Origin of the sequence: Algoriphagus sp., assembly GCF_046296635.1 — a bacterium.
In the GTDB taxonomy this organism is placed as follows: domain Bacteria; phylum Bacteroidota; class Bacteroidia; order Cytophagales; family Cyclobacteriaceae; genus Algoriphagus.
Genome location: NZ_JBKBKZ010000032.1, coordinates 1 through 56467, shown reverse-complemented (window position 1 = coordinate 56467; position 56467 = coordinate 1). Strand labels below are relative to the sequence as shown.

Annotated in this window: 56 protein-coding genes (1 of these 56 cut by a window edge); 35 read left to right on the top strand and 21 right to left on the bottom strand. The window is 41.3% G+C overall.

Going from position 1 to position 56467, the window contains the following annotated elements; translation table 11 throughout:
• Window positions 1-555: the 3' portion of a hypothetical protein gene (locus ACK4HU_RS19065; RefSeq protein WP_409809317.1), read on the top strand. 189 nt of this gene lie to the left of the window's left edge; 555 of the gene's 744 nt are visible here — the last part of the coding sequence; the start codon falls outside the window, past its left edge; the stop codon is at window positions 553-555.
• Between the two features lie 88 nt (window positions 556-643).
• On the opposite strand, the gene ACK4HU_RS19060 is transcribed toward ACK4HU_RS19065, so the two are convergent.
• Together ACK4HU_RS19060 and ACK4HU_RS19055 are read right to left on the bottom strand one after the other, a co-directional pair.
• Window positions 644-1534: a Fic family protein gene (locus ACK4HU_RS19060; protein WP_409809316.1), complete on the bottom strand. Its 891-nt coding sequence runs from the start codon at window positions 1532-1534 to the stop codon at window positions 644-646.
• A 137-nt stretch (window positions 1535-1671) separates the two neighbouring features.
• Window positions 1672-2796: a sugar phosphate isomerase/epimerase family protein gene (locus ACK4HU_RS19055; RefSeq protein ID WP_409809315.1), complete on the bottom strand. Its 1125-nt coding sequence runs from the start codon at window positions 2794-2796 to the stop codon at window positions 1672-1674.
• Window positions 2797-2917: 121 nt separating this feature from the next.
• Between ACK4HU_RS19055 and ACK4HU_RS19050 the strand changes: the two genes are divergently transcribed.
• Complete coding sequence (locus tag ACK4HU_RS19050; protein ID WP_409809314.1) at window positions 2918-3181, top strand: hypothetical protein; 264 nt, start codon at window positions 2918-2920, stop codon at window positions 3179-3181.
• A 416-nt stretch (window positions 3182-3597) separates the two neighbouring features.
• Here the strand turns inward: ACK4HU_RS19050 and ACK4HU_RS19045 are convergent, their stop codons facing one another.
• The 3 genes from ACK4HU_RS19045 to yihA are packed head-to-tail and all read right to left on the bottom strand — an operon-like array spanning window position 3598 to window position 5043.
• Window positions 3598-3903: a hypothetical protein gene (locus tag ACK4HU_RS19045; protein ID WP_409809313.1), complete on the bottom strand. Its 306-nt coding sequence runs from the start codon at window positions 3901-3903 to the stop codon at window positions 3598-3600.
• 39 nt (window positions 3904-3942) lie between these two features.
• Complete coding sequence (locus ACK4HU_RS19040; protein WP_409809312.1) at window positions 3943-4395, bottom strand: DUF5606 domain-containing protein; 453 nt, start codon at window positions 4393-4395, stop codon at window positions 3943-3945.
• 36 nt (window positions 4396-4431) lie between these two features.
• On the bottom strand, window positions 4432-5043 hold the full coding sequence (gene yihA, locus ACK4HU_RS19035) for a ribosome biogenesis GTP-binding protein YihA/YsxC (protein WP_409809311.1): 612 nt from the start codon (window positions 5041-5043) through the stop codon (window positions 4432-4434).
• A 121-nt stretch (window positions 5044-5164) separates the two neighbouring features.
• Here yihA and ubiE point away from each other — a divergent pair, with 121 nt between their 5' ends.
• The 11 genes from ubiE to ACK4HU_RS18980 all read left to right on the top strand — a co-directional run bounded on the left by ubiE (window position 5165) and on the right by ACK4HU_RS18980 (window position 14819).
• On the top strand, window positions 5165-5887 hold the full coding sequence (gene ubiE / locus ACK4HU_RS19030; RefSeq protein WP_409809331.1) for a bifunctional demethylmenaquinone methyltransferase/2-methoxy-6-polyprenyl-1,4-benzoquinol methylase UbiE: 723 nt from the start codon (window positions 5165-5167) through the stop codon (window positions 5885-5887).
• Complete coding sequence (locus ACK4HU_RS19025; protein ID WP_409809310.1) at window positions 5836-6636, top strand: porin family protein; 801 nt, start codon at window positions 5836-5838, stop codon at window positions 6634-6636. The genes ubiE and ACK4HU_RS19025 overlap by 52 nt, the downstream gene beginning before the upstream one ends.
• A gap of 169 nt (window positions 6637-6805) precedes the next feature.
• Window positions 6806-7018 (top strand): hypothetical protein, encoded by a 213-nt coding sequence (locus ACK4HU_RS19020; RefSeq protein WP_409809309.1) that lies wholly within the window; start codon window positions 6806-6808, stop codon window positions 7016-7018.
• Entirely contained in the window at window positions 7015-8415 is a 1401-nt protein-coding gene (locus tag ACK4HU_RS19015) for a sodium:solute symporter family protein (protein ID WP_409809308.1), read from the top strand. The genes ACK4HU_RS19020 and ACK4HU_RS19015 overlap by 4 nt, the downstream gene beginning before the upstream one ends.
• Window positions 8412-9791: a glycosyl hydrolase gene (locus ACK4HU_RS19010; RefSeq protein ID WP_409809307.1), complete on the top strand. Its 1380-nt coding sequence runs from the start codon at window positions 8412-8414 to the stop codon at window positions 9789-9791. Before ACK4HU_RS19015 ends, ACK4HU_RS19010 begins: the two co-directional genes overlap by 4 nt.
• Window positions 9788-11230: an NADH:flavin oxidoreductase gene (locus ACK4HU_RS19005; protein ID WP_409809306.1), complete on the top strand. Its 1443-nt coding sequence runs from the start codon at window positions 9788-9790 to the stop codon at window positions 11228-11230. Before ACK4HU_RS19010 ends, ACK4HU_RS19005 begins: the two co-directional genes overlap by 4 nt.
• Window positions 11227-11997, top strand: a complete 771-nt coding sequence (locus ACK4HU_RS19000) for a 3-ketoacyl-ACP reductase (protein ID WP_409809305.1) — start codon at window positions 11227-11229, stop codon at window positions 11995-11997. The genes ACK4HU_RS19005 and ACK4HU_RS19000 overlap by 4 nt, the downstream gene beginning before the upstream one ends.
• 62 nt (window positions 11998-12059) lie before the next feature.
• The gene (locus tag ACK4HU_RS18995) at window positions 12060-12263 is read left to right on the top strand and encodes a hypothetical protein (protein ID WP_409809304.1); all 204 of its coding nucleotides are present in this window, start codon (window positions 12060-12062) and stop codon (window positions 12261-12263) included.
• On the top strand, window positions 12260-12694 hold the full coding sequence (locus ACK4HU_RS18990) for a PIN domain-containing protein (RefSeq protein ID WP_409809303.1): 435 nt from the start codon (window positions 12260-12262) through the stop codon (window positions 12692-12694). Before ACK4HU_RS18995 ends, ACK4HU_RS18990 begins: the two co-directional genes overlap by 4 nt.
• Before the next feature lie 38 nt (window positions 12695-12732).
• Window positions 12733-14034 (top strand): NCS2 family permease, encoded by a 1302-nt coding sequence (locus ACK4HU_RS18985; RefSeq protein ID WP_409809302.1) that lies wholly within the window; start codon window positions 12733-12735, stop codon window positions 14032-14034.
• Window positions 14025-14819: a 5'-methylthioadenosine/adenosylhomocysteine nucleosidase gene (locus tag ACK4HU_RS18980; protein WP_409809301.1), complete on the top strand. Its 795-nt coding sequence runs from the start codon at window positions 14025-14027 to the stop codon at window positions 14817-14819. Before ACK4HU_RS18985 ends, ACK4HU_RS18980 begins: the two co-directional genes overlap by 10 nt.
• 69 nt (window positions 14820-14888) lie before the next feature.
• On the opposite strand, the gene ACK4HU_RS18975 is transcribed toward ACK4HU_RS18980, so the two are convergent.
• Complete coding sequence (locus tag ACK4HU_RS18975; RefSeq protein ID WP_409809300.1) at window positions 14889-16031, bottom strand: acyl-CoA dehydrogenase family protein; 1143 nt, start codon at window positions 16029-16031, stop codon at window positions 14889-14891.
• A 239-nt stretch (window positions 16032-16270) separates the two neighbouring features.
• Here ACK4HU_RS18975 and ACK4HU_RS18970 point away from each other — a divergent pair, with 239 nt between their 5' ends.
• Window positions 16271-18214: a tetratricopeptide repeat protein gene (locus ACK4HU_RS18970; RefSeq protein ID WP_409809299.1), complete on the top strand. Its 1944-nt coding sequence runs from the start codon at window positions 16271-16273 to the stop codon at window positions 18212-18214.
• 227 nt (window positions 18215-18441) lie between these two features.
• Window positions 18442-18741, top strand: a complete 300-nt coding sequence (locus tag ACK4HU_RS18965; RefSeq protein ID WP_409809298.1) for a hypothetical protein — start codon at window positions 18442-18444, stop codon at window positions 18739-18741.
• Here the strand turns inward: ACK4HU_RS18965 and ACK4HU_RS18960 are convergent.
• Complete coding sequence (locus tag ACK4HU_RS18960; RefSeq protein ID WP_409809297.1) at window positions 18738-19793, bottom strand: dipeptidase; 1056 nt, start codon at window positions 19791-19793, stop codon at window positions 18738-18740. The two genes, ACK4HU_RS18965 and ACK4HU_RS18960, sit on opposite strands and share 4 nt — an antisense overlap.
• Before the next feature lie 480 nt (window positions 19794-20273).
• Here ACK4HU_RS18960 and ACK4HU_RS18955 point away from each other — a divergent pair, with 480 nt between their 5' ends.
• Entirely contained in the window at window positions 20274-20900 is a 627-nt protein-coding gene (locus ACK4HU_RS18955; RefSeq protein ID WP_409809296.1) for a hypothetical protein, read from the top strand.
• A 27-nt stretch (window positions 20901-20927) separates the two neighbouring features.
• Here the strand turns inward: ACK4HU_RS18955 and ACK4HU_RS18950 are convergent, their stop codons facing one another.
• Window positions 20928-22238 (bottom strand): DEAD/DEAH box helicase, encoded by a 1311-nt coding sequence (locus ACK4HU_RS18950; RefSeq protein WP_409809295.1) that lies wholly within the window; start codon window positions 22236-22238, stop codon window positions 20928-20930.
• A 251-nt stretch (window positions 22239-22489) separates the two neighbouring features.
• Between ACK4HU_RS18950 and ACK4HU_RS18945 the strand changes: the two genes are divergently transcribed.
• Window positions 22490-23530, top strand: a complete 1041-nt coding sequence (locus ACK4HU_RS18945) for a Fic family protein (protein WP_409809294.1) — start codon at window positions 22490-22492, stop codon at window positions 23528-23530.
• 2 nt (window positions 23531-23532) lie between these two features.
• On the opposite strand, the gene ACK4HU_RS18940 is transcribed toward ACK4HU_RS18945, so the two are convergent.
• From ACK4HU_RS18940 to ACK4HU_RS18920, 5 genes are all read right to left on the bottom strand, one after another.
• Complete coding sequence (locus tag ACK4HU_RS18940) at window positions 23533-24414, bottom strand: glycoside hydrolase family 16 protein (protein WP_409809293.1); 882 nt, start codon at window positions 24412-24414, stop codon at window positions 23533-23535.
• Window positions 24415-24708: 294 nt separating this feature from the next.
• The gene (locus tag ACK4HU_RS18935; protein ID WP_409809292.1) at window positions 24709-26823 is read right to left on the bottom strand and encodes a PQQ-binding-like beta-propeller repeat protein; all 2115 of its coding nucleotides are present in this window, start codon (window positions 26821-26823) and stop codon (window positions 24709-24711) included.
• Window positions 26824-27207: 384 nt separating this feature from the next.
• Window positions 27208-27582, bottom strand: a complete 375-nt coding sequence (locus ACK4HU_RS18930) for a PIN domain-containing protein (protein ID WP_409809291.1) — start codon at window positions 27580-27582, stop codon at window positions 27208-27210.
• Window positions 27579-27785 carry a DUF2191 domain-containing protein gene (locus tag ACK4HU_RS18925; protein ID WP_409809290.1) on the bottom strand — a complete coding sequence of 69 codons (207 nt, stop codon included), beginning with the start codon at window positions 27783-27785 and terminating at the stop codon, window positions 27579-27581. Before ACK4HU_RS18925 ends, ACK4HU_RS18930 begins: the two co-directional genes overlap by 4 nt.
• A 222-nt stretch (window positions 27786-28007) precedes the next feature.
• Window positions 28008-28808: a sterol desaturase family protein gene (locus ACK4HU_RS18920; protein ID WP_409809289.1), complete on the bottom strand. Its 801-nt coding sequence runs from the start codon at window positions 28806-28808 to the stop codon at window positions 28008-28010.
• Between the two features lie 345 nt (window positions 28809-29153).
• Here ACK4HU_RS18920 and ACK4HU_RS18915 point away from each other — a divergent pair, with 345 nt between their 5' ends.
• The gene (locus ACK4HU_RS18915; protein ID WP_409809288.1) at window positions 29154-29819 is read left to right on the top strand and encodes a heme exporter protein CcmB; all 666 of its coding nucleotides are present in this window, start codon (window positions 29154-29156) and stop codon (window positions 29817-29819) included.
• Window positions 29820-30086: 267 nt separating this feature from the next.
• Here ACK4HU_RS18915 and ACK4HU_RS18910 read toward each other — a convergent pair whose 3' ends face one another.
• Both ACK4HU_RS18910 and ACK4HU_RS18905 read right to left on the bottom strand, forming a co-directional pair.
• Window positions 30087-31235, bottom strand: a complete 1149-nt coding sequence (locus ACK4HU_RS18910) for a DUF4221 family protein (RefSeq protein ID WP_409809287.1) — start codon at window positions 31233-31235, stop codon at window positions 30087-30089.
• A gap of 65 nt (window positions 31236-31300) precedes the next feature.
• On the bottom strand, window positions 31301-31501 hold the full coding sequence (locus ACK4HU_RS18905) for a hypothetical protein (RefSeq protein ID WP_409809286.1): 201 nt from the start codon (window positions 31499-31501) through the stop codon (window positions 31301-31303).
• Window positions 31502-32199: 698 nt separating this feature from the next.
• Here ACK4HU_RS18905 and ACK4HU_RS18900 point away from each other — a divergent pair.
• The 6 genes from ACK4HU_RS18900 to ACK4HU_RS18875 all read left to right on the top strand — a co-directional run bounded on the left by ACK4HU_RS18900 (window position 32200) and on the right by ACK4HU_RS18875 (window position 37400).
• Window positions 32200-32961 (top strand): SDR family NAD(P)-dependent oxidoreductase, encoded by a 762-nt coding sequence (locus ACK4HU_RS18900; RefSeq protein WP_409809285.1) that lies wholly within the window; start codon window positions 32200-32202, stop codon window positions 32959-32961.
• The gene (locus tag ACK4HU_RS18895; RefSeq protein WP_409809284.1) at window positions 32961-33710 is read left to right on the top strand and encodes a M15 family metallopeptidase; all 750 of its coding nucleotides are present in this window, start codon (window positions 32961-32963) and stop codon (window positions 33708-33710) included. The genes ACK4HU_RS18900 and ACK4HU_RS18895 overlap by 1 nt, the downstream gene beginning before the upstream one ends.
• Window positions 33711-33950: 240 nt before the next feature.
• Window positions 33951-34694, top strand: a complete 744-nt coding sequence (locus ACK4HU_RS18890; protein WP_409809283.1) for a ThuA domain-containing protein — start codon at window positions 33951-33953, stop codon at window positions 34692-34694.
• Between the two features lie 75 nt (window positions 34695-34769).
• Window positions 34770-35351: a NifU family protein gene (locus ACK4HU_RS18885; RefSeq protein WP_409809282.1), complete on the top strand. Its 582-nt coding sequence runs from the start codon at window positions 34770-34772 to the stop codon at window positions 35349-35351.
• A gap of 12 nt (window positions 35352-35363) precedes the next feature.
• Window positions 35364-36440, top strand: coding sequence for a DUF3810 domain-containing protein (locus ACK4HU_RS18880; protein WP_409809330.1), 1077 nt, complete (start codon window positions 35364-35366; stop codon window positions 36438-36440).
• 60 nt (window positions 36441-36500) lie between these two features.
• Entirely contained in the window at window positions 36501-37400 is a 900-nt protein-coding gene (locus tag ACK4HU_RS18875; RefSeq protein WP_409809281.1) for a M23 family metallopeptidase, read from the top strand.
• A 7-nt stretch (window positions 37401-37407) separates the two neighbouring features.
• Here the strand turns inward: ACK4HU_RS18875 and ACK4HU_RS18870 are convergent, their stop codons facing one another.
• The gene (locus ACK4HU_RS18870) at window positions 37408-38307 is read right to left on the bottom strand and encodes a DMT family transporter (protein WP_409809280.1); all 900 of its coding nucleotides are present in this window, start codon (window positions 38305-38307) and stop codon (window positions 37408-37410) included.
• A gap of 587 nt (window positions 38308-38894) precedes the next feature.
• Window positions 38895-39890 carry a tRNA dihydrouridine synthase DusB gene (gene dusB, locus ACK4HU_RS18865; protein WP_409809279.1) on the bottom strand — a complete coding sequence of 332 codons (996 nt, stop codon included), beginning with the start codon at window positions 39888-39890 and terminating at the stop codon, window positions 38895-38897.
• 38 nt (window positions 39891-39928) lie between these two features.
• Here dusB and ACK4HU_RS18860 point away from each other — a divergent pair, with 38 nt between their 5' ends.
• The 5 genes from ACK4HU_RS18860 (at window position 39929) to ACK4HU_RS18840 (ending at window position 43967) form a co-directional block, all read left to right on the top strand.
• A complete protein-coding gene (locus ACK4HU_RS18860; RefSeq protein ID WP_409809278.1) occupies window positions 39929-40882 on the top strand; it encodes a CPBP family intramembrane glutamic endopeptidase in 954 nt (317 codons plus the stop codon).
• Window positions 40857-41063, top strand: a complete 207-nt coding sequence (locus tag ACK4HU_RS18855; protein WP_409809277.1) for a putative signal transducing protein — start codon at window positions 40857-40859, stop codon at window positions 41061-41063. The genes ACK4HU_RS18860 and ACK4HU_RS18855 overlap by 26 nt, the downstream gene beginning before the upstream one ends.
• Window positions 41047-41886 carry a phosphatidate cytidylyltransferase gene (locus ACK4HU_RS18850; protein ID WP_409809276.1) on the top strand — a complete coding sequence of 280 codons (840 nt, stop codon included), beginning with the start codon at window positions 41047-41049 and terminating at the stop codon, window positions 41884-41886. Before ACK4HU_RS18855 ends, ACK4HU_RS18850 begins: the two co-directional genes overlap by 17 nt.
• Before the next feature lie 72 nt (window positions 41887-41958).
• Window positions 41959-43236, top strand: a complete 1278-nt coding sequence (locus tag ACK4HU_RS18845; protein ID WP_409809275.1) for a Glu/Leu/Phe/Val family dehydrogenase — start codon at window positions 41959-41961, stop codon at window positions 43234-43236.
• Window positions 43237-43307: 71 nt separating this feature from the next.
• A complete protein-coding gene (locus ACK4HU_RS18840) occupies window positions 43308-43967 on the top strand; it encodes a phosphatidylserine decarboxylase family protein (protein ID WP_409809274.1) in 660 nt (219 codons plus the stop codon).
• Between the two features lie 45 nt (window positions 43968-44012).
• Here the strand turns inward: ACK4HU_RS18840 and ACK4HU_RS18835 are convergent, their stop codons facing one another.
• The 4 genes from ACK4HU_RS18835 to ACK4HU_RS18820 form a co-directional block, all read right to left on the bottom strand.
• The gene (locus ACK4HU_RS18835) at window positions 44013-44480 is read right to left on the bottom strand and encodes a Clp protease ClpB (protein WP_409809273.1); all 468 of its coding nucleotides are present in this window, start codon (window positions 44478-44480) and stop codon (window positions 44013-44015) included.
• Window positions 44481-44783: 303 nt separating this feature from the next.
• Complete coding sequence (mnmD, locus tag ACK4HU_RS18830; RefSeq protein WP_409809272.1) at window positions 44784-45476, bottom strand: tRNA (5-methylaminomethyl-2-thiouridine)(34)-methyltransferase MnmD; 693 nt, start codon at window positions 45474-45476, stop codon at window positions 44784-44786.
• A complete protein-coding gene (ispF, locus tag ACK4HU_RS18825; protein WP_409809271.1) occupies window positions 45473-45955 on the bottom strand; it encodes a 2-C-methyl-D-erythritol 2,4-cyclodiphosphate synthase in 483 nt (160 codons plus the stop codon). Before ispF ends, mnmD begins: the two co-directional genes overlap by 4 nt.
• Window positions 45955-47193 (bottom strand): M16 family metallopeptidase, encoded by a 1239-nt coding sequence (locus ACK4HU_RS18820; RefSeq protein ID WP_409809270.1) that lies wholly within the window; start codon window positions 47191-47193, stop codon window positions 45955-45957. Before ACK4HU_RS18820 ends, ispF begins: the two co-directional genes overlap by 1 nt.
• A gap of 192 nt (window positions 47194-47385) precedes the next feature.
• Between ACK4HU_RS18820 and bshC the strand changes: the two genes are divergently transcribed.
• From bshC to ACK4HU_RS18790, 6 genes are all read left to right on the top strand, one after another.
• Window positions 47386-48945 (top strand): bacillithiol biosynthesis cysteine-adding enzyme BshC, encoded by a 1560-nt coding sequence (gene bshC, locus ACK4HU_RS18815; protein ID WP_409809269.1) that lies wholly within the window; start codon window positions 47386-47388, stop codon window positions 48943-48945.
• Complete coding sequence (locus tag ACK4HU_RS18810; protein WP_409809268.1) at window positions 48945-49514, top strand: 5-formyltetrahydrofolate cyclo-ligase; 570 nt, start codon at window positions 48945-48947, stop codon at window positions 49512-49514. Before bshC ends, ACK4HU_RS18810 begins: the two co-directional genes overlap by 1 nt.
• Window positions 49515-49535: 21 nt before the next feature.
• Window positions 49536-50036 carry a hypothetical protein gene (locus tag ACK4HU_RS18805; RefSeq protein ID WP_409809267.1) on the top strand — a complete coding sequence of 167 codons (501 nt, stop codon included), beginning with the start codon at window positions 49536-49538 and terminating at the stop codon, window positions 50034-50036.
• Between the two features lie 446 nt (window positions 50037-50482).
• On the top strand, window positions 50483-53713 hold the full coding sequence (locus tag ACK4HU_RS18800) for a SusC/RagA family TonB-linked outer membrane protein (RefSeq protein ID WP_409809266.1): 3231 nt from the start codon (window positions 50483-50485) through the stop codon (window positions 53711-53713).
• 18 nt (window positions 53714-53731) lie between these two features.
• Window positions 53732-55387 (top strand): SusD/RagB family nutrient-binding outer membrane lipoprotein, encoded by a 1656-nt coding sequence (locus ACK4HU_RS18795; protein WP_409809265.1) that lies wholly within the window; start codon window positions 53732-53734, stop codon window positions 55385-55387.
• A 17-nt stretch (window positions 55388-55404) separates the two neighbouring features.
• Window positions 55405-56337: a hypothetical protein gene (locus ACK4HU_RS18790; protein WP_409809264.1), complete on the top strand. Its 933-nt coding sequence runs from the start codon at window positions 55405-55407 to the stop codon at window positions 56335-56337.
• The last annotated feature ends 130 nt before the right edge of the window (window positions 56338-56467 follow it).

Below are 56467 nucleotides of genomic sequence, written 5' to 3'. Positions count from 1 at the left end.
AAAATTTCAAAGGAAAAATTAACATTTCCTCTCCCTCAAAACGAGGGAGAGGATCTTATTGTCTTTGCAGAATTGGCTAAAGATTTAAAACATTTGAATATAGGTTTTGAATTAGATGGAAACATCTATAATACAACTTTCGAAAAAATAGAATCGCCAAAACTCAATTTGGAGAAGACTTGGTTTGACAAATCTAACAACACCTCACATGATCCAAGAGTTGTAGGACAATGGATTCAGTACCTAACAACAGACAGTAAAGGAGAAGCTTTAAAGGACAATATCCTAACTAAAAAGCCCTACGTAACTTCATTTTTAGAAAAAGGTGTGGTTTTATTTGATTTGCAAATGATAAGAGATGTATTTAAAGAGCATGGATATAACAAGCCCTTAGACTACACACAAATTCCTAAAGCAAATTGGTCCACTTCAAGCAATAATCGCTTAACGATTACTGTTGATGGGACTGCCATTGAGTACCACTACGAGGTTTCTTCAGATTCCCTCAAACTCATTACTGATATTGGGTCGACTCAATACTATGTAAGAAAATGATTCCCTTTCTGATTGTGGAAGAAAGGGATTAAGGCTAGGGTAGATACTGATCATCCGATTTATTCATCCTTGCATTCTATCCTAATTTTCAACTTTCACTTGGATTATATTCTTGAGCAATCATCCATTTTTCACGGAGGCGAAAGGCAGGAATGGTTTGCCTTTTGGCTTTGTTGGCAGCGACGTTTGGTTTTATGCCTTTTTGCGAAGCCCATATTGAAAGCGGAATTATTTTTTTTGCCGTCAGAATGGTTATTCGTTTGTGCAAAGTTTCTTGCAACAGCAAGGCCAACAAACCGGTAAAACCTCCAAATTTCCTGGTGGTCTGATACTGGGTAAATAGCGGGTAGTATTCGGTGAGCTTGCTTTTATTTTGAATGATAATAGGCGGTAAGCCTATATTCATTAACTGCAAGTTGATAAGCACTCTGCCCATTCTTCCATTGCCATCAACAAAAGGATGAATGGTTTCAAACTCTGCGTGAAAGTGTGCAATAGCATCTAAAAAATAGCTGCTTTTATTTTGATTGTATTGTTCCACCAATTCATGCACAAGTGTAACCACAAACTGCGGATTTGCTCCCAAGTGATTACCCACGCGAACCCATTCTTTATCACGTCGAAAACGACCTGCAATGTTATCGTCAATGTCGGTGAGCAAGGTTTTGTGCAAACTTAAAATGAGTTTGATGCTGAGTTTTGATTCGTTTTTTTCTAATAAGGTTTCGGTAATTTTTGCCAAATTTTTGGCTTCGAAAACTTCACGGATAGTTACTTTGCGTTCTAAACTACCTCCCGATAGAATTTTTTCGGTGTCTTCTAAGGAAAGTGTGGAGTTTTCGATGGCATTTGAGTTGTAAACCATTTCGGGAATTTCGGCAAGGGCTATTTCCTTCAGCAAAGGCTCATTACCCTTTGCTAAGTTGATATATTGGTTGTGCAATGCCTCAATTTTATCTTTTGTAGTTTGGTTAATCATTTTCCTACTTCATATTTACCGTGAAAAGATGTTTAAATATATGATTTTTCACGATAAGTGGGCACTGTCCCGACTTGGGTAGCAATGAATTGGTAGGAATAACTACCTTTATAAATCGGCTTCGGGGAGTTTCTTTTTTATAGAAGTGTATCTATAGAAACCTCTGAAGGAGCTTTCCTATCAAACTCCTGAAGCGCATGATGTTCTCGAGTCGGATAAGTCCATCCCTCATCAGTCAATTCCCAAAGCAAGGGTGCTAAGTTTTGGACAGCCGCCTTACAGCCTTGTACGATCGCTCCCATTTTCCCGGTTTGCTTGGAGAGTTTTGCTTCATTCTCGATTTCAAACGGACCGCTAAATCCTTTTTCTTTCAGAATCGAGGTAAACGCCCTCCAGTCCATTGAATCTCCCAAACCAAAACCTGGTAAAGTTGCTTCATACTGATGCCGATCCCAAGAATTGGTGCTGGAATGAATCCCTAGCTTTTCCGCCCATTCAGGTCGAATTTGCTGCATGGGATACATATTTCCCCAGAAAGGATCAGGATTATTTCGTGTCGATTTGACGTGAATGCGTCTCAGACGGCTTATGTCCGTGTTTTTAATGACTTCCACTGGATCGGTATGCTGCCAGACATCGTGCGAAGGATCGTAGATTTCACCATGATTTTTTTCAGGGACGAGTTCATACATGAGTTTTCTGGCGGCAAGCACTCCGGTCAGGTTGTTATAAGTGCCAGTGAATCCCGAACTTCTCCAACCTTCCATTGGGCAGTTTTCATACAAAACGGTGACTCCCAAGTCACTTGCATACCTGATAATCGGTCCGAAAATCCGTTGGTACTCCAGCAGGTTTTTCTCAAACCCACCTTCTTCATTCCCCATTTCATGATTGTAGCCCACAAAAGTTCCGACTTTGACATCGTTCTTGTCGCCTCCGAGTAGATGGGCTATTCGGATAAGTTTGAGCAAATGGTTTTGGTTTTTGACCCGATGAATTGGATCTCCGCCGATTAGATTTTCGAAGGCACCAATGGAAAGGCGAAGTTTTGCGGCATTGAATTTTTCAATCAGTGCCTTAGCCTGATCAGGCCCGAAGTTTTCATAATCCAGATGGGTAGCGACAAAATCATCCCGAGTTCCATCTTTTCTGAAGACACAGAGATCCAGTCCTTGCACACCGATTTCCACTGCTTTTTCGACTGTCTGATCTAAATTCAGCTGATCAAAAGCCGAAGTCATAATCCAGATTGGGTTTGCCATTTTTTTTGGGTTTGATATAAAAATAGGGAAAGGTGGGGATTGGAAAAATGGGATTGGGATTAGTGGTTAACTTTTCAAATGGTTTAATTCCATTATATTTAAGAAGCTAATATTTTGAAAAATGGATAGTCAAAACAGGAAACTTGATCTTATCAAAAGCCTTATCTCGATCGAAGACGAGGAATCCATTGATTTTTTAGAAGCTTATTTAAAAGCAAAACCATATCGGCTAACGAAAAGTGAGCTTTTAAAAAGAGCTGATTTAGCTTCCGAAAATATTGTTTCCGGAAAATATCAAAACCAAGATGATTTAGAAAAGGAATCAGAAAGTTGGTATAATCTAAAGATTACTCTCTGCTTTTTTATCTCTCTCTATTTTCAATAAAAAAATGATCTCGACTTTGCTTGGCCATCGAATTAAGGAAAATCAAGAGGAGTAGATTATTTTGCGCCCTAAATATTAGTGTCACAATTTTTTACAATTTGGCTAAAGCCTCAACGAGATTTTAATACTTGGAGAAATGGGCTAAAGCCGCATTCCTATTCATAAAAAATGCAATTTTAGCTATTCGGACTTCCCTAAAACGAATTCCATCAGGGGTTAATGAAAAGACTAAATGTTTTCCCGACATCAATTCCCTCCAACTTCAGTTGGAGGATTATAAAAATCACCTTTTCTACTCCCGGCTTTAGCCAAATCATTTATTAAATAGAAGAATGGAGCTCGAACTTGCTTTGGTTTAATTTCGATTAAAAAAAAATAGCATCGATTAGTGTAATAAAAGTGTATAGATTGATAACCTATCCTTCCGAATAACGCCTCCTGATCTCTACTTTTTGCTTTTGTCGATCCCAGAGTGCTTTTGCCAAATCAGCGGCAACACAATCCGGTTCAGATTCATGCAAGATTTGCTTTAATTTATTTTCAGCAAGATCCACTCGATAGCAGACTTGAAGCAGTTTTTCCATGTTTCTGTCCATCATTTGACTGATAGCTTTGGTCAGGACTGCCAACGCTTTTTCCTCAGAAAATTCTTCCTTGATTTCAGGAAGCTGAAAGTCTTTGGTAATGAGACTGAATGTTTCTTCCGGCAGCGTTTGGCTCATTGGATAAAGATGAAAAAAGCCCCGTTTGGGGCTAATAAATTAAGCTTCTTTCTCTCCGGATTCTTCAGATGTGCTTTCCTTTTCTTCCTCTTTGCTTTCCTGCAAAACTTCAGGAGCGATAGAACGAATCAATTTGTACCAGGAAACCAACTTCTTGATGTCAGAAGTGTAGACTCTTGCAGTGTCAAATTCCGGTAAAACTGACTTCAAAAATGCTCGCAGTTCGCTGTCGTCTGCATTGGAATCGAGTCCTAGGTCACCCTGATATTCTGCTTCGATTTTTTTCATGACAGATTCCAGTGGCTCAGCACCTTCTTCGGTCAAGGTGTAAATCGAAATTTCACTAAGGACAGAAACTCGCTGTGCCATTCCTGCCACAAGCTTTGCTTTCTTCTCGTCCATTGATTCCAGCACTACTCCCGAACGAGTCGGCTTCAAAATTTTATATAAGCCCGGCTTGCCGGCTACTGTTGCGATGTCTTTGAAATTCATAGTTTTTTTTTCAGGCTGCAAATATAGAACTATCGATCAATTTGTCCGCTCAGATTCGTATTCGGAGATCAATTCGTCGATGAACTTCAGAACTTCCTCTTTCCCTCCGTGCTTCTCTGCGGAAGTGACGAAGTAATCAGGATATTCTCCGAAGATTTCTTCCATTTTATTCAGAAAAGCTTTCACATTTTTATCTGTTTGGGATTTGGATTGCTTGTCGGCTTTGGTGAAAGCCAAGACAAAAGGCACATTTTGTTCTCCGCACCAATTCACAAATTCCAAGTCGATCGTCTGCGGTTCTAATCTGCTGTCTATCAGCACAAAAACGCCACAAAGATTGGATCGAGTCGTCAAATAAGTACTGATCATTTTCTCCCACTTTTCCTTTCTGTCTTTGCTGACTTTGGCAAATCCATATCCTGGTAAATCGACTAAATACCAGCGATCATTGATCATAAAATGATTGACTAATTGCGTTTTACCTGGTTTTTGGGAGGTTTTAGCAAGCTCCTTTACTCCAGTCAGCATGTTGATCAGGGAGCTTTTGCCCACATTGGAGCGACCGATGAATGCAATCTCTGCCCGATCTGGTTTAGGGCACTTTTCGGGATTGGTATTGCTGACGACAAATTCTGCTTTTTTGATCATGACGTTGTTATTCCCTGCAAAAATACGGTTTTATTTTAGACGGACTTTGGAGGCATCCGTTCAACAATTTTCGATTACTCGGGTTTCTGTAGTAATATTGTACCCTCAACGAAGATTTCCGATGTCCGTAGTTCCCTATAAAGACAAGCAAGATTCCAAAAAAGATCAAGTAGCAGAGATGTTTAACAACATCAGTCCGAAGTATGATCTACTTAACCATGTCCTTAGTCTTGGAATTGATATTATTTGGCGGAAAAAAGCAATAAAATACCTAAAAAAGGATCAACCAAAGCTCATTTTAGACATTGCAACAGGAACAGGTGACTTTGCAATCGAAGCCCTAGTTTTGAATCCGGATAAAATTATCGGTGTGGACATTTCGGAAGGAATGCTTTCCGAAGGAAAAAAGAAAATGATCAAGCGTGGACTGCAGGACAAAATTGAGATGCAGTTGGGAGATTCGGAAGGGTTATTGTTTGAAGATAATAAGTTTGATGCAGTCATCGTTTCATTTGGTGTTAGGAACTTTGAGAATTTGGAAAAAGGTCTTGCGGATATGTATAGAGTACTCAAACCGGGCGGAAAAACAGTGATTTTGGAATTTAGTAAGCCAAAAGGTTTTCCGATGAAGCAAGCTTATTCGTTTTATTCGAGTAAGATTCTCCCTCAGGTGGGTAAAATAGTATCCAAAGACAATTCTGCTTATACTTATCTTCCCGAATCAGTTCAAGCCTTTCCAGATGGGGAGGATTTTCTTTCAGTATTGAAAAAAGTAGGATTTCACAGCACAGTATGCAAACCTCTCACATTCGGAATCAGCTCTATCTACGTCGGTCAAAAGTAGGTTTTCTGATTTTTGTATTTTTTGGATTTAGTTCTTTGGGATTTTCACAAGGGCTTTTTGGATTGACCAGTACTGCTGGTTCGGATGATAAGTTTATTTCATATGGTTTTTTTCTTGCTGGTCATACTGCCACTTATCAGATCAAATATTCTGAGGCTTTTTTTGACCCAACGAATACCGCCAATAATCGAATTTATTCCATCTTCCCAAAATACACTCCCGGTTTTTCACTCGGGTTTATCGGGATTTTGAGATTCCACGATCAGGTAAATCTGCTTTTTACCCCGAAAATTTCATTTTACGAGTATCGAACAGATATCAACTATTTTGATCCTCAGACTACCAATGTGCCAGGAAATGATAACACAACGGGCAATAATCTCGGCTATCGAACCGAAGAACTGGTAAATGAAGCTACAATGGTGGAGCTACCACTGTTGTTCAAATATCGATCTCAGCGCTTCAACAACACACGTATGTATTTTATCGGGGGAGGCAGTTATCAGTTTAGAACCAAAAGTCAGGACGAAGCCAATCTTGATCCGATCGTGACTAGAGGTCAGGATTTCACTGTTGAGATGGGGATGGGTTTCGAAATATATTTCAAATTTTTCAAGTTTGCTCCTGAAATACGGTTCTCTCATGGCCTAAATAATATTTATTATGCAGAGAAAACTCCGGCGGAAATCAGAGATGCTATCTCATCCATTAAGCGTAAAGGAATTACCATTTATTTGAATTTCCAGTAAGGAAGGTCAAGTCATCTATACGAAATTGTTTCCGTAGATTCTTTGCCTTAAAAAACCCATAGAAGGCATGGCCGAGTAACAAAGCAGAAGTTTATTCCTATTTTAACCCAACCATGAAGTTTTCTTCATGGTTTTTTCATTTCTGCCTAAATAACCCCAAGCTAATCTCATGCAGTCCAAAATCTGGAATGTTCTTGTCATCATAGTAATCGCCCTATCGATAGGATCATTTTTGATCCTTTTCAAAGAAAATAAGGTAGATCCGACTATTTCTAAAATCCCTTTTGCCTTCTGGACTGGATTTTTGGTCACCGTTGTGATCGTTGTAATGACCTTTTTGGCTTCGCGATTTTTCCCATATCAAGAATCCAATAAGAAATGACAGGCTGGCTGATTTTCTTTTTCGCACTCTTCTTGGCCTCACTCGGTTATGCGTCCTACAAATCCTATAACAAAAACAGAAGCTCGGATGAGTTTATGTTGGCGGGGTCCAACATCGGGACGATCCTGGGTTTTCTGACCTTTTCGGCCGCTCTTTTTAGCGCCTTTACTTTTATGGGAATGCCGGATTTCTTTCGGACTCATGGTGTGGGAGCTTGGATATTTCTGGCTTTTTCGGATGCGTTGATGGTGTTCTTTCTTATTTGGTTTGGATATAAGCTTCGCAAAAGAGCCTCAGAGGTAGGATATAAAGGTGTAGCCGGATTTATTCAAAGTTGCTTTCAGAACAAATGGGCAGGTTATCTGATCTTCGTGAGTTCCTTCCTTTTTCTGATTCCTTATGTGGCTATCCAGATTCGGGGCATTTCTATTTTCCTTAATGCGGCATTTCCAGACCTGATTCCCTATTGGGGTTGGTCGGCTATATTGGTAGTGATCATGTTGATTTATTCGGAGATTGGTGGCTTGAAAGCTATCATGTATAGTGATGCCATTCAGGGTGTGATCTTGCTTGTGGTGATTTGGATCATTGGGGTGACCTGTCTGAATATGGCTGGAGGATTGGATTCAGCTTTGGATAAAGTCGCTGAAAGTAACGCCGGATTGCTAGCTCTTCCCGGCCCAAAAGGTCTCTTCACTAGTCCGTTTTTGATCGCTTCAGCAATAGCCATTGTGATGATTCCTGTCTCTCAACCCCAGTTTACCACTCGATTGGTGGTCATGAAAAATCTTAAGTCAGTCCACAAAATGGCCTACGCAGTTGGAATTTTTGCCATTCTTGTGATTCTCCCGACTGCTTTCATTGGTTTGTATGGAGCGGTGAAATATGCGGATAGTTCTACTGCTGATTTTCTTTCCGCGGCATTGCTTTTCGACCAGGCCAATCCTGTTGCAGCTCTGGCGGTGGTTGGACTTTTTGCGGCATGTCTTTCGACAACTAACGCCCAGATTTTCGCTTTGGGCACGGAGTTGAGGTCATTGTTAAGTGGATCAGACAAGCGAAATATGCGAATTACACAAATTGCAATTTTGGTGTTTTCACTTATCGTCTTGGTATTTTCCACTTACATGACCGATGAATTGGTACTCTTGGCAAGAGTAAGTTTTGCCGGTACATCCATGATTGCACCGGTAGTATTGGGGGCGGTTTTGTTTAAGAATCCTCCAAAATCTCTTCTGATCGTCTCAGCGATTGCTTTAACTTATTTCGTTTTATCGCTTCTTGAGTTGGTTCCGGCTGGGTTTACCGGTTTACCTACTGATGCAGCGATGTATTGTATTCTAATTCCGGTGACAGCGATCTTGATGATTGCTCACCATTTCACCCAAAAAACATGAAACTTGATCCTTCTTTTTCAATTTCTGATTTAAAAAATCCATTAGAGCGATTTTGGAGTCTGTCCGGACAGAAAATCCGGTTGATCGAGGACTCTTTTGACACTAAAAATGGGGCTCCGGTTTTCACTGAAAAAGGAAAATATGTCACCCGAGGCTGGACTGAATGGACTCAGGGATTTCAGTTTGGTTCGGCATTACTTCAATTCGACGCAACAGGAGAAACTGAATTTCTTGAAATTGGCCGCAAAAACACAGTCAACAAAATGGCTCCTCATCTGACTCATATTGGCGTTCATGACCATGGGTTTAACAATGTGAGCACGTATGGAAATCTGCTTCGGCTTATCAATGAAGGCAAAATCGAGGCTTCAGATTGGGAAAAAGAATTCTATAAACTTGCGCTAAAAGTCACCGGTGCAGTTCAAGCCACACGTTGGACTAATATTCCTAGTGGAGGATTTATTTATTCATTCAATGGTCCTCATTCCCTTTTTGTAGATACCATCCGAAGCTGCCGGGCTTTGGTAGTTTCGCATCAGCTCGGCCATGTCCTTCAAGTAGAAAATGATAAGCGCATTTCATTGATTCAGCGGGCAATTCAGCACATTTTAGCGACAGTTCGATTTTCGATTTTTTACGGAAAAGGTCGGGATAGTTACGATGTTTCTGGTCGTACGGCACATGAAATCATTTTCAATACCAATGACGGAAACTACCGCTGTCCAAATTCACAGCAAGGGTACACCGGATTCAGTACTTGGACTCGGGGTCTTGCTTGGGCGATTTGTGGTTTGGGAGAAACACTGGAAATCCTTGATCAAATTCCTGAATCAGATTATTCGGAAGTCATTTCCAAAAAAGATCTAATTGCGGAACTTAGAGAAGCAGCTATTGCTACTTCAGAGTTTTATCTGGCAAATACGCCAACGGACGGGATTCCTTATTGGGATACTGGAGCTCCCAATCTTCACAAAATGGGAGATTATCTCAATCGGCCTTCTGATCCCTACAATTCTTTTGAGCCAATTGACAGTTCTGCTGCTTGCATCACTGCTCAGGGCCTAATTCGGATTGGAAATTGGTTAAAAACGAGTGAACCAGAGCGGGCTGAAAAGTATAGAAACGCAGGAATTCAGATAGCTGGTGCACTTTTCTCTGAACCTTATCTTTCAACAAATGATCTTCATCAGGGATTGATCCTTCATTCCATCTACCATCAACCCAACGGTTGGGATTATGTGCCGGAAGCTGGAACAGTAGCAAATGGTGAATCCAGCATGTGGGGAGATTATCATGCCCGAGAATTGGCTTTGCTTCTTCAACGAATGGAAAAAAATGAACCGTATTACTCCTATCTAAACTGTGTGCCGAAATGAGTGGAAAATACAAACCACAGTTTCCTCGAGTTGCTCAACTAAAGACGGCTGAGCTTTTCAGGAGCCATTTGGAAAAAGAAGGAATCGAACTTGAGTTTGATACCGAGTTGATTTCTGGATCGGATTCTCCTTTTGCAAAAAGCCAAACCCTTCGATCCGGTCAAAAAATCGGAAATGCCATGTGTATTCTACCGATGGAAGGATGGGACGGAACGGTTGATGGTAGGCCAACGGATTTAACGAAAAACCGCTGGAAAAACTTTGCACTGAGCGGCGCAAAACTCCTTTGGGGCTGTGAAGCCGTAGCAGTCCGACCAGAAGGACGAGCGAATCCCAATCAACTCATGCTGAATGAGCAGACTTTTCAGGATTTCGTGGACCTTTTTGATTTGATTCAAACAACCCATCAGGCCCATTTTGGTGATACCACTGATTTGCTGGTTGGACTTCAGATGACGCATTCCGGTCGCTTTTGCAAGCCGAATGATAAAAAGCAGATGGAGCCAAGAATTTTGTATCCGCATCCGGTTTTGAACAAGAAGTTTGGATTGGCGGATGACTACCCCTTGATGACGGATTCTGAGATTGATGGAATTATTGAAGATTATATCAAAGCCGCTGTTTTAGCCCAAAAGGCTGGGTTTCACTTTGTGGATATTAAGCATTGCCATGGCTATCTCGGTCATGAATTTCTGAGTGCTTATGATCGGGAAGGGAAATATGGAGGAAGTTTTGAGAATAGAACCCGCTTTCTCAAAGAGATTGTAGCAGGAATTACAACAGCTGCACCCGGATTGGAAATTGGAGTTCGAATGAGCATTTTTGATTGGGTTCCTTTTCAAAAAGGACCTGAGGAAACAGGGATTCCTGTACAAACTGAACCTTATAAATATGCATTTGGAGGAGCCGAAGGCGGAACCAGTGCTGATATGAACGAATCTTTCCTTTTTCTCCAAGAACTGGAAAAACTCGGTATCGAACTCTTCTGCACCACAGCAGGAAGTCCATATTATAATCCTCATATTCAGCGCCCGGCGCTATTTCCACCATCTGACGGATACCAACCACCCGAAGATCCTCTTTGTGGCGTGGCGAGGCAGATTCAGGCTACAGCTGAGATCAAGAAAGCTTTTCCCAAACTTTATGTCATTGGGTCCGCCTATTCCTATCTTCAGGAGTGGCTGCCAAATGTTGGTCAACATGTGCTGGGAAACGGAAAAGCCGATTCGATTGGATTTGGCAGGATGGTACTTAGCTATCCTGATATGCCGTCAGATATACTTTCGGGCTCAGGTCTGAAGCGTGCAAAAATCTGCCGCACGTTTTCCGATTGCACCACTGCACCTAGAAATGGAATGATTTCAGGCTGTTTTCCATTAGATCCGCTTTACAAAAAGATGCCGGAATATGATCAACTTAAAGTTTTGAAAGGCGAATGAGGAACGTTGCTTTAATCACAGGAGGAACCCGAGGAATCGGTTTGGGCATTGCCAGGAAGCTGGCAGAGGAAGGAATTGACTTGGCCTTGAATGGTGTGCGTTCTGAATCTGATGTCACAGATGTTTTGGAAGAGCTTCGCAAAAGTGGAGTTCGGGTAGAATATTTTCCAGGAAATATTGCTGAAAAAGCTGACAGAGAAAACGTTGTAAATGGAGTAAAAGAAAAATTTGGATCGATCAATTTTCTTGTCAATAATGCAGGAGTAGCACCGCGAGTAAGAGCTGATGTATTGGAAGTAGCCGAAGAGGACTTTGATCATTTGATGGACATTAATCTAAAAGGCACTTTTTTCTTGACTCAGGCTTTTGCAAACTGGATGGCGGAAATCCGGCTGTCAGATGCTGAAATCCAACTTTCCATCGTATCGATTACATCAGTCTCTGCTGTTCTAGCCTCAACGAATCGCGCGGCATATTGTATGGCAAAGGCTGGACTTTCGATGATGTCTAAGATTTTGGCAGTTCGGTTGGCTGAATTCAATATTCCCGTCTATGAAATTCAGCCGGGTGTGATCGAAACTGACATGACCGAAAAAGTGAAAACCATCTATCAGGATCGAATTGAAGCTGGCTTGACCCTTGAACCAAGAATGGGTCAGCCGGAGGATATTGGCAAAGTGGTTGCGGCTTTACTTCGGGGAGATTTACCTTATGCCACTGGCCAAATCCTTAGAATTGAGGGAGGAATGATGGTGGGGAGGCTATGATGAACCAAATTTCAATTCCCTGAATTACAGGGTTATTGGTAAGGTTTTTATATATTTAAACTATGCAAATCGAACGAACAGATAAGGAAATAGTGATTCGAGTTCCAGCGGGAACTGATCTTCCTGGCTTGCAACAGATTTTGGATTATGTCAAATTTCGCAATGTAGCATCCAAAAGTAAAGCTTCTCAAACCCAGCTTGATGAATTAGCCAAAGAATCAAAGTCAACTTGGTGGGATGAAAATAAAGCCAAATTTGTGAAGTGAACGTTGTAGTTGATACTAATGTGGTTTTTAGTGCAATCCTAAATCCGAATGGAAAAATCAGTGATTTACTTTTTAATCCATCTTTAGAGTTCACTTTTTTTGCTCCAAGTTTCATTTTGGATGAGCTTAAAAAGCATAACCAAAAACTGTGTTTAATTTCGGAATTAACGGAAGGTGACTTGGGTTTTTTGAAACGATCAATCTTATCGAAAATAAAAATGATTGATCTAGAGGGAATTGGACCAAATTCTTGGGAAAAAGCAATTTCACTTGTTAAAGGAATTGATGAATTCGATGCTCCTTTTGTGGCATTGGCTATAGAAATGGATTGTATTCTTTGGACAGGAGACAAAAAATTGAAAAAAGGTTTGGAAAAACTCGGGATCACTTGGGTGGTAGATACAAATCAACTTTTAGACATGAAATCCTAAAAAAGTCTTTGGATTTATTGCTTACCTTTTTCGCCCAAATGAAAGCTCAAACCTCCCTCAAAACTGAAATCTTAGCCGGAATATCCACTTTCCTGGCCTGCTTTTACATCATCATCGTCAATCCGGCGATTCTAGCCGAGGCAGGAATGCCTTTTTCCGCAGTACTGACAGCAACAGTTTTGGTGTCGGCATTTGGTAGTTTGATGATGGGGATTTATGCCAAAAATCCCATAGTTGTTGCTCCAGGAATGGGAATCAATGCATTCTTTACTTATACCGCCGTAATGGGGTTTGGGCTGAGTTTCGAGGAGGCCTTGGGTGCAGTATTTTGGTCAGGAGTGATTTTTCTTTTGCTTTCAGTATTTAAAACCAGGGAAAAAATCATTCAGGCAATTCCGTCAGCACTTCGACATGCAGTCTCGGCAGGAATCGGTCTCTTCATCTGTTTTATTGGCTTTCAAAATGCACATTTCATCGTTGACAATCCAGCGACTTTGGTTGGAATGGCGATGTTCAAAGACCCGACGACATTGACCTTTTGGACCGGCTTTCTATTTACCGGAGGACTTTTAATCCGCAAGATTTCGGGAGCTATCATTTACGGGATTCTTTTCACAACGGCTCTGGCTTGGCCGATTGGGCGTTTTTGGGGAGATGCTTCTGCCATCAATTTTGGAGTATCCACCTTGGTCAATTATACTGGACTATTTGCTTGGCCGGATTTCAGCTTGGTGGGAAAGGCAGATATTCTAGGTTCGCTGCGCTATGCCTATATCCCAGTGATTTTTGTATTTACGTTCACGATTTTGTTTGATGGGATCTCCACTTTCGTAGGTTTGGCGGAGGCCTCCGGGTTAAAGGATCCAGACGGAAATCCCCGAAACATGCGAAAATCTTTGCTGACCGATTCCTTTGCTACCCTTTTTGCAGGTCTTGTTGGAAGCAGTTCTGGGACAGCTTACATCGAATCGGCAGTGGGAATCGAAGAAGGAGGAAGAAGAGGAGTTACAGCCATCACGGCAGGATTGCTCTTTTTGCCTTTTATGTTTTTCTCGCCTTTGCTGTCTGTGATTCCCTCCATCGCGAGTTCAATTGCCTTGGTTTTGGTGGGATCCTTTATGATGATTCCATTGATGAAGATCAACTGGACTGATCCTGAGGAGTCGATTCCCTCTTTTCTTACCATAGTGTTGATTCCGTTCACCTATAGCCTATCGGTGGGCATTTCCTTTGGGTTTATCAGTTGGACAATTTTAAAACTGATTACTGGAAAAACTTCAGCCATCAATCCCATCCTAGCCATCATCAGTGTACTTTCGCTTTTCTTCTTATGGATATAAAAAAATTCCTAATCCTCAGCTTATTCTGCTTTTTCTCCTTTGCTATCCAAGCCCAACGCATTGCTATCATGGGAGCTTTGGATCAGGAGATCGCCATATTGCTCGACTCCATGAAGTCTTCCAAGAAAGTAAACAAGGGAGGTATTGATTTTTACACCGGGAAATTGAAGGGCAAAAAGGTTGTTATCCTAAAAGCCGGAGTTGGCAAAGTCAACGCTTCCTATAGCACGGCTATTTTGACAGAAAACTTCAAGCCCTCACTTCTGATTTTCACCGGAGTGGCCGGAGGATTACATTTTGAGGCTTTACCCGGAGACATTGTGATAGGTATTAAATTAGTCCAGTACGATTTTGGTCAAATTGATTCTACAGGATTCAATGTTTCCCCTTTTCGAAAATTGGATGGTGGAAGGCATGAAGAATTATATATAGAAGCAGATGCTGGATTAGTTGCCAAAAGCATTCTTTCTGCGGATAAAATTGATTTTGTTCCAATCTCAGGAAGGAAACCCAAGGTGTTCGCAGGAGTCATTGCCACCGCCGATGTTTTTGTCAGTAATAATGAAAAAGCTGCTTGGCTGTATGAAGAATTTGATGCCTTAGCCACCGAAATGGAAGGGGCTGCGATTGCTCATATTTGCAGGACATTGGGAATTCCGTTTGTCATTATTCGCAGTTGTAGCGACAATGCGAATAATAACGCTCGGGTGAATTTCAATCAGTTTGTAGGGCCTGCCTCGGTCAATTCCGCACGATTGGTTATGGGAATTTTGGAGGAATTATAAAAAGGGCTTCGACTCCGCTCAGCCTGACATTGGTGTCACCCTGAGCGAAGTCGAAGGGTATTGGAAAGATTACTTAAGAAGTTCCCTCGAAATCACCAATTTCTGGATTTCTGAAGTTCCTTCACCGATGGTACAAAGTTTGGAATCACGATAGAATTTTTCCACCGGATAATCTTTAGTAAAACCGTATCCTCCGAAAATTTGCACAGCCTCATTAGAGATCGAAACGCAAACTTCAGATGCATATAATTTGGCTTGAGCACCAGCTAAAGTTACTTTTTGGCCTTTGTTTTTCAGATCTGCAGCTTTGAATGTTAAAAGCTTTGCCGCTTCCAATTGGGTTGACATTTCTGCCAATTTGAAGGAAATACCCTGGAAACTAGAGATCGGCTTGTTGAATTGGTGGCGCTCTTTGGAATATTGAATGGATGCATCCAAGGCTCCTTCTGCTATTCCCAGCGAAAGTGCCGCAATGGAAATCCTTCCACCATCGAGAATTTTCATCGATTGAATAAATCCATCCCCGACTTCCCCGAGTACTTGGCTTTCATGAACTTTACAGTCTTCAAAAATCATCTCGGCGGTTTCTGACGCCCGCATTCCGAGTTTGTCTTCTTTTCTCCCTCCTTTAAAGCCAGGGGTTCCTCTTTCGATAATGAAAGCTGTCATTCCGTGACTGTCTCCCACTTCACCTGTTCTCGCAATTACTACTGCTACATCTCCGGAAATTCCGTGAGTGATGAAGTTTTTTGCGCCATTTAGAATGTAGTGGTCACCTTCTTTAATGGCGACCGTTCGCATATTTCCGGCATCGGAACCTGTATTGGGCTCGGTTAAGCCCCAAGCCCCAAGCCATTCGCAGGTGGCAAGTTTCGGCAGGTATTTTCGTTTTTGCTCCTCTGTGCCAAACATCATGATATGTCCGGTGCAGAGGGAATTGTGGGCAGCCATTGACAGACCAACAGATGGGTCTATTTTAGTCAGTTCCAAAATGGCTGTTACGTATTCGTTGTAGCCAAACCCTGATCCTCCGTATTCGGTAGGAACCAAAACTCCCATAAGTCCTAACTCACCTAATTTTTTTAAGACCTCGATGGGGAAGTACGAATTGTCATCCCATTCTTTGCGAAAGGGGGCTATCTCCTTGGCACCAAAACTCCGGACCATATCAGCAATCATTTGCTGATTTTCATTCAAATTAAAATCAAACATGAGGCAAACTTGGGTTTATATTTCTAATTAAGAACTCTAAAGTTTTATAATAAGTTTTACTTCTCCAAATCAGTCGAAACGAACCTTTATTTTGATTTTTTTAGAAAAATAGCGATGTTATTCCGAATTTTTAAAAAGTCAATCTTAACTTATGCCTATAAAATCAATCTGCCGACAATTTGTAAATTTCTTGTCAATGGATTGATTTTAACTTATTTCTCTCAAATACCACCTAGCCAATGAAAACACGCCTTTCACAGATTCTTCTCGCCCTGTTTTTTTTGATCGGCAAAGAAGTTTTTGCTCAAAATCCACGAACTATCATCGATAGTCTGTTGATAAGAGTTCAGGAAAAATTACCTGCCGAACAGCTTGCAAATATGTATGGAGAGCTGGGCTGGCAGTATGCCGCGATTAATTTGGATTCAGCTATTTATTTTGGTCACTTGGCGGTGAAAAAAGCTGAGGAGGCAAAAGATCCAAAGATTTTAGCTCAAGCATATTCTGATTTGGGTAGTGGGATTTTGCAGAAGGGGGACCTAGAGGAATCAAAAAAATTATACCTGAAATCCTTGGAAATCAGAACTGAAATCCAGGATTCACTGGGTATGGCAAAGTCGTATAATGCCTTGGGATTTATTCACCAACGGGAATATGAGACGGACTCTGCGATAAGTTATTTTTTGAAAGCACTTCCGATTTTTCAAAAAGCCAAAGCACAGCTGAATGAAGCTGCAGTCCTAAATAATTTAGGGGTGATTTATCAAAATCTTCCTGACTACCAAAAGGCCATGAAGGCTTACAAAGAGTCGATTGCTATTCGTGAAACTTTGGGAGATTTTCGTTCAGCCATAGGTACATACAACAATCTCGGGACTATTCACAAATACCTGGGGGAATTCGAGCTCGCAGAACCCTATTTCCAAAAAGCAATTAGCATATCCACTGAACTTGGAGATGTGATGAATCAAGCAATTTCCTACCGGATTTATGCTTTCTTTCTTATGGAAAAAGGGGAATTAGATAGGCTCGAAGAAGTGGCTAGAAAAGGTCTTGCTATATCCCGTCAGGTAAATTCTCAATACGAAGTGGCTGCTTTGGAGACAGCTTTAGGTACTGCTCTTAATGCCCAAGGAAAGTTCAGAGAGGCAAAACCGCTACTTCTTTCAGCTGCTGCTAACTTCCAAAGACAAGGTTCAAATGAAGACGTATTGTTCCCTTATTTTGAGTTAGTTTCAGTATATGCCTCTCTCGGAAAGCCCGACAGTTCTAGGATTTATGCCAATCTCTATCAGCAAACTTATAGAAGTCGGGTGGAAAAGGAGTCCAAAGAGCTCGTGGCAGACCTTGAAACTAAATATCAAACAGAATTGAAAGATCTGAAAATCGCAGAACAGCAGCTGCAGATCAGTAACCAAAACCTGTTGATTTTCGGTTCCTTAATACTCGCCCTCGGCCTTGGGATAGTGGGTTATTTGCTCTATAATCAGCAAAAGCTCAAAAATCGGCAACTCAGACAAGAGGGTGACTTGAAAGCCGCTTTGGCACAAATCGAAACCCAAAACAAACTTCAGGAGCAACGGATGTTAATTTCGAGAGATCTCCATGATAACATCGGTGCTCAGTTGACTTTTATCATTTCTGCCATAGAAAACCTCAAGTACTTCGAGCCAATCAAGGAGCAACTCACCCAACGCTATGATACCATCGCCAATTTTACAAAACAGACGATTACCGAACTTCGGGATACGATTTGGGCGATGAATAGTGGGTCTTTGACTTGGGAAGAGCTTTCTTCTCGGATTCGAGATTATGTGCGAAAAGCTGGGCAATCAGCTTCAAACATTGTTTTTGAATATGATATCAATGATCGAATAAATCCTGATACAACCATAGCTTCTGCCACAAGTATTCAAGTTCTCAGAGTCGTGCAGGAAGCGGTCCAAAATGCCATAAAGTATTCAGAGGCAGATCGAGTGGAAATCAAAATAGACTCAACAGGAAAGGAAATATTGGTCAATATCCATGACAATGGAAAGGGGTTTCAAGAATCCGAGATTACCCCTGGAAATGGACTCTATAACATGCGAAAACGTGCTGAGGAACTCAGAGGAAGTCTTGAAATTCAATCTGGAGCAGGTTCAGGTACTTCTATTTTGTTAGTTTGGCCTGTAGATAAATGATTGGCTAAAACCTAAGGAAAATGGAGAATTTTTGAGCTCCAGCTGAAGCTGGAGGGGATTTATAGACTTAGGCCACCATTCATTTCCATCAATAGGAATGTGGCTTTAGCCCTTTCCACTGCAAATCATGACTTCAATGGGGCTTTAGCCAAATCCAAAAAGTAGGCCGTTTGTCGTATTTTCTTTGAACTATGGCCTAGTTAGTTTTGAGGATTCAGGAGCTAACTATGCTGGTGTCAAATGTTGAATATGGGGTTTTGGGGATACTTGCCATTTTGGTAGTGGGAAGTTTGATTTTACTCCACTATTTGCTTTTCAGAGAATATGCCCGGCAGGAAAAAATACAGATCCAACGACTCAAAGATTTTGAAAAACTGGTAAATCTGGAAATCAATCGATCTCAATCACTTTCAAATTCTTTTGGCCAACTAAGAGAGATAAAAGAAAAAACGGATGAAAAGCTGGAAGTGATCAATCTTCAGGTGCAGGGAATGAAAGGAAGGGAATCTAAACCTCCTTATAACTAACCTTTCAACACTTGCTCAAGCAACCTTTTGGCATTTCCACCACCAATTTTTTGAACTTCAGATTTTGAAAAACCTTTGGTAGATAAGGCTTTCAGCCATCTTTCCACTCCAAAATAATCATTAATCACCGGATTGAAATTTGCATCCATATCCGTTCCGATGCCGACATGGTCAACTCCGACGGCATCAATTAATCGAAGAGTATTTTCCACAAAATCGTCGAAATCCTTTGAAAAACCCGATGGCCAAGCCCCAATAAGTCCTCCGGTTTCAGCAATCAATTTGGCGTGGTCTCGGCTCAAAGCTCTAACTGCAATCGGGCGATTGGGATCATCTGCCAAAATACTATGCGAGAGCAAAAGCGGTGCACCAGTGGCCTCTGCTACTCCTTTTACGGTATCAAAAGAAGCATGCGCCAAATCGATAACGATTCCCAGTTCGGTCAGTCGCTTCACAATAGACTTTCCATAGTCAGAAAGTCCCCCATTGAGAGGATCGGCGGTTTGGAGATCTCCGACGTTGTTGGGAACATAATGAACCAATTGAACGGAACGGACACCCGACTCGTAGACCTCATCTATCCGATCAATGTCCTCCTCGACAAAGTCTGCTCCTTCGCAAGAAAGAAAGAATTTGACTTCCATTCCTTTGTTGATATCCTTAGACGAATAGCCTATAGATGCAGCTTGGTTTTGAATTAAGTTCTGGAATATCTCAAGTTGAATTTTGTAGGTCTCCCATGCCATTCCTTTCGGTAGAGTTTCTTTTACTTCAATACCCTTGTCTGTCCGGATAAGCATATTTGAATCAGAGACAATGCTAATAAAGACACCTTTGACACCAGCCAAATTCATTTCAGATACAGATTTGGAAAAAGCTCCATCTCCCGGATAAGTCTCATTTCCTTTGGCGAAAAATCTACCTGTATGGCAGTGCAAATCAAAAATTGGGTGTTTTTTGGAGATTGGCATCCCAAGACCGAAACTTAAATCAGGTAGTAATGATGCAGCCCCTAAAGCACCTACATATTTCAAAAACTTATTTCGGTCCATAGTTTCAATATAATAAATTTCATATGATTATAATTTGATTTTTAAAGGCCATATGGAATGCCCAAAATAATCATTCCCCTGTGTGAGAACCTTTCTCATGGGCATTTCATATGATTATAATTTTTTTTCAAAGGCCATATGGAATCTTCGCATGACAGATGATCATTCCTCTGTGTGACACCGACAGGGTCATGCTTGATTTCATGTGTTTATAATTTGTTTTTTAATGGCCACATGGAATCTTCGCATGCATTATGATCATACCACTGTGTGTCGCTTTGGGTCATGCCTGTCTGCCTCAGGCAGGCTCGATTTCATGTCTAAATACTTGCATCACCCACTTTCTACTGAAATGGTAAGAGTATCAAAATAAAAATCACCGAGTTTTAAAATCTTAAAGATCGGTAAACACCACATTCCCCGTGATCTTGACTGTCTTTTTGCCAATCAGTCAAAGGACAATCTCTAATTCCCAATTCCATGAAGAAATTCCTGCTTATTATTCTTATTACGCTATGGGCCGGATTAGCAAGTGCACAATTTGCCGAGAATAATAGCCTTTATCTAGGTTTGGGTCCCACAGTGGGGAATTACAGCGGACTTGACATCAACTTTAACTATGCTTTTCAACGGAGTTGGTCTGCTCAAATCGGAATTAAGACTGGTATTAGAGGTGCTAAAAATAAGCCTGATGATTTTTCCGGTGGAATTTTAGGTTTACTCACTAGAGGCTTGACCAATCCTAAAGATGAAATTACGAGCTATCAATTTTTAGTGGGTAAAATGATCCTTTTGGATGGGGATGAAGGAAGTTTTCGATTAAATCTCCTCACAGGTCCTTCGATCAATAGATTCAGAAACTCTGTTAATTTTCAACGTGTCACTGATGCCGGGGTAATACTAGGAACTTACACTTTTCAATCAGAAAGGGACTCCGGGATAGGATGGATGGTCAAACCCACCTTTGAAATACCTCTAGGCAAGGTGGTAGGATTTGGATTCAGCCCTTACGCCAACTTCAACTCAAAAAACATGGCCTATGGATTTGATATTCAACTTCTGCTCGGGGTTCTTCAGCCTTCTCGAAAATCCAATTCTAGGTATTAGGGCCTCCTTGAATTGATTGCCAAGTTTCTAAATCACCGTCACTCTTACTTTCTTTTCCTTCAGTTTCATATTGTTGACTTTGGGCAAAAGTTTCTCCAAAGTTGCAGTTTTTACTCCCACAAAAGTACAATCCGTTTTCAGTTCGATCACGCCAAGGTCTTCTTTGGAGAGTCCACCTTGTTTGAAAAAAAGTCCTGCAACATCGCCTTTGGAGATTTTGTCCTTTCGTCCACCGGACACAAATAAGGTGCTCCATTCGGAGGGGCCGGGAAGTTTGGCTTTGTTTAGTTTTTCAACCGGAAGATTTCCAATGAAATCGGGAAGTGAATCCCCATCATAATGGAGAACGTAAGCTGTTCCGTCACTATTCATTCGAGCAGTCCGACCATTTCGATGAATGAATTCTTCGCTTCTCAGCGGAAGATGGTAATGGATGATAAACTTGATTTCAGGCACATCGATTCCTCTCGCAGCAAGGTCGGTAGCCAGTAAGATTTGGTGGGTTCCGTTTCTGAACTTGATTAAGGATCTTTCGCGATCCGTTTGCTCCATTCCTCCGGAAAAAATCCCATGTGAGATCCCATTGTTTTCCAGGCAATCGCTCACGCGCTGAATCGAATCCTTGAAATTGCAAAAGATGATCCCGTTTTGACCGCCTAAATGGGCAATTAAATCGACCAAAATCTCCAGCTTGTCTTTGGTTGGCGAAAGTACTTTTTTGATCTGTAGTTGTGAGATTTTATCTTCCAAAAAGTCAATGGTAAGGGGGGATTTCAATCCGACAAACCTCGGGATTTCAACTCCTTGAGTCGCCGAAGTCAAAATCATTTTCTTCACTTTAGGAAGAAGGTTTAGGATATCCTTCATTTCGCTCTCAAAACCGATTTCCAGCGATTTGTCAAATTCATCGAGAACAAGTGTTTGGATAAAAGCAGTGTCAAAAGCTTCTCTTCTCAAGTGATCAGCCACTCTTCCAGGTGTTCCGATCAAAACTGCCGGTCTATGCTTGATCTCTATTCGGTCCTTTGAACCAGCACGTCCACCATAGACTGCATTGACTTTGAATCCAGTTCCCATTTCCCGCATGACCTGCTCGATCTGAATCGCTAATTCCCGAGAAGGAACGATGATTACCAATTGGATTTCCTCGCAAGTCAAATCAAGCTGTTGAATCAGTGGAAGCAGAAAAGCCAGAGTTTTACCTGTACCGGTTGGTGAAAGTAAAATAATCTCATTAGAAGATTCAATGGCCTTTTGAGCAGCAAGCTGCATCGGATTCAATTGGGCAATTCCCAGTTTCGAAAGGATCTCTGCTTGGTTTTTTTGAGGAGTAGACATGACGCAAAGGTAGGTTTTTGAAAATCTAAAGCGGGATGAAATTTTCGAGCGAGAATGACTTTTTGATGTCATGGTTAAATAGTTATTCAAGTGACACAATTTTTTAATAACTATTGATCGTATCATTATCGATTAATTTCGTATCAAATCGTATCATGTCTCTGTTTTTTTTATTATAAAAAGCGTATCAAAATCGTATATTTTCGTATCAAATCGTATCAAAATCGTTTTAAATTCCTGAACTTAGCAACATGAAAACCCAAGTATATACCTTCAAACTCAATCTGGATTGGGAACTAGTGAATGCTATTAGCGAAATAGATCGCTTCGATGCTTCTTGGTCGACAATCGAAAAACAAGAAGGTCAGAGTCTCAAGCAGCTAAAAAGTTTTGCTACAATAAGAAGTGTGGGTGCTTCAACCAGAATTGAAGGCTCAGCGATGAGTGATGAGGAAGTAGAGGTTCTACTTAAAAATATAAATATTTCTAAACTGGAGGATAGAGACTCGCAGGAAGTTGTCGGTTATTTTGAAACATTGGAACTGATATCTGAATCTTTTAATGAGATTTCGATTTCAGAAAATAGCCTAAAAAGCCTTCACAATCTCTTATTGAATTACAGTGAGAAGGATCAATGGCACAAAGGGGATTACAAACAACATAGCAATGCGGTGGAGGCTAATTTCCCTGACGGTACCAAGCAGATTATATTTAAAACCACGGAACCTGGATTCCCAACAGGTGATGCGATGAGTGAGCTAGTGTCTTGGTATGCTCAAGACAAAAAAACGCATCCATTAGTCAAGTCAGCACTTTTTTCGTACGAATTTGTGAGCATTCATCCATTTCAGGATGGAAATGGCCGATTAAGTAGACTTTTAAGTACGCTCTTATTACTTCAAAATGGATACAATTGGATCCAATATGTGAGTTTGGAGCATGAAATTGAAAGTCGGAAAAATGAATATTACCGGGTTCTGAGAACGTGTCAATCCAAAAGACCGAATGAAGATATTACCGAATGGATCATTTTTTTCTTTTCGGCATTAGTCAATATTCAAAGACAACTTCTTAAAAAACTGGAAGCAAGTGGTAGTCAGGCGAGTTTATCACCTCGTTTTAGATCAATCCTAACTTTCATAATTAATCACCCAGGATGCAAGTCTGGAGAAATCGCTGAAAAACTGGAGATCCCAAATCCAACTGTCAAAAGAATTTTGGCTGATTTTCTCAAGACTAAACTTATTCAGAAACACGGAGCTGGGGCTGGAACCAACTATTCGGTGTTTTAAAATTACTCCTTATTTAACGGCTTATACCCCATCCAATCGACCTCCAGTTCAAAACGTTTGCTTGGTTTTTCCAGTGATTCGGGATTAGTCTCCACCGACCAATTATCCGAGTGCCAGAAGTTCATTCGATACTTGGAAGGATGCTGTGGAATCCCTCTTTCTCCTTTGTAATCCCAAAGTACCACTGTGTCTGCTGTGGTCGGATGAAGCATCCACCATCGAATTCGATCCGGATACCAATCAAACCCATAGGTGTGAAATTGCGCTGAGGCATCAAAACCTTCGATTGCTTCCAGCTTTTCAGGTAGGTTTTCTTCACCGGAAAGATTCGCTTTTTTCTTCAGGTGATCTTCCCGTTCTTCGGTAGTATAAATGATGCCTTTCGCCAGATTAATCGTCCTTCCAACTCGCCGCAGCTTCCCGGATTCCCCAGTCCAAGTACCCATGTAAATCACCTCCGGGTCGGCCAATAACCATTCGAAGTCTATTTCACTAAGGCCAAATTCAGGGTCATTATGGTAAGTAAAGTAACCAACTACAGCACCGACGTTCGGTTGAACTTCTCTAGGGTCAGGGACTTTTAGCCGAGTGGAATACGTACCAAAATGGGTGAATTTTCTAGAAATTATTTCTGGGCCCTTGCCCGCTCCGGCTTCCTCTTTTGGATGGATTTTGAAGGAAAGAATTTTGGAGTCCTCGGTTTCAGCGGATTTTTTGCCGGATTTCCATTTGAATTCGGCTTTTCTGCCAGTTGACCCATATAGGAAAAATTCTAAGGTTCTCTCTGAAAAATCCTCTCGAAAAGTTTCGTGGAATTCTACCGGATTGGAGGCGGATTGAAACAGGATTAATGATGAAAGCAACAAAACTAGTGAGATCCTCATGAGTAGGAATATTAAGAATTTACAAAAGAGGAATGGCAGTGCTTTTGAAAACAGCAAATTCAAACCTTAACCTTCCTATTTTAACCGCAAAGATTGCGCAAAGAAAGAGAGAAAAAGCAGGATCTATCTCTTTCCGAACTTCAATGCTTTTAGACAAATCAAACCTTTCCAAGGACACAAAGTAAAAAAGCTTAAGCTTTTTTAAGCTCCCCAATGAATTCATCTGAATTCTAAAAAATATAAATCCTGAGTCCGGTATTAATAGCTTAAGCTCGGTAAAACCCTCTCCTAATCTTAATTAGGCAAGGCAAAAGCCACATAAGCATCTCCGCTTTTGGTGCCTTTTCCACCACCGCAGGCGATGACCAAGTACTGCTTTCCGTTTTTCTCATAAACTGCTGGAGTGGCATGTCCTGCAGCTGGAAGTTTGGCTTCCCATAGGATCTTTCCGGTTTCTTTATCGAATGCTCTGATTTTTTCATCCTTCGTCGCAGCTATGAAAATCACTCCTCCGGCTGTAGCAACTGGTCCTCCGTAGTTTTCGGTTCCTGTCGGAGCAAAACCCTGCGCACTGAGCGAATCGATTTCACCCAAAGTCACCTGCCATTTTTTCTTTCCGGTATTCATATCGATAGATGTGAGCAGACCCCAAGGTGGATTTGACCCGTAAAGTCCTTCTTTAGTGACCAGCTTTTTGTAGCCATTCATGTAGTACTGAGGGTAGAGTTTTGAGCTTTCTGCTTCCAGTTCCTGCTTGTCACCTGCATCGGCTTTTCCCATCAAGTAATCGTTGAGAATCAATCGTTCTTCTTTAGAGATATGTGAAAAAGCCGGCATTGCCCCACGACCCATTCTTAACAGTTGATCCAGGGAATCAGGCGTATATTTTTCTTTTAATGCAATCAGGCTCGGCATTGCCGGAAGGTTGCCTTTTCGGTCTAAGCCGTGACAATTGCCGCAGTAATTTGTGTAGATCGACTGTCCGACATTACCAAAACTCGCATTTGGCGTCATCTCAATCAGCCATGGAATTTGATTGGCATTGATGTACATGGTTTGATTCGTAGGGTCATAAGACGCTCCTCCCCATTCGCCTCCCCCATCCATTCCAGGGAAGAGGACGATCGGGTTTTCGGAACTCGGTGGAAGCCAAGTATCTCCCATTTTTGCATTTTCAAGCTGTTGACTAATGTCTGAATGCCACTCCGGCTTGAGATTTAAAATGTCTTTTTCCTCAAAAACCATGTTCATAAATGGCTCGGGCAATGTTGGCATCGGCTGAGTTGGGGAAGTTTTTTCACCACCCAAAGTGGATTGCGTGACTGGAGTCTCCACAATTGGCCAAATAGGCTCGCCCGTCTCCCGATCAAAAACATAGGTCATGCCCTGCTTGGAAATTTGCGCTACGGCATCGATCCATTTCCCGTCTTTTTGGATACGAATGAGGTTAGGCGGAGCTGGAAAATCCCTGTCCCAGACATCATGATGAACTGCCTGAAAATGCCAGATTCGCTCTCCGGTTTTGGCATTCAGAGCCAAAAGTGAATTTGCATAGAGATTGTCGCCATGTCGGTAGCCTCCCCAGAAATCATAGGTAGCTGAACCCGTCGGGACAAAAACGATTCCCCGATCTTGATCGACCACCATTCCAGCCCAATTATTCGCAGCTCCGATCTGCTTGATGTATTTTGGGTCCCAAGTTTCATATCCAGGCTCTCCTTCATGAGGAATGGTGTGAAAGATCCATTCCCGCTTCCCTGTTTTGATGTTGTAAGCACGCACATGTCCCGGAGCCGCATCTAATCCTTCCGAGAGCCGCATTCCTATGATTAGTAAGTCATGGAAAACAACTCCAGGAGTATTGCTGACAAGGAGAAAATCTTCCATATCGGTATCCAAGTCTTTCCGAAGATCTACTTTTCCCTGATCCCCAAAACTTAGGATTGGCTTTCCTGTTAGTGCATTGAGAGCCATCAACCAATTTCCTGCTGAAAACAAGATCCGCTTATCCTCACCAGATTCCCAATAGGTGACTCCCCGGTTGGTTCCCGCCCAGGAATTTTCTCCACCCAAAACCTGAAAAGGATCAAATCTCCAAACTTCTTCTCCTGTGGCGGCATCCAGTGCAAAGACATTAAGCTTCGGAGTGGAGCCATAGATCAATCCATTGACAACGATGGGTTGGCATTGAATCTGACTTCGCTCCGTGGCATCACCGGTGTTATATGTCCACGCAACTTGGAGCTGGGCGACGTTATCTTTCGTGATTTGGCTTAGGGAAGAATATCGGGAACCGTCCTGAGAGCCTCCATAATGTGACCAGTCGGTGTAGTCGATGGTTTTGGTTTTTTCCCCACATGAAAAAGTCACTAGACAAATCACATAGGCAAGGAGATTTTTTGAGGTCATTTGGGTGGTGAATTTAGAAGCAAGAAGGTCGGAAAAAGTTGGGGGATCGCAAAGGCTTGATTCTCCTTGTTTGAAATCATCTTTAACATTACACTTAATTAAAACAAAGACTTCTAAGTCTCTAATCGTACGTTTGATGAATATGTGGATTTAACCATTAAGGAAATTAAGAAAATTAAGTACAGCAGGATTAAGCGCACTTCTAAATGTTCTTAATTTCTAAATGTTTTCAATTACCTCTCTTTAGGTAAAGCCATTGACTTATAGATTTCCCGCAGAAAGGCGGAGAAAAAGTCGCTGAGTTATGCGGATTTCTCTGCAAAATAGAATGTCAAATTCACTATCTGTAATACCTGAGAAAATAAGAATTTACTCGAGCTTCGACTAAAAATTCCCGTATCCCAAAAACGCTTTAATTTTTTTTTCCAGTGTCCAGATTTTCTTTTGATTTTGAATAGCTGCAAAAATGATTACAGAGTCGATCAAACCGATTCCTTTATTGAGTAGCTGATTTTTTTGGGAAAAAATACCTGCTTCAAAAATCAGATCAGGTGTATCTAATTTGGGTGTATTCCTGTAAAAAAGTTCAATCATCGCTAATTCCCGCTTTCCTTTGGCTCCTTGTATCAATTCCGCAAAAATCAATTCCAAGCAATAAACTGACCTTGACTCCAAAAGCTGTTGACAAGGTTCGAAATACTCCGGGTTTCCTTTAAAATATTCAATCCAAATGGAGGTGTCAAAGATTACCTCCTTCATGACTGATTCTTGGATCGAAGCTCCTCAGATGTATAGTAAAACTCCAATGGTTCGGCTGCGATATTTTCAGATGCTCGTTTGATTTTTTCAATAGAGATGTAGTGGGCAAGAGCGGTTTTCAGTGCATCTGTCACGGTCGAAGTTTTAGAAAATTCCATTGCTTCCCTGATCATTTCATCTGGTATTAAGGCTGTTATCTTCATTTTTTATTTTTTATTCAAATATACGATGAATGATCGTATTCAGGCAACCTTGGAAGGTAATTCTTGAAATCCATGTAAAAATGCAGTGTGTACAAGATTTTTACCTTGAATGAATTGAACTTAAGGCTTGAGCTAAGTTCGAAGCAACTTCTCTTAAAATGTAGGTTAGAATCTAATTTTGGAGGTAAAAATCAATGCCTCCTCAATAGATATATTAGGAAATCAAGCCAGATGTTTCATTGAGTTTTCTTGCTTTAAGGAGGTTTTACTTTGAGTCACCTCTTCAAATTTATTTTCATAATCCTCACGAAGTGTCCCAAAAAGCCTATCCCAAATAAGCGTGTACAGTCCATAATTTCCATGGAAAAACTGATGGTGTTGGTTGTGTGCTGTGCCTGTATTGATCCATCTTCCTATCCAAGTCCGATGGAAATTTTTAGGATAAAGTTCGTAGCCGAGATGTCCGTAAACATTGTAAGAGAACTGGAAAAGCATGAATAAGCCGAATGCCGCCTGATGAACTGGCAAAACAAAACCTAAAACCAAAATAATTCCGGCTTCTATCACAGCCTCAAAGGGGTGAAAAGCATACGCCGTCCAAGGAGAGGGATTGGTGGAATAATGATGGACCTTATGGACCGCTTTGAAGAGACGTGGGTGATGCATCAGCCGATGAGCCCAGTAAAAGTAGCCGTCGTGAATCAAAAACATCAGGGGGAAACTCAAGTAAAAATAAGCCCAACCGAATTTCTCAACATCCCGATAGTAGAGCGTATATGGGGCTAACAGTACAAAAACTACCGCTGCCATCGTAGCAAAAATCAAAATCGTAATGAGCGAATAGGTAATATCTCGGGAGTAATCCCTCAGCTTCGGGAATTTGGACTGCATTTTACGACTTGCCAAAACCCCATTGAGGAGAAAGTAGAATAGGAAAAAGACAGTACCTGCTATCAGGAAATATCGAAAGGTGACATTCCCTGCGATTTTTGTCCATCTAAAGAAGAAATCTTCCCAAATCATAGTTTTTGTTTATAGGCCTTCAATTTAAGGAAAGAAGTTCTTTGTTTCAAAAACTGTTTACCTAATTAAAGCGGGATTCCAAGCATTGTAAATTCTTAAACTTTTTAGTGCCTCATTTTTGTGGCTAAAAAAAAACTCCGTGGTAAAAACCCTCATCAAAGAGCGAAGCGAATACCTCCGCGACCTTGAAAAAAGCATCCCCAGCCATTAATCTTTGAAGTTCAATTCAATCTCAATCCCTCAATCTCTTTTTTCTCAGTGCGCTCTGCGGTAAAAAAAATTCTTCGGTAAAAACCCTTTGCGCTTTGTGGCAAATCTTTGAAGGCCAATTTTTACCTTTGGCCCATGTGGAAAGAAATCTCCGTCCTGATCCATAAGGAAATCACGCTGGAATGGCGTCAGAAGTACGCCTTGAATGGGATTTTGCTCTATGTGGTTTCGGCAGTTTTTATCACCTATTTGAGCGTTGGCGCCAAGATGGGCAACCTTACCATTCCCACATGGAACGCCTTGTATTGGATCATAATTCTCTTTTCCGCTGTAAATGCAGTTGCCAAAAGCTTCGTGCAGGAGCATCAGGGTCGTCAATTGTATTACTACATGATTGCCTCGCCTGAGTCGATTATTCTCTCCAAGATTATTTATAATACAGGTCTGACATTGATTTTAGCCTTGCTGGGATACGGCGTTTTTTCTGTGATTTTGGGAAATCCAGTTCAGGATCAAGGCTTATTTCTGTTGAATTTGGTTTTGGGCTCGGTGGGCTTTTCTGCCAGCCTGACCATGGTAAGTGGGATTGCCTCCAAAGCCGGAAACAACGCCACGCTGATGGCGATTTTAAGTTTCCCGGTGATTATCCCAATTCTGCTAATGGCAATTCGGATTTCCAAAAATGCGCTTGACGGATTGGACTGGAGTGTCAGTGCGGATAGGTTACTTAGCCTTTTGGCGATCAATGCAATAGTGGGAGTGACGGCTTATATTTTGTTTCCTTATCTGTGGAGAAGCTGATTTGGAAGTACGATTTTAGAAGTACGATTTACGGGGGGCTGAGGAACACCAAACATTAAATCTAGAGCGGATACCTTTCCTAATATTGGGTTTTCATTAGAGTTTTGGTTTTTGGTTATGCTTTGAGTGCTTCTATTGTGTTTCTACCTTATTTCTTCAAAATATCTCGATTCAGCTATCCTAGATTTTTCTTTCGCTAGCATATCTTCCAAATGAATTTGCCGAGAACGTAATTTTCCAATTTTTCAATTTTTAATCTTTCAATTCCTATTTCAATCCGCTAAAATCAAAGGTATGTATCACCATTTCATCCTCATTGAATTCAGGATTGTCTGGATGCATGGGGAAGAGATTCAGGCCTTTTTCATCTACAAAATAGTGGTGAGCGAGGTAGGTATTTCGGGGAAGGGTGAATTCCTTGATCAAAGAAAAGTCTGATCCATCGTAGATGCTGATGGTAAAATAGCGAGGAGTATATCCGAACTTCATTGCATGTTTATCATTAGAGATTTCTTCTCCCGGCCACCCAAATCGATATAATAATTTTTTATGATGATCAAAAACAAGCCCTAGGTTTTCTACGCTTTTTAATGCCAAATGCTTGTTTTCTTCTATTGAGCGAGACATTCGAGGAGAATTATAGTATTCGTTTGAAAAGTTCTGCAGTAAATCAGTTTGAAGCTGATGTTCTTTAAAATTATCACCACTGAAATCAACCTCATATAGGGTATTACTTTGGAAATGAAGTAGAAGCAACGAATTCGAAGTAACTGCTTGACTGAAATTTATTAAGTTATTAAATTTTAAAATAGAAGAAGGAACTCTAAAGTTAAGGTATTCAAAAGTTCCATTATCTTTCTTGAATGAAAGGATTAGGGGGTTTTCATGTAGAGCTTGCTCATTAAGATCAGTTGGTTGTATATTTTTTAAATCCCGCATTATGAGATAAATGGATCCTTTATTATCGGGTAATAGCATATTAGAATATCGAGTCATGGAAGGTATTAAACCACCTAGTTTTGGAAAGTTGCGGTAATCATAATTAGCGACCCAGTTGCCTTCGGAGTTAATTAGATTAATCCTGAATGTAGTATTGGGGACATAAATGCTATCCGGATGTACGACAAAAAAGCCTAAAGGAATACCTAAGCCATTTGGTCCATCGTGTTCCATTTTTATAATTTTTTTTAATTTTTTATCATATAAGTCAAATAGGCTAATTGACCCTCTATCAGAGTTCCACCAATATAAATCCCCGTTAAGGTATTGCAAAGTTCGGGTATAAGTCTCCGTTCTTCTATCAATGGAAAGTGAAGTTGTATCCGAAATGTAATCAAGTGGGTTGATGGATGAAATCTTCTTTTCGGAGCAGGAAAAAATGCTAGCTACAATTAGAATTATTGAAATGTTTTTCATTAGTAATTTTTAAAAGTTAAAAAGTCAAGCTTTCCATTTATTGGGAAGCCTGACTAAAAGAAATGTTATTCTACTGTAGGGATTGTTGTTGTGCAATCAGGTCCTCCATAGGCACAAAGCCCATCCCGACCGGCTGCTGTGCACCATTCTAATTCATCATCCCACCCACATAAAGTAGTTTGTGCAGATACAACAACGGTTGATCCAAGCAGTCCAACAACAAGCCCAAAAGCAGCAAGAGATAATTTTAATCGGTTGTTTTTCATAAAGTTTATTTTTAAAAGTTAAACATTGAACATAGTTGAAAAGTAAAAACTGAAGTTCAAGTTCAAAACAAAATTTATACCCCTCCCTAATTTTTGATTTGAATGGATTGAATTTAGTTTAAATGGAAATTTTTTGGTAGAATAAAATTAAACATAGTGGTTCATTTTTAAGTATTTCTTCATCCCTTTCCAAATTTAACTTCTAACCAATTTCAAAACCTTCAATTCAGCAAATTTTCACCTTTCTATACCTTTCAACTTTGCGCCCTTCCAACTTTACAATTCCCATCCTCAAATCTTGGAATTCTTCGACTCCATTCAGAACGCCTGTTATTTTCCAATTTCTCAACTCTTCGACTACGCTCAGAGGGACAGTAATTTTCCAATCTCTCAACTCTTCGACTACGCTACCAATGACAGAGTATGTATTATTTGGTAAATTGTTGAAAAACCAAATAATCATTCGATATGTCATCTCCATTTTGTTAATCCAAGGTTATTCAGACTCAGAGTGACAGTAATTTTCCAATCTTTCAACCCTTCGACTCAGATAGACAGTAATTTTCCAATTTTTCAATTTTCCAATCTTTCAATTTTATATTTAGACTATAAAATCGAGCATGACCAGATCGTCACATACTGGGATGATTTTTCGAAATGCGAGATTCCATGTGACCAATAAAAATCAATTATAACACATGAAAAATAAAATTGCCCTGATCACCGGAGCCACTTCCGGGATTGGAAAAGCCTGTGCTTTGACCCTTGCCAAAATGGGTTTTGATATCATCGCAACCGGACGCAGAGAAGAAAGGCTGGAGGAGTTGGGAAAGGAATTAGCAACTGGTGTTCGCTTTTTGCCCTTAGTTTTTGATGTGCGAGAACGGGAAAAAGTCGGTGAAATAATTGGTAATATTCCTGCTGACTGGTCAGCAGTCGATATTCTGATCAATAATGCCGGAAATGCACACGGCATGGATCCAATCCAAACCGGAAGTTTGGACGATTGGGATGCGATGATGGATATCAATGTTAAAGGATTACTCTATGTGTCCAAAGCTATTATTCCCGGAATGACCGAGCGGAATTCGGGTATGATTATCAATATTGGTTCGATTGCCGGCAAGGAAGTTTACCCCAATGGAAATGTCTATTGCGGATCAAAGTTTGCCGTGGATGCGATTACCAAGGGCATGCGCATTGACTTGAATCCTTTTGGCATCAAAGTGATCGGAATTCATCCGGGACTGGTGGAAACGGAGTTTTCTTTGGTTCGCTTCAAAGGGGACGAAACTCGAGCAGAGTCTATTTATAAAGGTTTCGAACCGCTCTATGCGCAAGACATTGCGGAGATTGTTGAGTTTGTAGTGAATCGACCTGCGCACGTGGTTTTGGCGGATATCGTCGTACTTCCGACCGCTCAGGCTTCTGCTACTTTGGTAAAGAAAAATTTATCCTAATGAAGAATCTGTACGGGTTGGTTTTAATGCTGGGAGTAGCATGTGCATCTCCTCAAAAAAGCGAACAGGAAATATTTTCCGAGCAGCAGCGGGAACTAGCAGCCCCTGCTACTTTATCGGTCGAAACGCTTGAGCTTCCAGACTTGGAAAAAACACTGATTGCTCAGGGATTGGTGGATATTGAAACCGTCATTCCGGGAATCCGGGTTGAATTGAAATACTCTACGGAGGATAATTTCTTCGGCAAGGATGTCTATGGAGATCATGTGCGGGCTTATTTGCAGCCTATAGTTGCAGAGATGCTCAGGAAGGCACAGGAGAGTTTGCAAAAGGATCATCCAAATCTTACCCTGTTGGTTTATGATGGAGTTCGTCCTTTGAGTGTGCAACAGATTCTATGGGATGACTTGGATAAGCCGGACAGCATAAAGCCGCTATATGTCGCTGATCCCAAAATTGGTGGTTTGCATAATTATGGTGTGGCGGTAGATTTAACCATTTTCGATAATGAATTGGGGAAGCCTTTGGATATGGGGACAGCTTATGATTTCTTTGGATATCCTGCCTATCCTGATCGGGAAAAACAGATGCTTGCATCAGGAAAAATCACTCAGAAGCATGTTTCCAACCGAGAAATCCTCAGAAAAGTGATGATCGGGGCAGGCTTTACAGGAATCGGTAGTGAATGGTGGCATTTCAATGCATTTTCACGGAAGGAAGCTGGAGAGAAGTTTGAGCTGATTAAATAATTTCATATTAACTTATTAAGAATTTTGATTTCAACTTTCGCATTGTGCCAAATGGCCTCGACTTCGCTCGGCCACCGGAATGAGAATTAAGATGTGGAGGGGGAGAATATGCGGCGCAGCCGCATATTCTCCCCCTCCATCCAAATAAAACACCACGGGCACCGAGCGAAGTCGAGGTGTAGGCGTGGGTGCCAATTTTATATGAAAACAAGAAACTCCATAACAAATAACCCAAAACCTATGAATCTCAAACCCACATTTCTTACCCTTGCGCTGGTATTCACTTTCGCTTTAGGATCTTTTGCGCAGCAAAATCCAAACATCAGAGCCTTGGTTTTTTCCAAAACTGCAGGCTTCCGCCACCAGTCAATTCCTGAAGGGGTTGCTGCTTTGAAAAAATTGGGTCAAACCCATGTCTTCAATGTCTATACTACTGAAGATGCCAATCAGTTTACAGATGAAAACCTAGCTAAGTATGATGTCATCATCCTGATGAGTACCACAGGCACGATCTTCAATGATGCTCAAAAAGCTGCTTTTCAGAAATTTGTCCAAAGCGGCAAAGGTGTAGTCGGAATTCACTCCGCCACAGATACCGAATACGAATGGCCTTGGTATAACAAAATGATTGGTGCTTATTTCTTGGCGCATCCAAGACAACAGACGCTAAGGCTTCAAGTTGTAGATCAAAATCATCCATCGACTTGGCATTTGCCAAAAAGCTGGCTGTGGACAGATGAACTTTATGAGTTTAGAAATATCAATCCTGACATCAAGGTCTTGATCAATGCCGATGAGTCAACCTATGAAGTAGCCAAAGGAAATGGAGCCAACCACCCGATGGCTTGGTATCATGAGTATGACGGCGGTAGAGTATTTTATACTGCACTTGGACATGTTGAATCCGCATTTCTGGATGCAGATTTCTTGAAGCATTTATATGGTGGAATTTGGTACGCAGCCAAAGGGCATTTGCCGAAGTGATTTCCCCAAAATTCAGAGGCTTCGGAACTTCCGGAGCCTTTTTTGGTTTGTAACTTTACTACAATCTTTATCACCATGCTCAAAGCTCAAGCCAGACCCGTTCACCTCTATATGGAGGCTAATCCCAATCCAAATTCACTCAAGTTTGTCGCCAACTTTATGTTGGTGGAGGATGGGGTAAGTTTTGATTACCCGGATGCAGAAAGCGCATCGAATAGTCAACTTGCCCAGGAACTCTTCAATTTTGCAGCAGTTCAACGTATTTTTATCGCCTCTAATTTTGTGACTGTCACCAAATCTGAGGAGGTAGATTGGATGGAAATTCAGACCATCATTCGGGATCATATCAAGCAATATTTGGAGTCAGGCCAAAAGGCAGTAACCGCAAGTTTTGATAAGGACCCACTTTTTGATGAGAATGATTCTGAAGTGGTTAAAAAAATCAAAGGAATTCTCGACGAATACATCCGTCCCGCGGTAGAGCAGGATGGTGGTGCGATCGTTTTTCACTCTTTTCATGACGGGGTCGTCAAAGTACAATTGCAAGGTTCTTGCTCAGGTTGCCCAAGCAGTACAGTGACGCTGAAAGCAGGTATCCAAAACCTCTTGACTCGAATGCTTCCCGAGGTAAAGGAAGTGGTGGCAGAAGGGGTTTAATTAAAACTATTCATTTTGAAAAGAGATTGGTCTTGGGCTATTTTAGGTGTAATGGCTCTAGTCATACGCTATTTTGCGGTCCAAAATCCGGAAGCAACTGATGAGATTTATTCCCGAAAGTTTTTTCCGGGAATCAGAAATGTCATTGACTTAACTCTAGGCAATCTTCCCTTTCCAAGTGTTTATCTTTTTGTAGCTACGGTATTTTTTGTCCTTGGACTATTCATCTATCGATTCAAAAATAGACTAGGCTGGAAAGCTAAATCTCTTTATTCTATACAAGCTCTAGCAAATGGCGCAGGAGCAATAGTATTTTTCTTTTTGGTACTTTGGGGATTTAATTATCAGCGGACTCCGATTTTTCAGCAACTGGCACTAAAGCCAAAAGCACTGAATCTGGAGCAACTCAAGTCGGAGATAGAGATCACTCGAAGACTGGTTGTGCAATATCGCAGTAGAGTGACCCCTGACAGTTTGCCAATAAACTCGATCATGGATTATCCTGACTTGGAGCGGCTGGTTCGGGCAAACATGAATGAAAACTTGGAGATTCTTGGTTTGAATTTTACAGGGAAGCCCCGAACCAAGCTATTTCCACCGCCTGGTTTTATGCGAAAAATGGGGATCATGGGAATCTATTTTCCTTTCACCGGAGAAAGTTATATCGACCCAACACTTCACCCACTGGAGCAGCCTTTTACAGTAGCGCATGAAATGGCGCACAGCTATGGAGTAACCGATGAAGGAGAAGCAAATTTTATCGCTTGGGTGATTTGCACCAATTCTGAAGACCCTTTGCTCCGCTATTCGGCACACCTTCGCTTACTTCAGTATCAGATGCGGGATTTTTACAGAATGGCTCCGGATGAATATAGGGAGTGGGTGAGGGGGCTGACAATCGGGATTCGAAATGATCTGAATTCTATTCGTGAAACCAGCGAAGCGATAAAGCCATACTCACTTGAGATAAGTAGAAAGTCCAATGATATTTTTCTGAAGAGCCAAGGAGTAAAGGCAGGAGTCAACTCCTATCAGCAACTTCCTATGCTGGCTTTTTCCTGGAGAAAAAGGATGAATTTGGAAGATTGATTTTTTTTTGCGATTTAGTTGAATAAAACTATTTTTAGGGTAAAAATCCCTTTTATAAAAATGCTTAAATTCTGCTTTTCAATTTTTTTCACGTTTTCCATTTTGTCCAGTCTTTTAGCTCAAATCTCGATCGAAATTGAACAGGATTCGGATCGAAATGTGCTTTTCTACGCCATTAATCCAACAAAAATACCTTATTCGGTAGTTATGAATTTTTCCCAGCTTCAAAATATGAGTACTGCTGTAGGAGGCAATGTGACTGCTATTGCTTCACCGGGAAGATCTAAAGTCGCCACGCTAAAACCTACTTTGGCAGGTCAGGGAACTAACTACCGCTATAGCTACAGCTTCGCAAAAGGTAATGTCTACGGCAAAACAAAAATTGATCCGGTATATCTCATTCCTGTTTCTGAAGGGACGCGAGTCAAAGCAATTCTCAATAATAACATTTCAAAAACTTTAAAAAAGGAAGAGGGATATGAGACTTATGTGGGTGTCTCCTTCATTTTTGACAAACCCACATCCATTGTAGCGCCGAGAAAAGGTGTGATCGCTGAGATGAAAATGGACTACACAACGCAAAAAGAAAATTTGAACTTTTCAGCCGATGAAAATTACATCGAGATCTATCACGAGGATGGCACAATCACCAAGCTGATGGTTTTGAAGCCTAGTTCTGAAAAAGTTGAAGTCGGAGATTTAGTGCTTCCAGGGCAGGTTTTGGCGGAATCAGGTGGGGAAAATTATCTGCAAGGACCTCATCTCCGAATGGTCAATCAGCGGACGGTGAAAGACGGTCTTGATAAGTTCAAATACTCCTACTATCCTGTTGTATTTACCACTGACGTGGGAAATTTGGAGATCAAAGAGTTAAGTGATTTTACAGTGACTCATCCTTTGGAGGTTGTCACGCTGGAGTTGAATAAGAAGGAACTGAAAAATTTTCAGTCCGGCAAATAAGCTCGTATTACTTCCTATTCCCCACCCAAACACCAAGTATCACCCCTGCAATTCCGATATAATGGCCTATCAATAGGACTTCTCCGTCTAGCACTCCCCACATGATAGCCACAATCGGAATCGTGTAGGTGACCAAGCTGGCAAAAAATGGACTTGCACTTTTCACCATTATATTGAAAAGCACGAGTGCAGTGGCTGTACCCACCATTCCCAAAATCGTCAGATAGCCCAAGGCCTCCCAAGCTTGTGGATGGGTGATTAATTTGTATGAAAAATTAGTGCCGGCAAAAAGGTAAATCAAAGCCATCGGCAGAATCATCAATAATGAAATCGAGGAGATTTCTATGGATTTCAGTTTGGTGAAGCGGGTTTTGATGACGTGGAGGTTGAAGCTGTAACAGATACAGGCTGCAATCACAAAAAGTCCATAGACATTTATGCCTGCCAAAGATTCCCCCCAGTTTCCTCCCTCTTTGTAAGCAATTAAGATAACCACACCGACTAAGGCGATGACTAATCCGAGTCCATTTCGCATGGTAATCCTCGTATTAAAAAATACTGCTCCGACCAATACCACAAATAGCGGGGTCAGTGCATTTAATACGCCCGTCAGCGAACTGCTCAACTGAGTTTGAGCCATTGGGAAAAGAAAAGCAGGAATAAAGCTCCCCAGCAAACCTGCTATCAAAAGGTTTTTTACCTGGGTTTTACTGAGATTTTTGATTCGTGGGAGAGAAAGTGGAAGTAGGAGTGTAGCCGCTGCTACCATCCGATATGCACCAACTTCTCCCGGACTGAAAACTTCCAGTCCACGCTTGATCAAGATGAATGAACTTCCCCAGATTAAAGTAAGAATTGTCAGTAAAGCCCAGTTTTTCAGGCTGTTTTCCGAATGAGTTTCGCTCATTAATTTGTCTGGAAGTAATTCGTGTGCAAAGGAAACAAATCCAAAAGATAAAAAGTCAAAAAAAAGAGGCTACCTCATAATATCTTTTGTTACATTGAGCGCCTGCCTGTCCGGTAGGCAGGAAGTCGAAATGTAACCCTGATTGTTACAAACGGGCTTCGACTCCGCTACCGATGACAGATTGTATTTAATTTTGTAAAAAATAATATTATAGAATTTTATTCCGATTTGGAATCTTTAAATCGTTAGACATTGATCTTTAATCATGGTTTTGGATTTAGGTTAGGCTATTGTTTTTCTTCGTTCTTTTGGCTTGACCCAAAAGAACCAAAAGGTCAAGATTTGCCAAAGCTCCAACCCTGCCTTTGCCGGCAGGCAGGCGCACTAGGCCGAACGCTGGCTCGCTGGCAAATCCTCCCCCCGAGCCCTTCCGATCAATGTTTTGTCTAGCCGAACAAAATCCAGACGTAAGCTCACATTTTATTGGCTTTTGGCATGCTAAACCCTGTCATTCCCTTTTTGTATGTTTACCAAATATTTCAGACTCAGCCTGACATAGAAAAGTCTTTTAAGACAGTCTCTTGGTTTCAGCTTTGAAATTCATAATCCGCATAAAATTCTTCGACCTGTTCTAGAATTTCCACTACTTGTTCATAGGTATCGGCAGTGACCATTTCAGTTCGGAACGGTTTGAAATTTGGCATCCCTCGGAAATAATTCGTGTAGTGACGACGCATTTCAAGTATTCCCTGCTTTTCACCTTTCCATTCCACTGAGAAGTCCAGGTGTTTTTTTGCGACAGCGATCCGTTCTTCCAGGGTTGGTGCTTGAAGTTTTTCACCGGTGGCGAAGTAGTGCTTGATTTCATTGAAAATCCATGGATAGCCGATCGAAGCTCGTCCGATCATCATTCCATCAACATTGTATTTTGTTCGGTATTCAGCAGCTTTTTCCGGCGAGTCTATATCTCCATTTCCGAAAACCGGGATATGCAATCTTGGATTTTCTTTGACCAAATTGAGGTAACTCCAGTCTGCCTCGCCTTTGTACATTTGCTGACGCGTCCTAGCATGGATCGAAATCGCCTGAATTCCAATATCCTGAAGCCTCTCGGCTACCTCTACAATCCGTATCGTGTCATGACTCCAACCTAAACGGGTTTTCACTGTAACAGGAATATTCACACGCTTGACGATCTCTGCGGTCATGGAGACCATCTTGTCGATATCCAATAAGATACCGGCTCCGGCACCCTTGCAGGCCACTTTGTGTACCGGGCATCCAAAGTTGATGTCCAAAATATCAGGACCGGCGGCTTCAGCTATCGCGGCAGCTTCACGCATAGATTCGATCTCAGCGCCGAATATCTGTATACCTACGGGTCGCTCATAGTCATACACATCCAACTTTTGAATGCTTTTGGAGGCGTCTCTGATCAGCCCTTCTGAGCTGATAAATTCGGTGTACATGAGGTCTGCCCCGTTCTGTTTACAGACTGCGCGAAAGGGTGGATCGCTTACATCTTCCATGGGGGCGAGCAGTAGAGGAAATTCTCCCAGCTCCAACTTTCCAATCTTAACCACTTCTCAATTCTAAATTTGGCGTAAATTTACCTGAAATTATGGAGATATACGAAGCCCAGTCCGAAATAGCCAAGCGAAAGAATTGGCTATTGTCGTTGATAGTCATTGTTTTAGTCACTTTTGGTACACTTATTTTACTTCAGGGGATCGCACTGGCTTTCATGCCGACTCTGTTTAATATCTCAGTAGCAGAAATTATGGGGCTCATGACCGGCAATTATGATGTGCCTAACGGTAGGATGGCCATGTATTTTGTCCAAGGGATTGGTTCGGGGATTGGATTCTGGCTTGCAGCTTGGATTATTACCCGCTTTATTGAAAAAGCAGATTTAAAGTGGGATGTCCAACAGTCCAGATTTAATGTTAAAAATCTAGGTGTTGTATTCGGAATTACTCTCGGAGCGATGTTTTTCAATGGACTTTTGGTGTATTGGAATGCGCAGCTTGTCTTGCCGGAGTCCATGTCGGGAATCGAAAGCTGGATGAAGGAAATGGAGACTCAGTTGATGGAAATGACCAAGTTTCTGACTGATTTTCAAAATATCCCGGAGTTATTGACCGGTATTTTGGTAATTGGGGTTTTTGCTGGAATTGGAGAAGAAATGTTTTTCCGTGGTTTGATCCAACCGAAAATGAAGCAATACACCAATTCGGCTCATTGGGGGATTTGGTTGACAGCAATTATTTTTTCAGCTATTCATGTTCAATTTTATGGCTTCCTCCCCAGAGTATTTTTGGGAGCTTTATTTGGCTACATGTATTTGTATTCAGGAAGCCTATTCTATCCGATTTTGGCACATATTTTCAATAATACCCTAACTGTAATTGTGATTTACATGTCAAATCAGGGGATGGTAGATTTTGATTTGGAATCAACGGATACTGTTTCTTATCCGGCAGCCATTCTCGGACTTTTGGTTCTTATGGTTGGATTCTTTTACTTTAAAACAATCAATCAACCCAAAGATGGACAGTTGGATAAAGGTATTTGAGAATCAGAATCAAATTCGCGCTGAAATCGTGAAGGGTGTTTTGGAAGAAAACGGAATCTCTGCCGTAGTGATGAATAAGAAAGAGACTGTTTATCACGTATTTGGCACTTATGAAGTACTTGTCCCAAAGGGCGATGCCCTACTCGCCATGCAATTGATTCAAAATGAGATCACGTTTTAACATCAATAATTACAGTAATCTAGGGCAGCGGGCGATCACTGCTGTCATTGGAGCATTAGTGGTAGTCTCGGCCGCAATTTATTCGGATTGGACCTATTTTATTGTTTTTGTTACAATTTTAGGCTTCGCCCAAATGGAATTTTACAAACTTACCGGCTTGGATGGAATGCTTCCTCTAAGGAGCTTTGGGACGTTTCTTGGTCTGATGATTTTCACTTTGACTTTCATGATCGAAAAAGAGCGACTTCCCCACGAATACCTTTACTTGATCTTTCCTCTGGTATCTCTTACTTTTTTCATCAAACTCTACAAAAAAACTGATAAGAAGCCCTTCACAGGTGTAGCATTCACTTATTTGGGGATTTTTTATGTTGCAGTCCCATTTTCGCTGTTAAATCTGGCTGTTTTCTCTGTGGACGCAGTCTATCACTTTGAGATCTTGATTGGGAGTTTACTTATTCTATGGGCAAGTGATACAGGGGCGTATTTTGCGGGGACTAAGTTTGGCAAGACAAAGCTTTTTGAACGGGTGTCTCCAAAAAAATCATGGGAAGGTTTTCTAGGCGGAGCTTTTTCGGCTATTGCTGTGGCATTTATCATTTCACAATACTTCCATGTTATCGCAGATTGGAAGTGGCTGGTGATAGCTGGCATCATTATTATAGCTGGTACATATGGCGACTTGATTGAGTCACTTTTCAAGCGTTCTATCGAAATCAAAGACTCTGGTAACGGTCTTCCAGGACATGGGGGATTTATGGATCGTTTTGACGGATTATTACTTTCCGCTCCATTTATTACCGCTTTTTTGAAAATCTTCTAATAGAACAAGGCCCAGTCTGAAAATCTAATTAAGTTTGTATAGCATTTCACATTTTCATTTTAATAACCCAATATGGCTTACATTGAACCGGCTCCAATAAAGGATAAAGAGAATCCTTTGGAGTCAATGATGGAAAGATTCAACATCGCTGCTGAGAAACTCGGTCTCTCCGATGAGGTTTACAACGTGTTGAAGAATCCCGCCAAACAAGTAATCGTCTCCCTTCCCATCACTATGGACACTGGTAAGATCCAAGTATTTGAAGGAATCCGTGTTATCCATTCTAATATTCTGGGACCTGCAAAAGGGGGGATTCGTTTTGCTCCTGATGTACACCTGGATGAAGTGCGAGCACTTGCTGCGTGGATGACTTGGAAGTGTGCAGTAGTAGACATTCCTTATGGTGGGGGTAAAGGAGGAGTACGATGCAATCCCCGAGAGATGTCAAAAGGTGAAATCGAGCGACTGGTTCGTGCTTACACCATGGCTATGATCGATGTCTTTGGTCCGGATAAGGATATTCCTGCTCCGGATATGGGAACAGGTCCTAGAGAAATGGCTTGGTTGATGGATGAATACTCCAAAGCTCATGGGATGACAGTACCTTCTGTGGTGACAGGGAAACCTTTGGTCCTTGGAGGTTCTCTGGGAAGGACAGAAGCCACAGGTCGAGGTGTGATGGTCACTGCTTTAGCGGCCATGCAGAAGTTGAAAATCAACCCTTTTTCAGCCACATGTGCTGTTCAGGGTTTTGGTAATGTAGGTAGTTGGGCAGCACAGCTTTTGGAAGAAAGAGGTTTGAAAATTGTGGCGATTTCCGATCACACAGGAGGCTTCTTCAACGAAAAGGGAATCAATATCCAAGAAGCGATCAAGCACAAAGAAGCAAATAAGGGAACCTTGGAAGGATTCACCGGCGGAGATCGAATGGAAAATGCAGATGATTTGCTGACATTGGAAGTGGATGTCCTTGTGCCTGCAGCAATGGAAGATGTGATAACTGCAAAAAATGCCGAAAGAGTTCGGGCGAAACTTATTGTAGAAGGTGCCAATGGACCTACTTCTGCAAGAGCGGATGCAATCCTTTTGGAAAAAGGCATCATGGCTGTGCCTGATATTCTGGCTAACGCCGGCGGTGTGACAGTTTCTTATTTTGAGTGGGTGCAAAACAGATTAGGATACAAATGGACTGCAGACCGGGTCAATCGTAGATCAGATCGGATCATGAAAGATGCCTTTGAGCATGTGTACGAAGCTTCTGTCAAATATGGCGTGTCCATGCGGATTGCCGCTTACATCGTAGCAATTGATAAAGTGGCCAAGACCTATACCTTCCGAGGTGGGTTCTAAGGCCTTATTTGGTTAAAATTTTTACCTTTGAGGGCGTGGAGTTAAATCCACGCCTTTTTAATTCAATCACTATGACAATACATCGAGAGGGAAGAGTACTCCTGTTTTGGATGATGATCATCCTCGTTGCACTTAATTACTTGCTTTATTATTATTTGCCTGAAGAAAGGCTGCTCATTAATTTATCAATGTTGGTCAGCGTGGGTTTATACTTGATTGTCCTCCAATTTTTTAGAAATCCTGTTTTTCCTTTGCCTGACCAAGAAGGAATTGTCTTCGCGCCTGCAGATGGTAAAGTAGTGGTGATTGAAGAGGCATTCGAAGGAGAGTATTTAAAAGAAAAGCGCAAGCAAGTTTCCATTTTCATGTCTCCGATCAATGTCCATGTCAATCGATCACCTGTAAAAGGTGAAGTAGAATATTTCCAATATCACCCAGGGAAATATCTCGTGGCTTGGCATCCAAAATCCAGCACTGAAAACGAGCGAACTTCTATGGTAATCAAGGATGAAAAGGGAACTAAAATCATGGTTCGCCAAATAGCCGGAGCTCTAGCCAGAAGAATCAAGTGGTATGTGAAAGCTGGCTCTCAACTCGAACAAGGTGGGGAGTTTGGCTTTATTAAATTTGGTTCGCGTGTAGATATGTACTTGCCACTCGATGCAGAGATTCTATGTACAATGGATCAAGTAACTAAAGGAGCAAGGACGCCAATTGCCAGGTTGAAATAGTGTACAGGTAGTTTATAAAAGTAAATGAAAAAGGCTTCCTAACGATCAGGAAGCCTTTTTGATTTTATAAACCCACAAGCCTAGGCCAAGAGTACTAAGGAAAAAAATCAAGGTCGTCCATTCAAAGGTTCTTCGCTCGCGCAATTTGACTTCAATTTCTTTATCCCGCTCTGCAACGGCTCGTTTCAGTGATTGGACATCCCGTTCAAGCGTAATTGTGATGGACTTGTAATCTTCTTTTTCCTGGGAAATAACTGTCGTTTCTATCGAACCAATCATTCGAAGCTCGTCCATAATCTGATTGTCTTTGGAGACGATCCGCTCGAGCCATTCATTAGTCCCGATCATGTCTTTTTTTGTACGATTTCCAAAAATTCCTGACTTTTTGCTTTCGGATGACCGCCATTGTGCGTGTAGTTTATCTCTTTCCTGGACCATCCGCTCGAGTTTAGCCCCATCAAATCCTGGACTTTGGTAAAGTGTAAATAGTAGTACAGCTATTAAATTGAGCATGATTTTTTCGATTGATTTTTTTCTTTTAAAACAAAACCTATTCCAGTTCCTTTTTTAGTATTCAGTCTCAATTAGCAGTTTTCAGGAAAATCTTTGGGATTTTTGACAGCGTAATTGCCGTGCCACCTGGAACTGACTTCGACTTTCCGCCACGGCGGACAGGCTGCTCAGTCTGACAGACCTGCAAACTGATCACTAACTACTAACCATTTACTATTTACCATTTACCATTTACCATTTACTACTCACTACTCACAATCTGCCTACTACTCACTGCAACTGCCAACTTACTTCCGCAACTGCCTACTCCACAAAGCCCTTCCAAGCTCTTGTCATCTCCTTCTTCCCCGGAGGACCCGGAACTACTTCTACTGCCAATCCGAGTTCCTTTAGGTCACGCTGCAATTGACCCTTTGAGGAATAAGTTGTAAATACTCCGCCGGGTCGCATGGCATCTGTCACTTTTTCCAAAATCTCTTTCGTCCAAAGTTCCGGTTGTTTACTCGGGGCAAAGGCATCAAAAAAGACGACATCCGATGGATAGAGTTGGGCTTCTTCAAGCGTTACGCTATCTTTTTTGAAATTGAAATATTCTGAAACCGGACCCCCTTCATTCCAAGGAGCTTGATGGAGCGCTTCGAAGTATTTATGGAAATGCCAAATGCCATGGTCATGCTCAATATAATTAAGTTGAGAATAAACTTCCTTCTCGATTGGGAAAGGCTCAATCGTATGGTAAAGAACAGGAATCTGATTTTGCTCGGCCCAAACCAATGCCAGCCAAGCATTCAATCCTGTCCCAAAACCCACTTCAAATATTCGGATGGGGAATTTGCGTGGATTCCTTGCAAGCCAAGAATCTAAGCCGTAAATCATATAAACATGAATCGATTCCCGATAGGCACCATGAAAACTATGGTAGGTTTCCTGAAGGTCTTCGTGATAAAGAGAATGCGAACCATCCTCTGTGGTGATGATTTTCAGCTTTTCACTCATACTTTATAAATCAATGCGGTGCAATAGGCAGAAACTCCTTCTGTTCTTCCCACAAAACCCAGATGCTCGGATGTGGTGGCTTTGATGGATATGGCATCTTCCTCTACGTGCATAACTTCTGCAAGACAACTTTTCATGACAGGAATGTGAGGATTAAGTTTGGGAATTTGCAAACAAACTGTTGAGTCCAGATTCCCGATTTCATAGCCAGCTTCCCGAATCATTTTCATGACTTCAGTCAAGAGGATTTTGCTGTCGATTCCTTTGAATTTGGGGTCTTTGTCAGAAAAATGGTAGCCGATATTTCGCAAATTGGCTGCTCCAAGAAGCGCATCACAAATTACATGAATCAAAACATCGGCATCCGAGTGACCCACAGCACCTTTTTCATGTTCAATTTTGATCCCGCCCAACCAAAAATCATAGCCTTGCTTAAGCTGATGGACATCGTATCCGAATCCTATTCTAAATGGTGTCATTAATTAATCGATTGATAATAAAGAACAGAAGCCTGATCCTCCTTCAAGATTTGGTTAGCCCAAGCTTTGATTTGAGGAGCTTGAATTTTTGATTTTTCTTCAAATTCTCTCCAATATATGTCGGGATCACCCAAATGGGCAAAATATGCCAAATTCATCGCCCGATTGAGCAATTGAATTGATTCATAGGTTTTCATAGCCTCTCCCTGATTTTTGATTTTTTGGAGTTCTCGTTCAGAAATTTCATTATAAATAAACTCCGATAAAACTTCATCCAGTGCATCTTCGGCCGCTTTGGCGGAGACTCCGGATTCCATTTTCCCGGAAAAAACAAGAAGTCCAGGGTCCACAGATCCGGTGATATATCCTCCTACGGATGCAAATATTTTCCCGTTTTTGACAAGCCGTTGCTCGAGTAGGGAAGATTTTCCCGAGCCCAAAATATCACTGATCAAATCTGCTTCCAAATAGCCCGGTTCGCCTTTCCCCGGCATTTTAAAGGCTTTATATAATGCATCAGTAGGGACGTTGGAATGAAGCTCTTTGGATTTTTTTATAGTTTGGACAGGTTCATGCAATTGTCCACTCCAAGATGAAGAATTTGATGGGATTGGGCCAAACCACTTTTCTGCTAAATTTTCTATTTGAGAAAGCGTGACATCTCCCGCCACCACAAGGATGGCATTGCCCGGATGATAATGCGTGTTATAAAAATCCAGAATATCGGCTTTGGTGTAGTTAATGATGTCATCAAGTGTTTGACCGATTGTCGGCCAGCGGTAAGCATGCTTTTCAAAGGCTAAATCCCGCATATGATGCCACACATCTCCGTAAGGCTGATTGAGATACCGCTGCTTGTATTCCTCCATCACCACTTTGCGCTGGGTTTCGATGGTTTTTTCACTTAGGCTCAATTGCAGCATCCGATCGGATTCCAGCCAAAAGGCTGTTTCGATATTTGCTGCAGGAAGGGTCATGTAATAATTGGTGATGTCAGGGCTGGTGAAGGCATTGCAAGACCCACCTACTCGCTCCAATTCCCGATCGAAAACAGGGACATTGGCAGAGCTTCCAAACATTAAGTGCTCAAAAAAATGAGCCAACCCGGTTTTTCCAACTTGCTCAAATCTCGACCCTACTTTATATAAGAGATTGAAAACGGCGATTTTGCTGCTGTGATCCTCATGGACGATCACTTCAAGGCCATTTTTCAGAAAAATTCTATGATATGGAAACATATTATTGGTTTAGCATTCTTTAGAAATCACATAAGCCAGTTTTGGTTTTAGAAAAGTGTGGAAATCTTTTGATTTCAAATTTTCACCACTTAAACCTGCCATTAATGTAAGATGTCCTGTTTTTTACAAAAAAAGCCGAACTTTGGTTCGAAGCGCTAAGTTAGACTTCCCAAACATACTTCACCCATTCCGATGAAAAAACACTGCGTAGATCTGAAAAAGACGGGACAGTTTTCGAGATTTTTTTTAGACTACATTGAAGGAAAGGAAGCATTAAGGCCATTTTATTCGCATTTACTCAATATTGAGAGTTTCAAAGCAGCAATTGAAGCGAAAAAATTCCCTTTCGAAAATCGAGAAATTCTTCATCGTGTGTTAGTAAATCATTATTCAGAAATAGAAATTTCAGAGGCAGTGTCCTCTAATATTGACTCAATATTAGATGAGAAAACATTCACTGTCACGACAGGCCATCAGTTAAATCTTTTTACCGGTCCGCTCTATTTTATCTATAAAATCGTCTCCACGATCAATCTGGCTAAAAAGTTAAAAGCGACCTATCCCGAATTCCATTTTATCCCGGTTTATTGGATGGCAACTGAAGATCATGATTTTGACGAGATCAATTATTTCAGGCTTGACGGTAAAAAGTATCAATGGCACTCCAATCAGCAGGGTGCAGTAGGTGATTTTATACTTGATGATTCCTTCAAGGCTTTTATGAAAGAAGTGGATTTTGCTCCGGATGTTTTCAAAAATGCCTATTTGGGCAGTAAAACTTTAGGGGAAGCCGTAAGAAAATATGTGAATCAAATGTTTGGAGAGGAAGGTCTTTTGGTAGTGGATGGAAATGACGCTGCGTTCAAATCTCTATTTAAACCGGTGATCAAAGCAGATCTTTTTGAGCATATCCCTTTTGAAAAAGCACAGCGTGCATCAAAGGAATTAGAGGAACTGGGCTATAAAAGTCAAATTTTCCCGAGGAAAATTAATTTCTTCTATTTGGAAAATGGACTTCGTGAACGGATCGAACGATCTGGTGATGGGTTTCAAGTTTTGAATTCAGATATCCGATTCACTGTCCAAGAACTTGATTCCATGGTTGAATCTAATCCTGAGCGATTCAGTCCAAATGTTGTCTTAAGGCCTTTATATCAGGAAGTGATTCTTCCCAATTTAGCTTATTTGGGAGGTCCCGCTGAGGTGGTTTATTGGTTGCAGTTGAAGGGGATTTTCGATCAGTTTGAAGTTCCTTTTCCTGTTCTTTTACCCAGAAATTTCGCTTTAATTCTCGATCAGCCTATTTTGAAAAAGATGGAAAAACTGGGTTGGAGATTGGAAGATGTTTTTGTTGATTTTGAAAGCTGGAAGAAAGCTTTTGTGGCTCAACAGGCGCAGGTGGATTTCGGTATGAAAGAAGAAAGAGAAATCATCTCTCAACTTTTTGATGAAAAAGGAAAAGAAGCGTCCGCCTTGGAGAAGAGTTTGGATTCCGCATTTCAGGCTGGGAAAGTGCGAAGCTTAAAAATTATCGATCAGATGAGTGCCAAATTGCGGAAGGCTGAAGAAAGAAGGCTTTCAATGGAATTGAATAGAGGAAAAGCAATTTTAGATTTTACGGCTCCGAGCGGTAGTCCTCAGGAGCGTGTGGTTAACATGATGCAGTTTTACCTGTCAAATCCCAATTTAATTGAAGATTTACTTGGTTGTTTTGATCCCTTGGAATTTAACATGATGGTACTGGAATATTAATGAAGACTAAACAAGAATTACGTTCAGCTTACAGACAGCTGAGAAAAAGCCTCAAACAGGAAGAGGTAGAGGTGAAATCCAAGGCAATCAACGCTCAATTGCAAAAGTGGCTTGAAGGAAAAGATTCGATTCAACACTTCCATTTATTTTTCCCAATTGATCGATTCAATGAGGTAAATACCTTTTATATCCAGAATTCCCTTGATCAAAAGGGAAAAACCTTGTACACTTCTCAGGTGAACAAAGCGAATACAGAACTGGAAACGCTAAAACTACCGGCTGATGCAGCTTTTTTCTTGGACGAATGGGGTATTCCGGTGCCCCAAGAATCTATCATGGTGTCTCCAGGCAAAATAGAACTTGTATTTGTCCCTTTGCTGGCCTACGACAAGTCCGGAAATCGGGTAGGGTTTGGAAAAGGCTTTTATGATACTTTTCTAAGCACATTAAATAATGATGTAATCAAAATCGGACTGAGTTTTTTTGAACCCGAAGAGGCAATTCAACCCGAACCGCATGATATCGAATTAGATTATTGCATTACTCCGGAAAAAGTTTTTACATTTTGACTGGAATTAATCAGTTAGACATTGAAAAAGTACCCCTTACTTACTTCTGCCTTAATTTTTCTGGCATTTATTTCTTTTTCGCCCTTTGTCAATGGGCAACAAGGCGCTTATAACACGATGTTAGGGGTTCGGGCGGGAACCTCCTTTGGTGCTTCTGTAAAACAGTTCGTGACTGATCAGTCAGCTGTGGAACTTATGGTCTTTAACCGCTGGAAAGGATGGAATGCAGCTTTACTTTATGAAAAGCACATGGATATCCGTGAATTCCGCGGTTTGGAATGGTACCTAGGAGGTGGAGTGCATTATGGGATTTGGAAAGAACCGAAAGCTGAACCGCCTTGGGTGTACAAAGGCACAGAGGATTACAAGGCTTATGGAGTTGATTTTATAGCTGGTTTAGAGTATAATTTTTATAACACTAATATTTATCTAAGCTTTGACTGGAAACCAGCATATAATTTTGTTAGGTTCACTAAGTTGTGGGGAGATGAAGTAGCCTTTACTTTGAGATATTCTTTTTGAAATTAGAAAACTGGTTATAAAATGAACCAGTTTTTTCATTTTTGACAAAAAAATGAGAAAAATGTTAATAAAAATGAACATGAAATTTCGATTTTTTAAAAAATTCAATTATTGAATTTCGAAAACAACAAAGTTTTAAAATTTTATTAGAAAAAATGAAAGAAAAGATACTTTTTATTCTTAAAAACGAGTAAAAAACAGTTTTTCTACCCTATTTAATTTTTTTTTTCAGTTGAGAATAAATTTTCAATTCAATCTTTTAGGGGATTTTTCAAAATATTGTTTCGCGAATGTTAAAAAATTAGCCTCAGACAGTTAATAATTGTTAACATTATCGATTTCGACCAAATAAAGTGCTTATCGTCCCGTTCACACAAAATTTTTACCGCTTTTGAAATGATCTGATAATAATTTTTATTTACCGAATCAACTAAACTAAATACCTTATGAGAAAAGCTTTACTCTTTGTTGTTGCGCTTTTCACCATGACCCTCAGCTATGAGGTGTCGGCGCAGCAACGGGTAATTACCGGTACGGTAATTTCCGAGGAAGACGGATTAGGGTTGCCAGGGGCAACAGTTCTCGTCAAGGGTACAACAGTAGGTACTACCACCGATTTGGATGGTAATTACTCTATCAATGTACCGGCGGGATCTAATGTTTTGATTTTCTCCTTTGTGGGTCTTAAATCCGCAGAAGAGACTATCGGCAACAGGTCCGTAGTCAACATCACTCTCAAGACTGATGCGTCAAATCTATCCGAAGTGGTAGTTACGGCGATCGGTATCGAAAGAGAGAAAAAGGCACTGGGTTACGCAGTAACAACAGTGGACAATACGCAGCTGGAGAACAGACCAGAGTCTGACGTGGCTAGAGTACTTCAGGGCAAAGTGCCAGGTGTAAACATTACATCTACCAACGGGATGTCTGGTTCGGGTACCAACATGGTAATTAGAGGATATTCCTCTGCTACAGGTTCCAACCAGCCTTTGTTTGTGGTGGATGGGGTTCCGTTCAACACAAGTACCAACAACCAGAACGGATTTAACCAGGGTGGTGCAACCACATCCTCCCGATTCTTGGATATCGATCCAAACAACATCGAGAGCATGTCTGTGTTGAAAGGTCTTTCAGCAACTGTTCTCTATGGTGACCAAGGTAGAAACGGGGTAATCCTGATCACTACCAAGTCTGGTGCTTCTAAGAGAAAGGCTGCTGAAGTGACGATCAACCAATCGGTTTTCACCAATCAGGCGGCTTCTTTGCCAACTTACGGCAACGAATATGGAAATGGTTTCCAGCAGGCTCCGGGTTTCTTCTTCTCTAACTTCGGTCCGAGATTGGATGAAGGTCGGACTGTGGCCCACCCATACGCTGTTTCTTCTGTTGCTGCGATACGGAATGCATTTCCGCAATTTTGGGAAAATGGAATCATAGGCGGAACCCCTGTCAGGTATGAATACAAGGCTTATGATGATCCGTCTAAAGTATTCTTTAAGACAGGCTTGATCTCAAATACTTCCATACAAATTGCCGGCGGTTCTGACAAAACAGGATTCAATGCAAGCTTTGGTTACACGGACGAAGAGGGCTATTTGCCAGGTAATAATCTGGAGAAATACAACTTTGGATTGGGAATCAACTCTGCAATAAGTGATAAGTTGTCAGTAAACTCATCCTTTACTTTCTCAAAAACAGATTTGCTTTCTCCTCCCGTAAATGCCTCTTTCGGTTCCGGAAGTGCAATTCCTTCTGTTTTTGGTCACGTGCTTTTCACGCCTCGCTCAATGGACTTGGGCGGACTTCCATGGGAAAATCCTGTTGATAAGAGCTCTGTTTATTTCCGAGGTGATAATGGTATAGTAAATCCAAATTGGTTAGTAAGAAATTATGTCAATTCTTCGGATGTACAGCGTTTCTTCAACTCTACCTCTTTGAATTATGATATCAATGACAATTTCTCAATCACCTACAGACTGGGTCTCGATACTTATACAGAATTGCAAGAATTGAGATATAACAAAGGGGGACCCTCTTCCAATTTGGCGACCAGAAACGGGTACTATAGATCGATAAATATCACAAATACCATCTGGAATCAGGATTTGATTCTCAATTGGAAAAAGGAATTTTCCGATAAATTCAGTATGAGTGCATTGCTTGGAGGTAACTCCCGCTATGACACCTACGCACAAAACGGAGTAGCGTCTCAGGGTCAGTTGGCTTATGGCCTTTTCCGTCACTCCAACTTTGAAAATTCATCCAGTAATGATGCTTATTCAGGGGGTACAATGACGGCTACTCAGGAAGAAAGAAGATATGGTGTGTACACCAACATTACGCTGGATTATTCTGATTTCTTGTTCTTGAACCTTTCTGCCAGAAATGACTGGACTTCAACAGTGGAGGCCGAAAACAGAAGTATTCTTTATCCAGGTGCTTCAATTTCATTCCTTCCGACTACTGCCTTTGATTGGAGATCTTCCACTCTCAATGATTTGAAGTTACGATTGGGCTATGGAACCTCAGCGGGTTACCCAAGACCATACAGTACCAGAAATATTCTGGCACAATCCGCAAGAGCGTTTGATCGAGGTGGAGTTACAGCAACTCACTCAGTTTCCAATATCCTAGGTAATCCAAACTTGAGACCCGAGCTTCATGGCGAATTGGAATTCGGTGTGGAGGCAGTGATGTTCAATAATAAACTTCGATTTGATCTCTCCCTCTATGAGAAAAACACTAGAGATCTAATCACTCAATCTCCGATTGATCCGGCTACTGGTTTCACGTTTACGGCTATAAATATTGGTAAGATCAGAACCCGAGGTGCTGAACTTCAGGCCACGGTTACTCCAATTTCTACTCCTTCTGGATTCCAGTGGAATTCTACCATTAACTGGTCGACTTATCGCACTGAAGTTCTTGAGTTGGGTGGAGGTTTAGAAGAAGTTGTTGTAGCAGGTTTTACCACACTAGGCAACTTTGCGATACCTGGTCAGCCTTTCAATGTGATCAAAGGGGTTGGTTTTGATAGAACTCCTGAGGGAGATCCAATCATCCTATCAAATGGTTTACATAAACCTGCTGCTAATCTTGTTGTTTTGGGTGATCCAAACCCAGCTTGGACAGGTTCATGGATCAATGGATTTACTTACAGGGGCTTCAACCTGAATGTGATGATGGAATATAGACACAAGGGTGTTGTTTTCTCTAATACTGTTACTGCAACGTTGGCTCGTGGTGTGACCAAAGATCCGGTTGTTGACAGAGAGTTGACGTTTATCTTACCCGGTGTAAGACAGGATGGTACAAATGCAGATGGAACTCCTAAGTATATTCCAAACGATCAGCAGATTACAGCTTCTGATTACTTCTTTGGAGGTTATCAAGGTGCGACTGATGAGCCAAACGTATTTGACGGTTCTATGGTCCGTATGAGAGAAGTATCGCTTGCTTATCAATTGCCAAATTCCTTAATGGCTAAGACTCCTTTCAAGAGAGCATCATTCGCAGTGAGTGGAACCAACCTCTGGTTTTTGGCACTCAACTTTCCTCCAAACATGAACTTTGATGTGGACGTGTTGGGAACGGGAGTTGGTAATGGTCTCGGATTTGATTTTGTGACTGGTCCTAGCTCTAAAAGAGTGGGTGGAACGTTAACTCTTACTTTCTAACCCTAAACAGACATGAAAATGAAAAAATTTCTATATGGATTGACAGTAGCTACCTCTTTGGTATTTGCCACGTCTTGTGGTGACAAGTTGGAGGAATTGCTGGAAAATCCCAATGCGGTAAATGCGCAAACTGCATCACCGGATTTTCTTTTGAACAGAATCCAACTGGATTATCAGTCTCATTGGTTTGGTTTGGCCGACAGAGGAGCTAGACTTACTCGTCAAATTAATCAAGGTTCTGCACTTTATGAAGCAGCATACACTGCTCCAAATACAAATGGTGTTTGGACAAATGCTTACGCAAATATCTTGGCTGATATTGATTTTCTGATGCCTTTGGCAACTGCAGCAAATCTTCAGCGTCATATGGGTATTGCAAAAACGGTAAAAGCAATGGTCCTAATGGATTTGGTAGATTCCTTCGGGGATGTGCCGCTTACTGAAGCACTAAATCCTGCCAATTTCAATCCTAAAACTGATACCGGTGCTTCTGTTTATCAAGCGGCTTTTGCGCTATTGAATGAAGCGGCGGGTCACTTTACAGCTGCCACTTCTGTGGGGACTCCAAATGATTATTTCTATAATAGAAATTATACCAAATGGGTTCGATTGGTTAATACCTTGAAGTTGAAGTTTTTTATCAACACCAAATTGGTTGCCGCTGCCGCATCTACAGCAGGTATTAATGCGCTGATTGCTGAAGATAATATGCTGAAGGTTGGGGACGATTTTGTGTTTCAATTTGGTACTACAGCTGCTGATCCGGATTCCAGACATCCAAAATTTGCCGGACAATATACTCAAGGTGGTGGTGACTATCAGTCTACCTCTTACATGTGGAGATTGACAGAGGAAAAAGTAGGGATTGAAGATCCGAGACCACGATACTATTTCTATCGTCAGGTTTTAGCCAATACAACTAATCCCGACGAGCAGGAATGTATTACTCAGCTCGCCCCTCCACACTACTTGGTCGGTAATTTTATCTACTGTAATCCTGGTACTAGAGGTTATTGGGGTAGAGATCACCTGGATCCTGATGGGATTCCACCGGATGGTTTGAAAAGAACAGCCTATGGTGTGTATCCGTCCGCCGGTAGATTTGACAATAACTCTGCGGCTCCTGTAAATAACAATCTATTGGGAGGAAGAGGTGCAGGTATCCATCCGATCATGTTGGCTGCTTTTGTTGACTTTATGCTTGCAGAGGCTGCTTTGACTCTAGGGACTACGGGTAATGCTAAAACCCTACTCCTTTCTGGCATTACCAAGCAGATCAATTATGTTAGAACTTGGTCATTGACTACAGCTGAAGCTTCAGTAATCACTGCATTTGATCCAGCAGAACAATACAATCGCCGCAGAGATAATTACGTCACTTTCGTGGGTAATCAGTTTGATGCTGCCGCCAATGCAAGTGAGAGATTGAACGTGGTTGCTGTTGAATACTGGTTAGCTTTGTTTGGAAATGGAAAAGAGGCATTTGACCTTTATCGAAGAACAGGTAAGCCTGAAAGAATGCAGCCGGCACTGGAGGGTAATCCTGGACCATTTATCAGAACCTACTTGTATCCTAACGTCTACATGGTAACAAATACCAATGCTGTTCAAAAGAAAGATTTGGCTGCCAAAACTTTCTGGGATACAAATCCTGACTCGCCTTGGATTTACTAACCGAAAAATCAGAAAAAATGAAAATGCTAAAATATAGTTTCGGCTTATTCGCAATGATGCTCATGTTGCTGACGTCCTGTCGTGATTTTGTGGAGCCCAATGTTCCATACAGCACATTTGACACGGCAGCGTATTTGAGAACCATTTCGAGAACCAGTACAACGTTTAATTTCTTCAGTCTACCAACCTCCAAGTTTGCTTTGACATTGGAAGCTGTAGATAAGGAAGATGGTGCTACTGTGTCCAATGTAGAAGTAAGGGTAAGACACAGAAGATTGATTGCAGGTGTTGGATTAAGATATACTCCGGAAAATGACGTCCTTGTAAAGACACTTCAGGCTTCGGATTTCAAACCAAACCCTGATTCAAGATTTCTTAGGGTGGCTTTTGAAGTGACTGCTGCTGAGGCAATTGCTGCCGTTGGTTTAACTTCTGCCCAAATTGATGGTGGTGATGTGTTTGAATTCAGATTAGTATTGAATGATAAATTTGGAAGAAGATTTAGCTCGGACAATGTAACAAACAACGTTGCAGGTGCTCCATTCTACAATTCACCATTTCAATATCCTGTCAGTGTAATCTGTCCTTCAGACCTTGCGGGTACGTATGCATTTGATGCTTTGGAAACATTTTGCGACAAAACCTTCTCTGGATCAACCACCTTTACGGCAGTAGCTGCTACTCCGGGAGCTTACACTGTAACGGATGGTACATTTGGCGCTTGGCAAGCTTGTTACCCAGACCCTTGGGGAAATGGTAACGTAAGAATCAATGATGCTTGTGGTCAATTGACTATGAGCGGTACTGATAAGTATGGTGATAGTTATTCCATGACTGTCATTAGTGCAACACCGCAAGTTCTAACCTTCAGATGGGTGAATACTTTTGGTGAATTCGGTACTGTGGCAGTTAAATCAAATGCCAACAAACCTTGGCCTTCGTTGAGATAACTTGATCAAATTAAATTATTAAAAACAGCGCTCAAAAGGCGCTGTTTTTTTTTATCTGTATATCCGCTTCTTTGCCAGTAAATCAAAATGGCCTCGACTTCGCTCGGCCTCCGGATTCTGGTCGTTTAGG

Excerpts from the sequence above, each read along its gene's own strand:
- ACK4HU_RS19060 (WP_409809316.1), bottom strand. The coding sequence starts at position 1,534 with ATGATTAACCAAACTACAAAAGATAAAATTGAGGCATTGCACAACCAA.
- ACK4HU_RS18840 (WP_409809274.1), top strand. The coding sequence starts at position 43,308 with ATGACAATACATCGAGAGGGAAGAGTACTCCTGTTTTGGATGATGATC.
- ACK4HU_RS19045 (WP_409809313.1), bottom strand. The coding sequence starts at position 3,903 with ATGAGCCAAACGCTGCCGGAAGAAACATTCAGTCTCATTACCAAAGAC.
- bshC (WP_409809269.1), top strand. The coding sequence starts at position 47,386 with ATGAAAAAACACTGCGTAGATCTGAAAAAGACGGGACAGTTTTCGAGA.
- ACK4HU_RS18960 (WP_409809297.1), bottom strand. The coding sequence starts at position 19,793 with ATGGACCGAAATAAGTTTTTGAAATATGTAGGTGCTTTAGGGGCTGCA.
- ACK4HU_RS18845 (WP_409809275.1), top strand. The coding sequence starts at position 41,959 with ATGGCTTACATTGAACCGGCTCCAATAAAGGATAAAGAGAATCCTTTG.
- ubiE (WP_409809331.1), top strand. The coding sequence starts at position 5,165 with ATGTCCGTAGTTCCCTATAAAGACAAGCAAGATTCCAAAAAAGATCAA.
- ACK4HU_RS18810 (WP_409809268.1), top strand. The coding sequence starts at position 48,945 with ATGAAGACTAAACAAGAATTACGTTCAGCTTACAGACAGCTGAGAAAA.
- ACK4HU_RS19000 (WP_409809305.1), top strand. The coding sequence starts at position 11,227 with ATGAGGAACGTTGCTTTAATCACAGGAGGAACCCGAGGAATCGGTTTG.
- ACK4HU_RS18950 (WP_409809295.1), bottom strand. The coding sequence starts at position 22,238 with ATGTCTACTCCTCAAAAAAACCAAGCAGAGATCCTTTCGAAACTGGGA.
- ACK4HU_RS19055 (WP_409809315.1), bottom strand. The coding sequence starts at position 2,796 with ATGGCAAACCCAATCTGGATTATGACTTCGGCTTTTGATCAGCTGAAT.
- ACK4HU_RS19040 (WP_409809312.1), bottom strand. The coding sequence starts at position 4,395 with ATGAATTTCAAAGACATCGCAACAGTAGCCGGCAAGCCGGGCTTATAT.
- ACK4HU_RS18790 (WP_409809264.1), top strand. The coding sequence starts at position 55,405 with ATGAAAATGCTAAAATATAGTTTCGGCTTATTCGCAATGATGCTCATG.
- ACK4HU_RS19025 (WP_409809310.1), top strand. The coding sequence starts at position 5,836 with ATGCAAACCTCTCACATTCGGAATCAGCTCTATCTACGTCGGTCAAAA.
- ACK4HU_RS18835 (WP_409809273.1), bottom strand. The coding sequence starts at position 44,480 with ATGCTCAATTTAATAGCTGTACTACTATTTACACTTTACCAAAGTCCA.
- ACK4HU_RS18870 (WP_409809280.1), bottom strand. The coding sequence starts at position 38,307 with ATGAGCGAAACTCATTCGGAAAACAGCCTGAAAAACTGGGCTTTACTG.
- ACK4HU_RS18975 (WP_409809300.1), bottom strand. The coding sequence starts at position 16,031 with ATGTTTGATTTTAATTTGAATGAAAATCAGCAAATGATTGCTGATATG.
- ACK4HU_RS18875 (WP_409809281.1), top strand. The coding sequence starts at position 36,501 with ATGCTTAAATTCTGCTTTTCAATTTTTTTCACGTTTTCCATTTTGTCC.
- ACK4HU_RS18795 (WP_409809265.1), top strand. The coding sequence starts at position 53,732 with ATGAAAAAATTTCTATATGGATTGACAGTAGCTACCTCTTTGGTATTT.
- ACK4HU_RS19005 (WP_409809306.1), top strand. The coding sequence starts at position 9,788 with ATGAGTGGAAAATACAAACCACAGTTTCCTCGAGTTGCTCAACTAAAG.
- ACK4HU_RS19015 (WP_409809308.1), top strand. The coding sequence starts at position 7,015 with ATGACAGGCTGGCTGATTTTCTTTTTCGCACTCTTCTTGGCCTCACTC.
- ACK4HU_RS18935 (WP_409809292.1), bottom strand. The coding sequence starts at position 26,823 with ATGACCTCAAAAAATCTCCTTGCCTATGTGATTTGTCTAGTGACTTTT.
- ACK4HU_RS18980 (WP_409809301.1), top strand. The coding sequence starts at position 14,025 with ATGGATATAAAAAAATTCCTAATCCTCAGCTTATTCTGCTTTTTCTCC.
- ACK4HU_RS18985 (WP_409809302.1), top strand. The coding sequence starts at position 12,733 with ATGAAAGCTCAAACCTCCCTCAAAACTGAAATCTTAGCCGGAATATCC.
- ACK4HU_RS18930 (WP_409809291.1), bottom strand. The coding sequence starts at position 27,582 with ATGAAGGAGGTAATCTTTGACACCTCCATTTGGATTGAATATTTTAAA.
- ACK4HU_RS19050 (WP_409809314.1), top strand. The coding sequence starts at position 2,918 with ATGGATAGTCAAAACAGGAAACTTGATCTTATCAAAAGCCTTATCTCG.
- ACK4HU_RS18940 (WP_409809293.1), bottom strand. The coding sequence starts at position 24,414 with ATGAGGATCTCACTAGTTTTGTTGCTTTCATCATTAATCCTGTTTCAA.
- ACK4HU_RS18900 (WP_409809285.1), top strand. The coding sequence starts at position 32,200 with ATGAAAAATAAAATTGCCCTGATCACCGGAGCCACTTCCGGGATTGGA.
- ACK4HU_RS18890 (WP_409809283.1), top strand. The coding sequence starts at position 33,951 with ATGAATCTCAAACCCACATTTCTTACCCTTGCGCTGGTATTCACTTTC.
- ACK4HU_RS18820 (WP_409809270.1), bottom strand. The coding sequence starts at position 47,193 with ATGTTTCCATATCATAGAATTTTTCTGAAAAATGGCCTTGAAGTGATC.
- ACK4HU_RS18850 (WP_409809276.1), top strand. The coding sequence starts at position 41,047 with ATGAGATCACGTTTTAACATCAATAATTACAGTAATCTAGGGCAGCGG.
- ACK4HU_RS19010 (WP_409809307.1), top strand. The coding sequence starts at position 8,412 with ATGAAACTTGATCCTTCTTTTTCAATTTCTGATTTAAAAAATCCATTA.
- ACK4HU_RS18855 (WP_409809277.1), top strand. The coding sequence starts at position 40,857 with ATGGACAGTTGGATAAAGGTATTTGAGAATCAGAATCAAATTCGCGCT.
- mnmD (WP_409809272.1), bottom strand. The coding sequence starts at position 45,476 with ATGAGTGAAAAGCTGAAAATCATCACCACAGAGGATGGTTCGCATTCT.
- ACK4HU_RS18910 (WP_409809287.1), bottom strand. The coding sequence starts at position 31,235 with ATGAAAAACATTTCAATAATTCTAATTGTAGCTAGCATTTTTTCCTGC.
- ACK4HU_RS18895 (WP_409809284.1), top strand. The coding sequence starts at position 32,961 with ATGAAGAATCTGTACGGGTTGGTTTTAATGCTGGGAGTAGCATGTGCA.
- yihA (WP_409809311.1), bottom strand. The coding sequence starts at position 5,043 with ATGATCAAAAAAGCAGAATTTGTCGTCAGCAATACCAATCCCGAAAAG.
- ACK4HU_RS18970 (WP_409809299.1), top strand. The coding sequence starts at position 16,271 with ATGAAAACACGCCTTTCACAGATTCTTCTCGCCCTGTTTTTTTTGATC.
- ACK4HU_RS18905 (WP_409809286.1), bottom strand. The coding sequence starts at position 31,501 with ATGAAAAACAACCGATTAAAATTATCTCTTGCTGCTTTTGGGCTTGTT.
- ACK4HU_RS19020 (WP_409809309.1), top strand. The coding sequence starts at position 6,806 with ATGCAGTCCAAAATCTGGAATGTTCTTGTCATCATAGTAATCGCCCTA.
- ACK4HU_RS18945 (WP_409809294.1), top strand. The coding sequence starts at position 22,490 with ATGAAAACCCAAGTATATACCTTCAAACTCAATCTGGATTGGGAACTA.
- ispF (WP_409809271.1), bottom strand. The coding sequence starts at position 45,955 with ATGACACCATTTAGAATAGGATTCGGATACGATGTCCATCAGCTTAAG.
- ACK4HU_RS18860 (WP_409809278.1), top strand. The coding sequence starts at position 39,929 with ATGGAGATATACGAAGCCCAGTCCGAAATAGCCAAGCGAAAGAATTGG.
- ACK4HU_RS18885 (WP_409809282.1), top strand. The coding sequence starts at position 34,770 with ATGCTCAAAGCTCAAGCCAGACCCGTTCACCTCTATATGGAGGCTAAT.
- ACK4HU_RS18965 (WP_409809298.1), top strand. The coding sequence starts at position 18,442 with ATGCTGGTGTCAAATGTTGAATATGGGGTTTTGGGGATACTTGCCATT.
- ACK4HU_RS18995 (WP_409809304.1), top strand. The coding sequence starts at position 12,060 with ATGCAAATCGAACGAACAGATAAGGAAATAGTGATTCGAGTTCCAGCG.
- ACK4HU_RS18915 (WP_409809288.1), top strand. The coding sequence starts at position 29,154 with ATGTGGAAAGAAATCTCCGTCCTGATCCATAAGGAAATCACGCTGGAA.
- ACK4HU_RS18955 (WP_409809296.1), top strand. The coding sequence starts at position 20,274 with ATGAAGAAATTCCTGCTTATTATTCTTATTACGCTATGGGCCGGATTA.
- ACK4HU_RS18925 (WP_409809290.1), bottom strand. The coding sequence starts at position 27,785 with ATGAAGATAACAGCCTTAATACCAGATGAAATGATCAGGGAAGCAATG.
- ACK4HU_RS18920 (WP_409809289.1), bottom strand. The coding sequence starts at position 28,808 with ATGATTTGGGAAGATTTCTTCTTTAGATGGACAAAAATCGCAGGGAAT.
- ACK4HU_RS18800 (WP_409809266.1), top strand. The coding sequence starts at position 50,483 with ATGAGAAAAGCTTTACTCTTTGTTGTTGCGCTTTTCACCATGACCCTC.